Raw genomic sequence first — 57,671 nt, forward strand, 5'->3', positions numbered from 1 at the left:
GCGCACCTTCCGTTGGGCCAAACGCTGCGTGGAGGAGCACCACAGGCTGACCCGGGCGCGGACCGGCAAGCCCTACCAGGCCCTGTTCGGCGTGGTGCAGGGGGCCAACTACGAGGATCTGCGCAGACGCGCCGCCCGCCAGATCGCCTCCCTGGACTTCGACGGCGTGGGCATCGGAGGCGCTATAGAGAAACGGCTGCTGGGGCAGACCTGCGCCTGGATCTGCGACGAAATGCCCGAATCCCGACCCAGGCATGTGCTGGGCATCGCCGCTGTGGACGACATCTTCGCAGGCGTGGAGAACGGAGGAGACACCTTCGACTGCGTATCCCCGGCTCGTTGCGGCCGCAACGGGGCGGTCTTCACCCGTGACGGTCGCTGGAACATCAAGCGCGCCCAGTTCAAGGCTGATTTCAGACCCATCGAAGAGGACTGCGACTGCTACACCTGCACCCACTACTCCCGGGCCTACATTGACCATCTGCTTCGGGCCCATGAGCTCAACGGCTACACCCTGGCCACCATCCACAACGAACGCTTCTTCGTGAGGCTGCTGGACGAAATCCGCCAATCCATCGACGGCGGCTACTTCGACGAGTACAAGCAGGAGACGCTGGCCAGGTTCTACGCCCACGGATCCAAGGGCTGAACCAACACGCCATTATTGCGCCGCGCAGACAACCGTGCTAACCTTTCCAGTTGTCTGCGAACGTGGCGGAATGGTAGACGCGCTGTCTTCAGGTGGCAGTGAGCTGATGCTCGTGAGGGTTCAACTCCCTCCGTTCGCACAAAGCAATGTCTTCGGCTGATTGATGTCAGTCGAAGACATTTTTTATTGCTCCGATGGCGGTCGAGGCTGTTCAGGTTATTTGGCCTTACGGCCGTTGCAGATCGGGCCAGTCTGATTCATCCTCTTGTAGCCTGCCACCCGACCGTGCAGTTTTGACGACTTGGAATGATCATTCGATGTCCTGGTCGTCGAAGACCTTGCGGCCCCGGTAAAGATCGAGGTCCAGCTCATTCTCGGTCCTGGCCACGATGACTGCTGTATTGGCGGCACCAGCCACGTTCACCAGCGTGCGGCCCATATCCACAATCTGGGAAATAGGCTGCATGATAGCGATGAAGGGTACGGGCAGGCCAGCTGCGGTGAAGAGGGATGTGGCGGTGATCGTGGCTGTGCCGGGCACGCCCACCGTCCCCACCGAAACCACCAGGGCAAAGACGATCAGGAGGGCGAAGCGCAGGGGGGTGTAAGGAATCCCCTGGGCATTGATGGCGAAGACAGCCAGGAGGACGGGCCAGAGCCCGGCGCATCCGGGCATGCCCAGATTGGCTCCCAGGCTGGCCACGAAGGAAGCCGTCTCTTCGGGAACGCCGGCAGAGCGCAGTTGACGGACCGTGACAGGAATGGTGCCGATGCTGCTCTCGGAGGTGAAGGCCACCACGCCCGCCGGCCAAAGTGAGCGGAAGAAGGGCAGAGGATTGACCCGGCCGACCAGGGCCAGGATCAGGGGTTGGACCAGGAAGAGCTGAATGGCCAGACCCAGGTAGGCCACCAAGAGCACAGCCAGCAGAGGCAGAAGGCTTTTCAGATTGCTGCGACCGATGGCGGCGGCGATCAAGGACAGGACCGCATAGGGGGTGAAGCCGACCACGATTTGAGTGGCCTTGGACAGGACCACATTGCCGGCTTCCACGAAAGCCTTGAAGGGGGCCACACTCTGCTCGCCGCGCGGGGTGGAGGCGGCCTTGTTCAGAGAGACCGCCAGAAGGATGGCGAAGATCACGACGGGAATGACCTGGTTCTGGGCCCAGTTTTCGACCAGATTCGAGGGGAAGAGGCCGACCAGGGTATCGAGCACTCCCGGCACCTCGTGGGACTTGGTCCCCTTGGGCAGGGCCTGATTGAACCCCTTGCCGACCTGGAAAAGCAGCCCTAGAACCAGGGCGATCACGGCGGCTGTGAAGGTATTGACCATGAGCAGAACGATGGTCTTCACACTGATGTTCTTCAACCGACCAGACCCCCCGATGCGGCTGATGCTGGCGATGATGCTGAAAAGCAGGAGGGGTACCACCAGGGCCGAAATGACCTCGGACCAGACGTTGCCGAATGCCCCCACATAGGTCGTGTGACCGGAGAAGCCCACACCCACCAGGATTCCCAACACCGTCGCTATGATGACCCGCCAACTGAAGTTGACCTTGGTCTTCCTGCTCAGCAGGGCCAGTCCCGCAAAGAGAATGACGACCACTATCAGGGCCGCCCAATCCCAACTTGTTTCCGACATTGCCTCTCCCTCATCGATCCGTTCTCCCCAGGACCGAACGGCCCGGGGTTGGGGTTCAATCTAACAGGAAAGAAGCGGAAGTCCAGCGATTCCCGGAAGAACGCCTATACCCGCTGCTTATGGACTGCTATTCCAGGGCGGATTGAGCCTGTCTGACGAGGGCCGCTAGGAGCGGACCAGGCGGGCGATGGCCTCGGAAGCCTCCTGCATCTTCTCGTCGGCCTCCTCGCCTCCCTTTTCGGCGGCCTCGCGGACGCAATGGTCCATATGGTCGTCCAGCAGGGTCAGGGCCACTGACTTCAGGGCACTGGTCGAGGCGGCGATCTGGGTGAGGATGTCGATGCAGTAGGTGTCTGACTCGACCATCTGCTCGATGGCCCTGACCTGACCCTCGACACGCCGGAGTCTGGTGATGGTCCGCTTTTTGTCCTTGGCATATCCGGGCACGATTCACTCCATTTCTGGTCGACCCATGGCCTTCATGGCGGAGCCAGGGCTGACTCGAATTCATGAAACCCATCTCGAAATTCACTATCAGTATACCCCTGGGGGGTATAGTGGGCCACATGAGCAGCATCCTGGTCCTTATCGCGGCCCTGGCCATCACGGCGGGCATCATCTGGTACTTCTTCGCGCCCAGAAAGGCCACCCAAGCCAAGGATGAGGGCGGCGTCCAGACCGTCCACATCACGGTCAAGGGCGGATACAGCCCCCAGCTGATCCAGGTCCAGGCCGGGCGGCCGGTCAAGCTGGTCTTCGACCGCCAGGAGAGCGGAGAGTGCTCCTCGCATGTGGTCTTCAACGACTTCAACATCGACAAGACCCTGCCCGCCTTCCAGACCTCGACCGTCCAGCTGACCCCGCCCAAGGCCGGCGACTACCCCTTCGCCTGCGGGATGAACATGCTTCACGGGATGCTCCGGGCCACCGACGGACCCACGACCGGCAGTACCGAAGCACAATCCGAACAGGCACAAGGCAGCCAGCCACAAAGCGAGCGCCCACAAGCCGAACCCACCGCACCCGCCAAGTCCGCCCAGGCCAACGGCGGCAACGACCAGGACGAGGCGGATCAAGAGCGCTCGGCAGAAATCCGCGATCTGACCAGACGATTCATCGTGGCCCTGGTCTTCACGCTCCCGGTTTTCATCCCGGCCATGTTCGGCATGTTTCTACCCATGCCTCACTTTCTGATGAACCCCTGGGTCCAGCTGGTCCTGATATTGCCGGTCATGTTCTACTCGGGCTGGCCCATCCACCGCACCGGATGGCTGGCTCTGGCACACCGGGCACCGGAGATGAACTCCCTGGTCGCCCTGGGCACAGCCACGGCCTTCCTGTACTCACTGGTGGTCACCGTGGCCCCGCAGCTCCTGCCTGAAGGAAGCCGTGAACCCTACTATGAGGCCGTGGGGACCATCATCACCCTGATGATTCTCGGCCAGATCCTGGAGGCACGGGCCCGGCGCGGCACCGGCGATGCCATCCGCGCCCTTATCGGACTGAGGCCCAAGACCGCCACCGTGGTGAGGACCGGCCAGGACGGCAGGGAGACCACCCAGGAGATCGCCGTCGACGATGTGGCCGTCGGAGACGTGATTCAGGTCCATCCAGGCGAGAAGTTGCCGGTGGACGGTCAGGTTATCTCCGGTTCATCCTCAGTGGACGAATCCATGGTGACCGGCGAACCCATGCCCGTCCTCAAACAGGAGGGCGATTCCCTGGTCGGAGCCACCGTCAACGGCACAGGCTCCCTACGCTACAAGGCCACCCAGGTAGGGCAGGACACGGTTCTGGCCCAGATCATCCGGCTGGTCAAGACGGCTCAGACCTCCAAGGCACCCATCCAGAAGCTGGCCGACCGGATATCGTCAATCTTCATTCCCGGGGTCATCCTGGTGGCGCTCTGGACCTTCGTAGCCTGGTGGGCGTTCGGCCCCATGCCCCGCGGAGTATACGGAATCGTGGCGGCGGTCTCCGTCCTGGTCATCGCCTGCCCCTGCGCCCTGGGACTGGCCACTCCTCTATCCGTGACGATCGGTACCGGACGCGGCGCCCGTGCCGGCGTGCTCTACCGGTCGGCGGAGGCCCTGCAGGGGGCACATGACGTCGATACCATCGTCCTTGACAAGACCGGCACCATCACCCAGGGCCGGCCTGAACTGGCTGATGCCCTGAGCGTGCATGGGCTGGACGAGGACCTGCTGATCAGAGCGGCTGCGAGCGCCGAGAGCAATTCCGAGCACCCCCTGGCCCAGGCCATCGTCCAGGCTGCCAAGGATCGGAATCTGGATCTGGTCCCGGCCGAGGACTTCGACTCGGTCACCGGCGCCGGCATCGATGCGACCTTCCCCTCCGGCTCTTTTGACGGAAGCAAGGGCACCTCGCATGTTCTTGTCGGCAACCGCAGGCTGCTTGAGGGCAAGGGAATCGAACTTGAGGACGAAATGGCGGACCAAGCCGGCCCGCAATCCCTCTTCGACACCGCTCGCAGCTGGGAGGATCAGGGCCGCACGACCATCTTCGTAGCCATCGACGGCAGGCTTGCCGGGGTCCTGGCCGTGACCGACCAGGTCAAGTCCGGCTCCAAGCAGGCCATCCACGACATGAACGAGCGCGGCATCCAGACCATCATGCTGACCGGCGACAACCAAGGCACCGCCGAGCAGGTCGGCAGCCAGGTCGGAGTCACCCGGGTGGTGGCACAGATCCATCCCGAGGACAAGGCGAGCATCGTCAAGGCCCTCCAGGCCCAGGGGCACAAGGTGGCCATGATCGGCGACGGCATCAACGACGCCCCGGCCCTGGCCCAGGCCGACCTGGGCATGGCCATCGGTACCGGAACGGATGTGGCCATCGAGTCCGCCGATGTGACCCTGGTCTCGGGCGACCTGAACGCGGCCGTCAAGGCCATCGACCTGTCTGCCGCAACCATGCGCAACATCCACCAGAATCTCTGGTTCGCCTTCGGGTACAACGGCCTGGGCATCCCCATCGCCGCCGGCGTGCTCTACCCCTTCATCGGCCTCCTGCTCAACCCCATGATCGCCGGCGCAGCCATGGCCTTCTCATCCCTATCAGTGGTGCTCAACGCCAACCGGCTTCGGCACACGCCCCTGAAGGCCAGGCCGGTCAAGGAGGCCAAGCCAATCGACATGGATGCCCTGACCAGGGACCTCAGTATTTCCACCCACCAAGAACACAACCAAGAGAAAGGAAACGAGATGGGACTCTTCCATCGTCATGACGACATGCAGCAGGATCAGGCAACAACGGGCAAAGTCACCGACCCGGTCTGCGGCATGACCATCGACCCCAACACAGCCGCAGCCAAGCGCGACTACCAGGGCAAGACCTACTACTTCTGCTCGCAGAACTGCGTCAATACCTTCGATGCCGACCCGGAGAAGGTGCTCAACAAGTAAAATTGCAGGCGTATCATATTCCTGTAGACACTTTTTATGTCTACAGGAATATTGGTGACTATCATGCGTCTGCTCAGAATGGTCGTCGAGGGCCTTGAACCCTTTGAAAACCAGACCCTGGCCCTGGATCTTTACGCCCGCGACCAGGTCCGCTCGAAAACCCCTGGCAACGGACTGACTTATCTGGAGAACAGTCCAGGCAGTCACATTTACGCGCAGAACGTGCTGTGCCTTACAGGCATCAATGCATCTGGCAAAACCACGGCACTCAACGCCCTGGCTCTGGCTGTCAGCATTCTGAGCAGGGATGCCAGCCCTATGCTGTCCTCCGTCAGGTCCCTCAGCGCTTTCGGGCCCAGCCTGCAGATCTCTTTGATATTCGAGTCCAATCAGCAGTTCTATCTGCTCAAATCACAGCTGGATGCGGTCCGGAACGACAACGCCGATGAAAGCACGGACACGCTAGCAGATAGCACTTATCAGTTTTCTCAGGAACAGCTTTGGAAGTATCCACGCAAGTCCCTGCCCAAGTCCGTGCTTCGCAATACAGACGCTTTCCAACAACGCTCGGAACTGATCAAGGTCCGGCGTCCGGCAGCCCAATCCTCAGGCGATGCATCCACCGACACCTATCTGACCAAGGAGGCCTTCGACTACCTCTCGCCTCACTCCAGCATCGTTCTGCCAAAAACCAAGACGGATCTGACTCAGGTCATCGCCCGCATCGGACCAGAAACGTACTTCCCCATCGTTCCAGTCGGCACCATTGCCGATCCCGTACTGCACGTCTTCGATGACAGCATCGACTACTTCCATATCGACCAGGAACACCGCGCCCATCTGAGATTCGCCGGCACCTCTCAAGAGGTGGTCATGTCCAACATGGACACGGGCGGACTGCTCTCCCTGGGCACAGTCCGCGGATCCCGAATCGTCAAAGTAGCCATCCGGGTCCTGCGCACCGGCGGCTATCTGCTGATCGACGAAATCGAGAACAGCATCAACAAGGAGCTGGTGCGCATGATCATCAACCTCTTCATGTCTACGACCAGCAACCCTCACGGCGCCACACTGGTGTTCACGACCCACTATGCAGAGCTGCTCGATCTGATCCAGCGCAAGGACAATATTTACTTCCTCAGACGCGGCGAGGACGCGCGCAAGGGCATTCAGGCGATCAACTACTCAGAGGCAGTCAGGCGCGGGGAGCTTAAGCACAGCGAAGTCTTCCTATCCAACTACATCGGAGGCACCGCTCCCAAGGCAGCCGAACTCAAGGCCATGCGACAATACGTAGCTGGCCAGGTAGCCGGGCAAGAACATCATGCATAGTAGGCGGGAGGAGCTTGCAAGGGCCATCGGAGACGACGCAGTGCTCTTCTCCTGCGAAGGCGTGGCCGAGCAGGTCATCATCGACAAGCTGGTCACCAAGCATCTGACCTTCATCGATCAGGATCGCATCATCACCGACCCCTACAACAACGATGCCTGGTCAACCCGCGACAGAAGCGGCGAGAACCTGGCTCGGGACTTCCTGACCCAGGACTACGGACGAGACGTGACCATCTTCTGTATACAGGACCAGCTGGGCCACCGCACCTTGCTACGCCAGCCTTACGCTGAACATGCCCGGACCATCAACGTCACCACGCATCCCGAGATCGAGATGCTGATCGTCTGCCGCGAAGACAAGCTGGACGAGTACAACAGTTGGAAGTCGCACCATCGCGGCGCAAAGAACAGCAAGCTGAAGCCCAGTCTCTTCTGCAAGGAGGAGCTGGGCAAGGACGACTACAACTTCCGTAATGTCAAGAAATATCCCTTTCTGAATCAATACTGGGATGATGCGGATACGCTGGTCAGAGCTTTGGAACTGTACAGGGAAATGACCTCGGCAAAAAAGCAGGGCGATGACTTTCTGCTGGCAGATCTGCTCAACATCTGATCAGCGGTCGTCAGCGAGCTGCCAGGGCTGGTCGAAAAAGTCGAAGATGCGTTCCAAGTAAGGCCTCAGGACCTTGTCGGGCATCTGGTAGAGCTCGTGCATGCTGTCCGGGATGCGGACCAGCGTGGCCTGGCAGCCGCCCTGCTGGACCTGGTCGACAAAACGGTTCTGGGGCATCGGCAGCACAAACCGGTCGGGCTGAGCCTGGAAAAGCAGCAGAGGGGTCTCCACCCGGCTGCACCGGTCGGGACGCAGTATAGCCCGGCTCATCTCCAGGCTCTCCCTTACCCAGCCGAAGGTGGCGGCGCTGGTCTGGTAGTGCAGCTCCTTGGCCCGCAACTTATGGGTCCAGGCCACCCGAGTCTGGCTGCCATTGGGGTACTTGCCCATGTCCAGCTCGGGACGGAATGGGCCGAACCCCGGAACCATGCTGCGCGAACGGCCCATCATGCAGGCGGCGTTTGTCGCCGTCCAGGCCACCGAGGGCATGAACCCGGTCCGCGGCGCAATCATAGGTGATGACAGGACCGCCTTATCGATAAGCGAGGGGAAGGTTTCCAGCATCCGCGCAGCCACGCCGCCGCCCATGGAGTGAGCATAGAGGACCATGGGATTGTCCTGGGCATACTGCTGGCCCACCTGGGAGCAAAAGGCGGCCAAATCCGCCACATACCGCTGCCAATGATCCACCCAGATCAGGCTGGGATCGCTCACACCACGGCCGGAGAAACCGTGCCCCCAATGCTCGGGAATGCAGACGGAGTACCCCTGCATCAGGAAGTACCAGGCAATCTCCTGGTACTTGTCGGCGAATTCCGAAAAACCGAAGGAGATGATTACGGCCCCGCGCACTCGAGCCGAGCCGGACTCCACTGCGCCCTGGCGGAAGAGCGTCCTGTCATAGCAGACGTAATGCAGGAGCCGCGAGGGGTCCACACCGCTGAGATGGGCCTTGTCCAACACGGTTCCCCCATCCTCGCCGCCGTCATGGGAGATCATCCATCCATCACTGCGACAGGAGGCCAGGTCAGGAAGGACGCGATCCTTCATGATTTGGTCGTAGCGGCGCTCCTCAACCAGTTGGACGCTCATGCTCTCACCCTATACCACCTGCCGTTGGACTCGGCCCTACATGAGCCGGGTGCTCTCGAGGTTTCTGACAATCCAGTCATTGAAGCGGATGACGGGCTTGCGCAGGACCAGCCCCAGCAGCAGCGAAGGCACCAGGAAGAGGGCCAGGGTAGCCATCTCCCGCCAGAACTCCATGCCATAGGCTCCGGCAACGGCCGACTGCATGGCTCCGATGGCGTGGACGAAGGGCAGGAAGGGATAGACCCCCTGGAAGAAGCCGGGCAGGGTTTCCATGGGGAAAGTGCCGCCCGAGCCGGCCACCTGCATGACCAGGAGGATGACGGCGATGGCCTTGCCGATGTCACCGAAGGAGACGACGAGGGTATAGATCAGATTCATGAAGACGAAGGAGGTGAAAACCGCCACCAGCACGAACATCAGCGGATGGACGCATTGGACCTTCAGGTAGAAGAGGTCTCCCAGGGCTATCAGGCAACCCTGGAGGATGGCCATCAGGGCGAAGACCGCGAATCTGCCGAAGTACTCCTGGTAGAGCTGAAGGCCGAAGCGGCGGGCGTTGCCTGGCGACTCCGGGCGGAAGGCTCCCCAGGAGCGGCGGCCATCGGAATCCTCATCCAGGTCATCGGCCCTCTTCCAGGCATCCTGCAGGGAGTCCAGGTGCAGGATGAAGGCCTTCTTCTTGTCTGACAGAGCCACCTTCATCATGGCAGCCAGAATGGTGGCACCCACCCAGATGGAGAGGATGGTGTAGAAGGGGGTCATGGCCGACCCGTAGTTCATGACCGGGAAGACCGCATGCCGATGGATGCCGACCGGCGAGGACAGAAGTGCGGCCAGGGTTTCGGAATCCCCGCCCAGCAGGGATTTGACCTCCTGCGTATCCTTGCCCTGAGAAGCCTGGGTCAGGTGTCCCCCCAGGTCGGTCAGCCGCTTGGAGGCCTGGTCCAAGCGCTGGGAGATCTCCCCCAGCTGGTCCTTGGCCTGGCCGATGTCATTGGTCATAGGCCCCGTCAGCGCAGAGGCCCCCTTGACGGTTCCATTCAGACCTGTCAGCAGCCGGTCGGTCGAGGTGACCACGGTGTCCATGGAGGAAGCCAAGTCGTCCAGGCGGGGCTTCAGATCATTGCGGTACTGGGTACGGACCTGGTCCACCGAGGCGCGCGCCTGGGCAATCCTGTTCTTCAGGTCCTGGCGCTGACCGCCCAGCTTGTCCTTGCCCTCCTTGGCTGTCTGGGAGGCCTGGCTGATCCGGTCGGCCAGGTCGTGCTGGGAGGCTTGGGCCGCGCGCATTCCGGCCTGGGCCTGATCGATGGCGGTCAGCAGAGCCTGGCGCTGGTCAGCTGTCAGATTGGCATCGGATTCCACAGTGGCACGCAGATTCTCCAGGTTGGCGATCATCCCGTCGTAGTCAGCCGCCGAGTCTCTGATCCGCTGGCTCAGATCGTTCAGCTGGCTGCTGACGGCATCGCTCTGCTGGCCCACCTTGTCGAAGGCGTCGTCGATCTTGGAGCCGATGGTGTCATAGGCGCCCGAGGCCTGGTCGAGAGCGGTATCGACCGCCTGGGCCGACCCGGAGAGGGACTTGCCCAGATTCTTGGACCCCTTGGTTCCCTGTTTCAGGGCCTTCCTGGCATCGGCCATGGCGGAGTCGGACCGGCCCAGGATCCTGCCGGTGGAGTCGATCATCTTTCCTGAGGAGTCCAGAAGGCCCGCATAGGCATTCACCTGGCTGGAGGCGGTGGTCAGCCGCTGGGACATCTGATCGATGTGGTCGGTCGTCCTTGCCAGATAATCCTGGACCTGGGGGCTCTGGGAGTAGGTGAAGACCTGGCTGGCCAGGTCGATCCCCACCTGACCCACGGTCTTGACGAAGGTCTTGTCGATGGTCGTCGCCACGGTGTCGGCCCCCTGCTCGGTGACATGGGGGGCGATGGCGTTCTTCTTCTCGTTCAGGTAGTACTCGAGGTTGGCGTGCTTCACATCCTGCGAGAAGAGGGTCATCATGTCCGCGCTGAAATCCTTGGGGATGACGATGGCGGCATAGTACTCGCCCGAGCGCACCCCCTCCAGGGCCTGGTCACGGTTGACGAACCTCCAGTCCAGCTGGTCGTTGGCCCGCAGCGTGCTGGTGACCGTCTCCCCCACGTTGATCCTGACCGGAATCAGGTCGGACTTGTACCCCTTGTCGGTGTTGGCCACGGCCACCTTGATGGCCTTGGTGTTCTTGTAGGGGTCCCAGCTGGCGGCGATGTTGAACCAGGCATAGAGGGCCGGGACGATGATCAGGCCCATCAGGACGATGATGGCGATGACGTTGCTGGTGGCATCGGCCAGGTCCTTGCGCAGGATCCTCCAAATGTTCCTCATCAGCGGTCACCGTCCTCGTGAGCGTCTTCCTCATCGTGGTTCAGGACTGATTCGCGCACGGCCGTGGTCAGCCTGGTCATGGCCGAGGGACCCTGCCGACGCGGGCGGATCAGGGTGTGGAAGTCCATGCCGGGACGCTCGGCCAGACCCAGCTGCTGAACATAGCTGTCACAGATGTACTCGACGATGATCAGGTAGGCGTCTATCAGGACAATGGAGGCGATGCAGGCGATCAGCATGACGATCTTGGCCTCGGTGCTGAACAGCAGGATAAGGAAGAGCACCGGCAGCAGGACCAGGACCAGACCAGCCCGGATCAGCGTTGGATAGAGGGACAGGAAGCGATGCGCCCGCCGCCTTATGACGGCGCGGTAGTCGCCCTCGCCCAGGATGGAGCGGGCCAGGCTGCCCAAGCTCAGGCGACGGTCGGCCGAATGGTTCTGCTCGGTCAGCATCAGGTCGGTGGCGCCCAGCCGCCGATCGAAGAGGGCATTCAGGTTGAGCAAGTACCGCCGCACCACCAGTCCGATCAGGAGAGCTGCCGGCAGGTACCAGAAGACGTGAAGCATGTCCTGCCAATAGTGGTTGCCGTACATGCCGCCGATGGTCTCACGCATGGCGTTGATCCCGTAGGTGAAGGGCAGCCAGGGGTTCAGATTGCGGAAGAAGTCGGGCATCATCTCAATGGGATACATGCCCGAGGAGCCGGGTATCTGCAGGATGACCAGGACCACGGCCAGGGCCTTGCCGATGTGTCTGAAGGAAGCGGCCAAGGCATAGATGATATTGATGTAGACGAAGGAGGCGAAGACCCCGGCCAGGACGAACAGGGCCGGTTGCTGGCACTGGATGCCCAGCATCAGGTCACCCACTGTCGCAATCAGCGCCTGGAAGAAACCGACGAAGACCAGCAGAAGCCAGCGGCCCAGGTAGGCCTGGGTGGCGGTGCACCTGCGGATGCCCTCCTTGTCGACCTCCAGCTTGTAGATGGCTATCAGGATGAACCCGCCCACCCAGAGGGCCAGATTGGTATAGAAGGGTGCCACGGATGACCCGTAGCTGCTGACCGGGTAGACCGTGTGCGAGGCCAGCTCCACCGGCGAGGCCATGGCTTTCCCGAAGGATTCCGGGCTCAATCCCAGGGTCTGGGACATCCGGTTCCAGGCGGCCGAGGACCCTAGAGCGGCCACATCGGTGCGAACCCCCTCCAGGTCGGACCTGACCGAGGCCAGGGAGGTCTTGGTGGTGGACAGGGTCGACTGGGCCTGGCCGATGGTGGAATCCAGCTGATCCAGCAGGGCATCGGTCTGGGCGGCCGTGGTGGCCAGGCTGCTCAGGGCACCTTGAAGCGAGCCGTTGGAGGCGTTGAGGCTGTCCAGGCCGGTAAGGAGGTTGGGCATGGTGGTCCCCGTCAGGCTCTGGCTGGCCGCAGTCAGGGCCTTGATGCCTGTATCACCGGTGTCTGTCATGGCCGAGCTCAGGTCCGATGCGGCCTGCTTGCCTGAGTCCAGGGCCGTGGAGGAGTTCTTCTTGAAGGCATCCAGGGATGCCTTCTGCTGCTGGTTGGTCTTTTTCAGATTATCGATCTGCCGCTGAATACTCTCGTAGGCCGGATCCCCGGGATGCAGCCCGGACTGGTCCAGACCCGACTGGAACCGGTCCACGGCCTTCCCGTTGGTATCGACCAACTGACCCAGGCCGGAATTGACCCGGTCCACCTTGTCTTGGGTGGCATTCAGATCGGCAGTGATCCCGCCCGCAACTGTATTCACATCAGTGACCGCGCTGGACAGCCGCACCGACCCGTCCGCCAAGGCCTGGTTCAGGGCGGAGGAGAAGCGAAGACTGTCGTCACGGGTCCTGGTCATGTGGTCCTGGGCCTTGCTCAGGGTGGCCTGAGTGGCCGATATCTGACTCTGCAGGTCCTTGATGTCGCTTCTGGAGCCGGCCACGGTCCGCCGGGCCTGGCCCATGGTGGAACCGATTCGTTCAAGCTGGCCGTCCGTCCGATCCAGCTGGCCGATGATGTCCCCCAGATCACCCACCACCTGGCTGCGGCTCTGCTCGGCCGCGCCCTGGGCATCGCCGGCGGTCTGCAGAACCTTCCCGGCCAGCGCATCGCTGACGGCCGAGACGAAAACGGTGTTGATCTCCTGATCGATGGTGGAGGCGCCGGTGTCGGTCACCTTGGGAGCGATGGCGTTCTTCTTCTCATTGACGTAATAGTTCAGAGCAGGCCTGTTCCCGGTCCCCTCGACGATGCCGACCAGGTCGGCGCTGAACCGTTCAGGGATGATGATGGCCGCGTAGCACTGGCCCGAGTGGACCTCTTCAATGGCTCTCTGATCGTCGTCCATGAACTTCCAGCCCAGGCTTTTGTTGGCGCGCAGCTCCTGGATGACCGATCTGCCGGCGTTGATCCTGCCAGTTTCCGCGGATTGCGCTCCTCGATCCATGCTGACGACGGCCACGGGAAGGTTCTTGGCGTTGCTGTAAGGGTCCCAGAGGGCCATGATGTTGAACCAGGCATAGAGGGAGGGCAGCACGGCCACGCCGATGGTCACGACCAGGGCCACGGGGTTGCGCAGTATTCGCCAGAGATCTCGCCTGAAGATGGCCAACACGGTCTTCACCGCCAGGCACCTCCTTCTTGTCTGTCCGGGGGATCACGGCACTGGCCTGCTCCACGCGGATTGGCTGCATCCTCCCGGGACCTACGTCCGGCCCGAGTATAGCCACCCTTCCTTACTGGCCCGGACCAGTCAGCTGATTGTGAATGCCCATGCAAGGCCGGAGGCGGCAGGGCAGACACGCGACCAGTGGTGGTTTCATCGTATATGAGTAAGGACTGAATCTATCGGCATCACGCAAGGCCGGACCCTCAGGGCAACACGGACCCAGACGACGGTTTATGACTTGGACACGAACAGACGTGAGACCGCCATCGACAGGGCCACAGCCAGACCCATGGGCATAAAGGCCATGACCGGCAGGTGGCATACCTCCATGAGCATGAGCATGGCCATGAGCGGAGCCTGCTGGGAGGCGGCCAGCAGGGAGGCGGCGCCAATGACGGCACACTGCCAGACCGGCAGGCCGGGCACAAGGCAGGCCAGCAACAGCCCCAGAACAGCACCCATGGCGGATCCCAGGGCTATGGAAGGCGTCAAGGTGCCGCCGAAGGCCCCGGCACGGATGGTGGCTGTGGTCAGCAGGGCCTTGGCCAGTGCGAAGAGGACCAGGAGGGCAAGGGACTGAGTCAACTGGAGCCCGGAGAACCCGGCAGGCGGGCGCTGATCCATGCCCATCTGGGCCAGAGCCCGGCCGTTGCCCATGACCTGGGGAACAGCCAGGGCGACCAGACCGGTCAGCAGAGCAACCCCCGTCAGCTGCCAGATGGCCGCAGGACCATTGGTCCTATGGGCCTCTGCCCAGGAGGTCATCCGCCGGAATCCGGCCCCCAGCAGTCCCATGACCGGTCCGATCAGGAGGACCACTGCCATGAGCCAGGGCCGGAAGGACTCGGAACCAACCTTATAGTAGGGGGCAAATCCCTTGATGGATCCGCCGACCAGGGTAGCCAGGGCTGACATGGCCAGATTGACCGTCACCACCTCGGCATCCACCCGCCGCAGCAGCACCTCGATGCCGAAAAAAGCCCCGGTCAGAGGCGCAATGTAAATGCCGGCGAATCCCGCACCCGCAGCCGAGGCAACCAGCAGCGGGCCGTCCTGATCACGCAGCCCCAGCCGTCGGCCCATCCTGGTCCAGAGACCGCCCAGAAGGGCCCCGGCCTCGCGAGGGGCCACCTCCCTGCCTATGGAGCCACCAGCAGCCACAAAAAAGATCTGGGTAAGCACATGAACCACAGTCCGTCCCGGGGGCATAGGCGCACCTTTGACAGCCTGGCCTACCGAGGGAACCAGCCTGTTCCTCGTCCGCAGCCAGGCCCAGACCAGTCCGGCCACCAGTCCGGCAATGGTCACTGAGACCAGCCTTCTGATAGGCGGCACCACCTCAGCCGTGGGAGCCTCCGGAGTCTCGGTGAAACCCAGTAGACCGGCCTGAGTCAGCTCGAAGAACCTTGCCAGCAGGCCCGAAGAAAGTCCGACCAACAGACCCAGGCAGAGCACCGAGACCGCCAGGCCCCAGCTGCGGGGAAGCCGGAATCCGCGATTGGGTCCTGGAGTCTGGTCAGGCTTTCGTTGGGTATGCACAACCCCAATCTAGCGGAAGCAACCGCCAGCAGAGCGTCAGCCCAAGCAGCCTTTCTGTCAGTCCGTCTTGTTCTTGAGGGCCTCCCGCAGGAAGTCCCGCTGCAGAATAAGCAGGTTCTCGGCCACAGTCTCGTCATTGGTCATGTGGGTGATGCCAGTCAGCGGCAGGACCGTATGGGGACGGCCGGCCGCCATCAGAGCGCCGGAGAGCCTCAGGGTGTTGGCCACCGAAACGTTATCGTCCGCAAACCCATGGATCAGCATCAGCGGGCGACGCAGCGAGGGGGCGTCATCAATGATCCCGTTGCGGCGGTAGACGGCCGGGTCCAGACCCAGATAGCGTTCGGTGTAGTGAGTGTCGTAAAGAGTCCAGTCCGTGGGCGGGGCGCCAGCGCAGGCCGCATGGATCCGGTCGGGAGCCCGCAAAACCGACAGGGCCGACAGGAAGCCGCCATAGGACCAGCCGATCATGGCCACATGCCCCAGGTCGGCCTCGGGAGCGAAGTCCGGCAGGGCCTCCAGAGCCTCAAGCTGGTCATCCAGAGTCACCTGGGCCATGTCCTCGAAGATGGCCCGATCCCAGGCAGGACCACGACCAGGCGTGCCCCGGCCGTCGGCGGTCAGGACCAGGAAGCCCTGATCAGCCCACCACTGGGACTCCCAGTAGTAGGACTGGTTGAAGACGACCTGCTGGGCACCTGGCCCGCCATAGGGTTTGAGCAGGACGGGCAGGCTGTCGGCGCTGGCGTAGGGGCTGGATTCGGACGGCCTGACGATGGCTGCGAACAACTCGTGCTGGCCCATGCGCACGAAGTCCACGTTGGGGGTGAACCCGGGATCGCTGCTGGTGTCGGCCAGAACGGCGCTCATGGCTCCCTGGCTATTGATATGACCGGCGTCCACGGCCCGGCGATCAGGGCGATCCTGATGCTCCGGCCGTGCAGGTTCGCCAGTCTGCCGAACGCTGCTGTCGGGGCGGGCTTCGCCCACCAGGCCCAGCCCTTCAGCGCCCAGTCGGTCCAAATCCCCGTCAGCCCCCAGGTAGCAGTGGCGCACCTGTCCCTGCGCCGAAGCCATGGTCCGGCCGCTGACCACAATGCCATGGCCGGCTCGCGAGGCGGACCACACCCCAGGCAGACGGTTGAGCACATGGATGGAACCGTCGTAGCCCAGACGCATCAGGTCGAAGCTGCGGGGGTCAGTGGAGACCACCGCCAGCACATCGCGGTCCCCCACGGACAGCACCTGCCGAATCTGGCAGCCAGCCGGGGAGAATACCCTCCCGTCCAAACGTAGCCGCGTGGTGTCGGCTTCAGTATCGATGAAGGCGTCCACCAACCCACCCTGGGGCCGGTAGGCCGGCAACCCGGGCACCAGGTCGATCCACTGGTCGTTGCCATGCTCCTGCAGCACCCTGGTGGCCACCTTGGGCGCCACCTCGGGATCAAGCAGGGTCATATTCTGTCCCGGCTCCAAGCCCTGACGGGTATCCGGGACCTGCACATCCAGGATCCTGTCCTCGGTCTGGCGGCGGTTCTGAACCAGCAGCAGGGGCCGATGCCCGTCCTGCCAGCGGACCACAGCCAGGTACTCGAAGGCCTGATGGTCCCAGTCCACCTCACCCACCCAGGGGTCGGCATTATCCTGGCCCAGGAGGACCAGGCTCAGTCCGACGCGGGCGTTGGCGGTCAGAGCCTGGGGATACCGCCGGGCGCGCGGCCCGACCTGGGGATTGGCCGGATCGCTGATGTACCAGATCGGCTCATCGGAGGAATCAGTGTGCTCGACCAGCAGTGCCTTGGAATCCGGCGACCACCAGAACCCCTGGTAGCGGTCCATCTCCTCGCCGGCCACGAACTCGGCCAGCCCCAGCCGCATCCGATCATCGGTGCCTGGGCGCAGGGCCAGGACAGCCCTTTCTCGATCCTGCCCGGCATCCTGCCCAATGGTGACCACCATCAGGCGGTCGCCAGTGGTATAGGCCACCATGCTGCCGTCCGGGCTGATGGCAGGATTGAGCACAGGCGAATCGCTGTCTTCCAAACTCAGGACCCGCGTGGAGGCGGTGAGACCATCAGGGGCAATCAGCGAGAGCCAGAGCCGACCGCCCAAGGCAAAGACCACCCGATCCCCGGCATCATCCACGCTGTAAGTGACAATGCCCTCACCGCCCTCTCGCGAGCGCTCCCTGCGGGCCAGCTCGGCGGCCGGCACCTGTTCCTGGTCCGCATCCTCCAGCAGGGCCCTTGGGTCAGCCAGGAGCACCTCATGGTGGCGGCCTTCCTGGTCAAAGACGGACAGCCAGAGCCCGGTCACCAGGTCTTCAGGTCCGTCGGAGCGCAGGAATACGGCCCGCGAACCGTCCCCCACCGCCAGGGCCGACCGTGGCGCACCCAACGTAAACCGCAGGGTCCGGGCCTTGGCCCGCGGATATGCCTCCATCGCCCGATCCACCTCTTCGGCCATGCTCGCTCCTCGAATATCTCTGACATGATCCCCATGACCATGTGTCTGCCACGATGATAAGCGCCCAGATGCCAAAGGGGAATTCGAATAACTCAACTGCGATGCGCTGCCCGATTATCAGCAAGCGTCAATCGTTCTACATGAGAAATTTTTATCGCCGATAAGGCATATTCCCGGACTACGACCAGCCGATGACCATTCCGTGCGCTAGAATTGTAGCGTGTTGTCGCCAAAGATTGGTCGATGATGCCTGTTTCCCAGGGGTCGGGGTGTCAAGGCAGGACACCCCCATGAATGTATCTGGGGAGCAACCGACAATAGAGAAAATAGAGGTAACCGATGAATATCATGGTTCGTTTCAAACGCGCATGCGCAGTACTCGCTGCCGGCGCCACCCTGGCTGGCGGCTTAGCACTGCTGCCCACCGTGGCCCAGGCTGTGGAGAGCAAGAATGTCCAGACCAAGGCCGCTCCTTACACAATCATATTCCACGACTCCTATGGTCCTCGGGGGGATAAGGGGCAGGAGAAGACAACCACTCTGCACACCGACGCCAGCGGCAAGCTGGATCCCAACACCAACACGATTCCAGAGCCTACAGTGCCCGATCAGAATATGAAAGCTGATGGCTGGTCTATCAATGGATTTGGTGGCCCAGCTGATGACCCAGATTCACAAAAAATCGACTTCAACACCCATGTTTTCACCGAAGACGCGGATGTCTATCCTCACTTCGTCCAGATAAACCCCATCACTTACAACATCACTTTCGTCACTATAAATCCGGAAGATATCGAAGAATCCACCGCGAACGTGATGCAAACCAATGGTGAGGGAAAGCTATCTGAGGAACCCACGGTTCACAACTTCGATGGTTACACCTTCGACGGTTGGTTTAACGAAAATGGCGGGTCCCGTTACGTCCCCGGTGGCACCTACAACGCAGACACTACTTTCATGGCCAGGTACACCAAGGTGACCACTCCCAACGAGCCTAACAAGCCTGGTCAGACCGCTCCGGTTGACAACAACACCAAGCAGCCTGCCAAGGACAACAACAAGGCTCCAGCCAAGGATCCGAATAAGAAGGACACCAAGAACAACAAGAACAACAACAATCTGGCCAAGACCGGCGCCGACGCCACGGCTCCTCTGGCCATCGCCGCTGGCCTCTGCCTGGCTGCCGGCATCACCCTGGGTCTGCGTCGCAAGCTGGCTCTGTGAGTCCGCAGGCTTCGGCCTGACCTATGATGATTGAAGTTCAAAGGCCCCCGGTCCATTGTGGCCACGGGGCCTTATCCATACCCGGCAGTCGCGGTCGTTCGAACCTGTTCATTGGAGAAATTGCAAGCATCCGACCGCCCATTACCCCCTTCCGGCAGGGTCACGTACTATGAAAGGGTTATATGGAAAGGGATGACTATGAGCGTTCTCGATCGTTTCGAGAAGAGCGTGGAAGGCGCCGTTAACGGTGTCTTCTCGAAGTTCGGCTCCAAGGACCTACAGCCCGTCGACCTGTCGAGCGCCCTCGAGCGTGAGATAGACTCACAGGCCATGCCCGTCGGTCGCGACCGCACCGTGGCGCCCAACGAGTATCGATTCAGACTATCCACACCAGACTTCGACCGCATCGAGCAGTGGGGTTCGGAGGCTCTGGCCAACGAGCTGGCAGACAACCTGACCAAGTACGCCGAAAGCCAGCACTATGCCTTCGTCGGCCCGGTCGTGGTCATCTTCGAGGAGGACCTCAACCTGAACAAGGGCGACTTCCACCTGTCTGCCGAGTCGGTCCAGGGCAACGCGGCACCTGTGACCACACCCGAAGAGTCCAAGGACTGCCCGGTGTTGGAGATCAACGGTCGCCAGTACCTGCTGACCGCCCCCATCACCACCATCGGCCGTGGATCCTCCTGCGACATCGTCATCGACGACGCAGGCATCTCCCGCCGACACCTGCAGATCGAGATCACCGACAAGGGCGTGGTAGCCCGCGATCTGGGGTCCACCAACGGCACCTATGTAGAGGGGCATCAGGTTCCCGCAGCCACCCTGCTGGACGGCAATACCATCACCATCGGCCGTACCCGCATCCTCTACTGGGCATCGTCGCAGGAACAGGATTCGTAAGTCGCCCAGACCTTGAAGTAAGGTCGAATCATTATGCTGACTGAACTGACATTCGCCATCCTCAAATACGGATTCCTGGCTCTGTTATGGGTATTCGTATGGCTGGCCATCCGTTCACTCCGCAAAGACATCGAAACCTTCAGCCCCAAGACTTCTCATACCCGCCGACGCAGTGAACGCGCAGCCCAGCGCAAGCTGCCCGCAGCCGCCAGATCCGTGCCTATCGCCCCGGTCAGCAAAACAGAGCCTGCAAGCGATGAGCCCTCCCTGCTGGTGGTCATCGACGGACCCCTGGCCGGCTCCTCCACGCCGCTGTCCGGACGACCCATCACCCTGGGCCGCTCCTCCTCGAACACCCTGGTGCTGGACGACGAGTTCGTCTCCGGCCATCATGCGCGGGTCTACCAGGATCCTGCATCGGGCCGATGGGCCATCGAGGATCTGGGGTCCACCAACGGCACCGTCGTCTCGGGGCAGAAAATCACGGCGCCGACAATCCTACCGGCGGAGGTTCCCGTGCGCATCGGAGCCACCACCTTCGAGCTGAGGTAGTCGCCCATGACCAGGAACGATGCGAACAAAAAGCTGTTCCTCTACTCCACGGCGGTTTCTGACGTGGGGTACGTGCGCAGCAACAACCAGGATTCCGCCTTCGCCGGTGAGCGCCTTGTGGCCATGTGCGACGGCATGGGCGGCCACGCAGGCGGGGATACGGCCTCGACCATAGCCATCCGATCCCTGGCCCACATCGAACGCGACGACCGGGAGCAGGACGTGCAGTCCCTGGCCCGGATGATGGAGACCTCGGTCATCGCGGCCCATGACGCCATCGTGGGCAAGGCCAAGCGCGAACACCGCCTGTCAGGCATGGGCACCACGGTCACGGCCCTGGCTCTGGCCGACGACTCCTGGGTACTGGCCCATATCGGCGACTCCCGGGCCTACCTCCTGCGGGAGGGCAAGCTGATCCGGATGACCCAGGACCACTCCTACGTGCAGCATCTGATCGACACCGGCCGCATCTCCCCGGCCGAGGCCCGCAACCACCCTCAGCGCAACGTGGTCATGCGGGTCCTTGGGGACTTCGACATCGACCCCCGCCCGGACATCTCCATCTCCAAGGCCCTGCCCGCAGACCGTTGGATGATCTGCTCGGACGGCCTCTGCGGCGTTCTTGAGGACTCGACCATCGCCGAGGTGCTGTCCTCGGTCTCGGACCAGGCGGAGTGCGCCCAGCAACTGGTCACCTTCGCCCTGAAGGCCGGCAGCACCGACAACGTGACCGTGGTCATCGCCGATGCCACGCTGGCCCTGGATGCCGATGCCTTCGATCTGCCCCATCAGACCCCTCTGGTCGGCGGCGCAGCCAGCTCCAACCTGGAGGCCCTGGCCGACATCCTGGATGAGCCCGTAGCGGCCGCACCGCGCCTGCGCGACGAGTCCCGGGAGTCCCCCGCCAAGCGGGCCGCCGACCTGACACAGGACCGGGATGCCGGCAAACAGGAGGACGAGGATGACGAAGGCCGCACCGCCCAACCCTCGGCTGCCCGCGAGGAGAGCGGCGAACGGCATGTGCCCGATACCAGCGAAATCCCCATAGTCCACAAGAAGGACGGCTCGGACTCAGCCGACCCTTACGACCCGGACGTGGCCGACGCCATCCACAAGGAGCACCTGGAGCAACGCAAGCGCCAGCGCTCACGGCACCGGCGGATTCGGCTGATCCTGGCCGGCATCATCGCCCTGGTGATCCTGGTCCTGGCCGGAGGTACGGCGGCGGCCTACCGCTGGAGCCAGGAACAGTACTACCTGGGCACGGATCAGGGCCGGGTGGCCATCTACCAGGGCGTGCCCACCAAGGCCTTCGCCCTCTCGCTGTCCCACCCGGTGCAGACCACGGACATCGCTGTCAAGGGGCTTCCCCAGTCCTGGCGTGACCAGCTGGAAGAGGGCATCACCGTCTCCAGCATGGACGATGCCAAGGAGCACGCCCGTCTGATCCGCAAGGAGGCCGGCGACCTCAAACGCGAGCAGGCCAAGGAGACCAAGGACGAGTCCGACCAAGCGTCGACTTCTCCTTCAGCCTCGCCCTCACCGTCGGAAACCGATCAGAGCGGGCGGCAGTAGTCATGATCATCACCCGTCTGCGCCGCATAGGCCTTCTGCTCTTCTCCCTGCTGGTGGGGTTCATCGGCTTCTTCCAGATGTTCGCCCGTGCGGCGGGCCGCTTCCCCGGGGATTACGCCGCCCTGCTGGCAGTCACCGCCGCCCTCTTCATCGCCCTCTGGGTCCTGCTGGAGATTTTCCAGCCTTACGGCAGCCAGGCCATCCTGCCCAGCATCGTCATCCTGAGCTCACTGGGTATCACCCTGATCACCCGCATAGATCTGCGCAACGCCCGGATCGGCCAGCCCACACGAGTGGGCTTCACCCAGCTGATCTGGCTGTGTCTGGCCCTGGTCCTGTGCGGACTGCTGGTGGTGCTGCTCCGGGACTACAGGCTGCTGCGACGCTTCTCCTATGTGAGCATGGTGGTGGGCCTGGTCCTGCTCCTGTCGCCCATGCTGCCCGGCATCGGCCGCGAGATCGGCGGCGCCCGCATCTGGATAGGCGTAGGGTCGCACACCCTGCAGCCCGGCGAATTCGCCAAGCTCTTCCTGGCCTTCTTCTTCGCCGCCTATCTGTTCGACCACCGGGACCAGCTGGCCGTGGGCGGCAAGAAGTTCCTGGGCATGCGGATGCCCCGAATCAAGGACTTTGGCCCCATCATCATCGTCTGGCTTATTTCGCTGGCAGTCCTGGTCATCCAGCATGATCTGGGCACCTCGCTGATGTACTTCGCCATGTTCGTCTCCATGCTCTATGTGGCCACCGGCCGCACCAGCTGGATCGCCATCGGCTCGGTATTCTTCGTCATCGGAGCCGTAGCCGCATCCATGATCTTCGCCCATGTGGGCGCCCGTGTGGACGCCTGGCTGCACCCCTTCAGCGATGCTGAGTTCGGCAAGGCCTTCGGCGGGTCCGGCCAGCTGGTGCGCGGCATCTTCGGCCTGGCCGCCGGCGGGCTGACCGGCACCGGCCTGGGCCAGGGACGCCCCTGGATCACCCCCCTGGCCAACTCCGACTTCATCTATACATCGGTGGGCGAGGAGCTTGGGCTGAGCGGCCTGCTGGTGGTCCTGGCTCTCTACCTGGTCATCGTGGCCTCGGGCATGATCACGGCCATGAAGATCAAGGACGGTTTCGGCAAGCTCCTGGCCTCCGGTCTGGTCTTCACCATGGCCTTCCAGGTCTTCACCGTGGTGGGCGGCATCACCTTGGTCATCCCCCTGACCGGCCTGACCATGCCCTACATGGCGGCGGGCGGCTCCAGCCTGGTGGCCAACTGTATCCTGGCCGTCCTGCTGATCATCATCTCCAACGCAGCCAATAAGCCTGCGCCGCAGGTCAGCTCGGACACCTTCAAGTACGAGGCCCTGGCCGTGCTGCGTCAACAGGAGACCAGCAAGCGCAGCGGACAGGACGACTCGGACTTTGATTCGAACCCCGACGACCAAGAGTCCCGCGGTCGTCATGCCGGGCCGACCGATCAGGATGAGGAAACCGACCTGCCAGCCACCGGCCGCATCCCCGTCCGCCAGGTGCGAGGAGGTGGACAGTGAACAAGGCCCTGCGTCAACTCTTCAACGCCGTCATCATCCTCTTCGTCATCCTGGGGCTTTCCAGCTCCATCATCATGGTGATCCGGGCGGGCAACCTTAACTCGGACCCCCGCAATCTGCGCGCCCTCTATCACGAGTATGCGGCGCCCAGGGGGGCCATCCTGACATCGGACGGCGCCGTCATGGCCCAGTCCGACCCCATCAACGACTCCTTCCAGTACCAGCGGCACTACCACAAGGGAGCCGTCTACTCGCCCATCACCGGCTACTACTCCATCACCAGCCCGGCAGACCGGGGAATCGAGGCCTCGCGCGACCGACTGCTGAGCGGCCAGTCCGACAGCCTGTGGATGGACCGGCTCAAGTCCCTCTTCACCGGCACCCAGAACAAGGGCGCCTCCATCGAGACCTCCATCAATCCCAAGATGCAGGAGGCCGCCTACGCCATGCTGGGCAACTTGTCCGGTTCCGTAGTGGCCATCGAGCCCTCCACAGGCCGCATCCTGACCATGGTCAGCACGCCGAGCTACAACCCCGAAGACCTGACCGCCCACGACAGCGGGGATGCCTCCCAGGCCTACCAGAAGCTGGCCTCCCGTTCCGACAACCCCATGCTCAACCGGGCCACCTCGCAGCTGTATCCGCCGGGGTCCACCTTCAAGGTGGTTGTGGCCGCCGCCGCCCTGGAGTCCGGCCAGTATCACCCCGACAGCCAACTGCCGGCCGGGGCCTCATACACCCTGCCTGGCACCAATTACAATCTGACCAATTCCACTTCCGCGGCCAACGGATCCAACGGCAAGATCAGCCTGGAGAACGCCCTGGCCTACTCATCCAACACGGCCTTCTCCCAGCTGGGGGTCGCCCTGGGCGACAAGACGCTGGCAGCACAGGCCCGAAAGTTCGGCTACGGCTCCACCATCACCCTGGACGGGACCAACTCCACAGGACGGCCCATGAAGGCCGTGGCCTCCAAGTTCCCCGAGGACCAGTCCCAGGATCGGCTCGCCTTGGCCTCCATCGGCCAGGGGGACACCCTGTCCACTCCGCTGCAGGCTGCCATGACGGCCGCTGCCGTGGCCAACGGGGGCAAGCTCATGCAGCCGACCCTGGTGGACCGGGTGCGCTCCAGCGACCTGAGCGTCATCAGCGAGACAACGCCCTCAGTCTACTCACAGGCCTTCTCCTCGGACACCGCCAAGGCCCTGACCACCATGATGGAGGCAGTGACCACCAAGAGCTACCCGAATCTGGCCATCCCCGGCATGCAGGTGGCCGCCAAGTCCGGCACGGCTCAGATCGGTGCAGGCAATACGGCAAATGACGGGTGGATGATAGGATTCGCTCCGGCCGACAAGCCCAAGGTAGCCGTAGCCGTTGTGGTGCATGGAATCTCCACCTACGGCATAGATGCCGCCGGGCCGATCATGAAACGCGTCATGCAGGAGGCTGCCAAGTGAAACTCATACAAGGACAGCTCATCCATCGACGGTACCGACTGGACCGCCGCCTGGCCCAAGGGGGCATGGGCGAAGTCTGGAAGGGCTACGACATAGAATTGGGCCGCGTGGTGGCCATCAAGGCCCTGCGCGAGGATCTGACCAACGAGGAGTCCAAGCTGCTGCGGCTGCGGGCGGAGGCGCACAATTCCGCCAACCTGGCCCACCCCAACATCGCCGCCCTCTTCGAGTACTACGAGCACGACGGCATCGGATTCCTGATCATGGAGTACGTGCCCAGCCAATCCCTGGCAGAGATCTACCGGGACCGGGGCGCCCTGGACCCGATCGAGCTGCTGCCCATCCTGATACAGACGGCCCGAGGGCTCTATGTGGCCCACTCCCACGGGGTCATCCACCGGGACGTCAAGCCAGCCAACATCATGGTCTCCGACACCGGCGAGGTCAAGATCACCGATTTCGGCGTCTCCTACTCCACCAACCAGGGACAGATCACCCAGGACGGCATGGTGGTGGGCACGGCCCAGTACATCTCGCCCGAGCAGGCCCAGGGCCTCCAGGCCACGCCCCAGTCCGACATCTACTCCCTGGGCGTGGTGGCCTACGAGGGGCTCTGCGGGCACCGACCCTTTACCGGAGCAACCCCGGTGGACATCGCCGCGGCACACGTCAACGACCCTGTGCCGCCACTGCCCGACTCGGTGGACAACCAACTCATGAACTTCGTCATGTCCATGCTGGCCAAGGACCCGCGAGACCGCCCGGCGAATGCCCTGGTGGTCTCGCACACGCTGGCCAGGATCGAACAGCGGTTGCTGGATCAGCAGCTGGGCGAGACGGAGGTCATCGACCCGCGCGCACCCATGCCTCGACGCATTGTGAGCAGGCCACACGCGGCAAAAGACATCTTCAGGCCCTTCTGGGGGCACTATGGAGAAGGAAGCGCACAGCGCGGCCTTGAAGCGACGAACGGAGGGGATACCCTATGAGCATCACACTGCCGCCGTCCCTAGCGGACGGACGCTACCGTCTGGGACAGCTGATCGGACGCGGTGGCATGGCCGAGGTCCACAAGGCTGTGGACACGCGTTTGGGAAGGACGGTCGCGGTCAAGATCATGCGTTCCGATCTGGCCAACGACGAGGTCTTCCTATCGCGGTTCCGCCGGGAGGCCCACTCGGTCGCGCTGCTCAACAACCCCAACATCGTCTCCATCTACGACTCTGGCGAGGAGATACTGACAGACGACCAGGGCAACCATGAGCGGGTGCCCTACCTGGTCATGGAGTACGTCAAGGGCCAGACCCTGCGGTCCATCCTCAAGGAGAACGGGGCCCTGAGCCAGCGCGACAGCGAGCAGGTCATGCTGGGCATGCTGAGCGCCCTGGACTACTCCCACCACATGGGCGTCATCCACCGGGACATCAAGCCCGGCAACATCATGATCTCGGAGCAGGGCATCGTCAAGGTCATGGACTTCGGCATCGCCCGGGCCATGGACGATTCGGCCGCCACAATGACCCAGTCCCAGGGCGTGGTGGGCACGGCCCAGTACCTGAGCCCCGAGCAGGCCCGCGGCGAGAGCGTGGACATGCGCTCCGACCTCTACTCGGCCGGCTGCGTCCTCTACGAAATGCTGACCGGGCGGCCGCCCTTCAACGGGGATTCGGCCGTGGCCATCGCCTACCAGCACGTCACCGAGGTGGCCACCCCGCCCAGCACCATCGTGCCCGGTCTGCCGAAGATGTGGGATTCCATCTGCGCCAAGGCCATGGCCAAGGACCGCCAGAACCGGTACGCCACAGCCGCCGCCTTCAAGAGCGACATCCTTGCCTTCATGAACGGCGGGACCCCGGTGGCTGCCGCCTTCAACCCGCTGACCGACCTGGCCAACGTCAAGGCCCGCAAGGATGCCGAGCAGGGCACCGAAACGGCCACCATGCCGCTGACCGAAGAGGAGACGGCCGCCACCCAGGCCTTCAACCCTGTTCAGGACCCGCTCAATCCGGCCGCTGCCACCGATGTTGCAACGGCTGAGCGCACGGTCACCAAGGCGGCCCAGAAGAAGTCCAAACGGCGCAAGAAGATCATCATCGGCGCCATCGTGGCGGCTTTGGTCCTGGTGCTCGCCGGACTGGGCGCTTGGAATGTGCTAAGCCGAAACCGCCATCCGATGGCCGAGGTGCCTACCATCAACGCGCAGATGTCGCGTATCCTTGCCCGTGAGAAGGTCACCGCCGCAGGCTTCCACTACCAGGAGAAGGAAGACAACGACTCGGCCGAACCCAAGGGGACCTTCACCAAGCAGAGCCCCAAGGGCGGAAGCATGGCTCCCAAGGGCTCCACAGTGACCGTCTGGTTCTCCTCCGGACCCAAGGACACGGCCATCCCCGATGTCAAGGGCATGACCCAGCAGGAGGCCCGCAGTGCCCTGGAGAAGGCCGGATTCAAGGTCTCCCCCGCCGCCTCCGTGGAAGACAGCCAGGACGTACCCAAGGACCACGTGACCCGCACGGATCCTGCCGCGGGCCAGAGCGTGGCCAAGGGGACCAGCATCCTGGTCTACATCTCCTCGGGCATGACCAAGGTGCCCGATCTGTCTGGCAAGACCAAGGACGACGCGACCAAGACCCTACAGAGCCTGCACTTCAACATCACCATCCGCGAGCAGGCCTCCAACACCGTGGCCAAGGACATGGTCATCAGCACCGATCCGGCTGCCGGGTCCTCCATCCAGCAGGGAGCCATGATCACGGTCACCGTGAGCAACGGCATGCAGCTGGGCAACTACGTCGGCATGACCCTGGGCGAGGCCAAACGCAACCTGGGCCAGGGTGTCAACATCACGGTCAACGGCCCCAACAACGACAACGCCGTGGTCACCGGCCAGGATCCCACATCAGGTTCCTCCTTCGACAAGTCCAAGGACACCATCACCCTGACCACGGCCATCAGCGTCCCGCCCTTCTCCCAGGGCGAGACCTTGGGCAGCTATCGGCAGAAGCTGACCAACAGCGGCGTCAGCGCCGACAGGATCACTTCCGTCGGCAAGGACACGGACAAGGTGACCGCGGTAAGTCCCGGAGCCGGGAGCAGGGTGGACGACAACACCCCCATCACGGTGACCACCGTCAGCTCCACCAACTGACCCTATGGCCCGGCGGTCAAAGTCTTGCCGCCGGGCCATATCGTTGGTCATATAGCCGGACAGAGCAAATACGGGGTGAGCATAGCGGCACCTACCGGACTGTGTCATCAGGACCATGACCACAGAGCATGGCTACCGGGGTGTCTTAGATAACCTTGGGCAATCACTTCTGGCAGTCGGCAATGCATGACATCAATAGGCGGCGGGGCCGCAGAATCACGTTGAATCCTGCGGCCCCGCCGCTCTTCCATGCCACCCAGGTCAGAAGGTGGAGTAGTTGGACATCTGTCTGAGCATGGGCACGTTGCTGGCCAGCCACGGGAAGCCCCATTCCATCAAGGCACAGGCCAGAGCCAGCAGGAGCAGAATCAGCAGAAGCCAGCGAATCGGAGCTATACCGGACTGGTGCCGCAGCAGCCAACCATAGAGGCTGATCATGGGCTGAGGCTTCTCGCCCTTGCGAATCTGCCGCAGCAGGGGGTAACGCCAGGCTGCCAGCGCCGCCAGGTAGATGATCAGATAGGCTGCTGCCAAGACCAGGAAGACCGGCTGCAGAGAACCCAGCCTGGCCATCACCGAGCCCTTGTCGTCTGCGAAGGCCACGTTGCTGCCACGGTCGCCCAGCAGTTCCTTGGGCACTCCGTCGGACACCTTGGCCCAGTAGTCGAATTCGCCCCAGCTGATCCAGCGGTGGGTGGCTGTGGTGTACTTGGGCTCGCAGGTGGTCAGGGTGATCATGCGCCGATCAGGAGCCTGGTTGGGCGAATAGGGGTTGGGAGCGATAACGCTGACTTCGTTGGCTGCGACGATCTTGTAGCGGGTGTAGTGGTAGACGTACCAGTAATCCTTGGTGCGCAGGACGATGGCATCGCCGACTCGCAGCTCGTCCACATGTCCCAGCGGCTCACCATAGCCGGCGCGGTGTCCGGCAATGGCCACGTTGCCCATCTCGCCAGGCATCTGCGTATTGGGGTAGTGTCCCAGCCCCGCGTAGGCCAGCTCTCGGGGCGACGTGCCCTGAACCACGTTGCGCTCCCAATGCTGTCCAAAACGGGGAATGTAGGCCTGGGCAATCAGTTCACCCTCGGAGGCCTGCTTGGGCTGCACCGGCGGATCCCCCTTCTGAGGCTTGGCCACCTTGCGGGTGTCGCCCGATCCCGGGTTGCTCCAGGAGGTCGAGGCCCGGGCCTCCAACTGCTGATGCTCGGACTGCACGCCGGTCCACCAGAGCTGCCAGACCACGTAGAGTGCGCAGACGACTGCCAGAGTGATCAGCAGCTCCCCTACGATTTCTGCAATGCCCACCAGCCAGGTTCGCCGCTTATCCGCCGGTTTGTCGACCGACGTTTTGTCGTTCTCCGAGTCCTCTGTCGTCATTTACCGTGCCTTCTCATCTAGCGATGCGTACTGGAGTGGCTGCAGGACAGCCGTCGTCTCAGGGAATCTCAGATTATCCGAAGATTCGACATTCCAACCCAGACCTACCGTATTCACATACTCCTTGTAAATCCGGATGGATGGCGAAGCATTCAGGGACTTGGTCATCCGGTCGACTGGCCCTATGGCTGAAATCTTATATGGCGGCGAGTACTTTCGGCCATGCAACAGCAACACATTGCCCACGCATCGCACGGCCGTGGTGGGCAGAACCCGCTGATCCTGGATCCGCATGGACTCGGCTCCCCCGGCCCAAAGCGCGTTGACCACGCTCTCCACATCCTGCTGATGGATCACGTAATCGTTGATGTTGGCCGTTGACCCGTCGGAGCCCACCTTCTGCTGCCAGAGCGGGGAATCATTGAGGGTCACCGTCAGTCCCGGCCCCTGGACGGCCTTGAGCACCGTGCCCGAGCCGGGGTCCTCGCGAGCCTGGTCCGAGCCGCCCTTGTCGTCATCGGTCAGGGTCTTCAGCGCGTTGATCTGCGAGCTCATGTCATTGATGTCCTTGCGCAGCTCGGCAGCCTTGTTTTCTCGCTCCTCCACAAGCCCGGCCGTGTCCGAGGTGACCGTGACCGTCCTGTTGACCCGGATGTTGGTGGTCAGCATGAACCCGACCAGGGCCAGCACCACAGCCACAGACACTGTGCCGACCAGGGACCTGCGCGCACCGTGCCGTCCCGTTCGTCTGGCCATAGGCATACCTTCATCCTCGTCTGCGATAGTATTACGTTCGAGTCTAACCGCTACTATGGCTTAGTAGATCTACTGAAGGAGAATAACCTCATGGCAGAGCATCAACTCCATGATGACGAAGACCAGGCGGTGGACAAGGCCAAGACCGCCGACACTGGCGAGGATGCCGAGGACGAGGAGTACGGCCTGTCCATGGACAAGGTGGAGGCCGTGCTCAACCAGAGCGTTGACAAAAAGCACATGACTCCGCAGATGCGCCGCATCGTGGAGCGTCAGGAGGAGAACACCCGCCGCGTGGAGGACACCATCAAGAGCACCAAGGCCAATCCGCGCTGGTTCGTGCCCCTCTTCGTCACGCTGATGGTGGTGGGCCTGATCTGGATCGTGGTCTACTACATCTCCTCCGCCAGAGGCAGCGTCTTCCCCATCCCCGGCATCGGCAACTGGAACCTTGCCGTGGGCTTTGGCATTCTGCTGATCGGCTTCCTCATGACCATGTGGTGGCACTGATCCAGCCGCATTGTTCTTCAGGAACCCCGCAACCGTCCAGGCACGGCTGTGGGGTTCTTCGTATACCCATCCACACCTGAGCGTCAGGCTTGCGTGGATTCAAATCCACCGTTTCGAGACCGGAGCCAAAGTTATCCACAATCGCCCGAATTCCTCGTGGGCAGTCTGAGACACTCGTCCACAACCCTACTGCTGATTGGGTTCTGTCTTCATTTATCCACTTTTTACAGGCATATATGCACCAGTTCTGAATACTTATTCCCAGGTTATCCACACGATTGTCAACAAATGTGGATAGATGACATCCATGTCATTTGACCAGAGGAGGCGGGTACTGATTTTCAGAGCATGGGATTGAACATGTTGCAGCCCAGAGCCAGCAGGACCAGGGCCGCCAGGAAGATCAGCGTGGGCAGCAGCCAGGAGAGCAGACCATGCACCCGAGAGCCGGGCCGGCCCATATGCAGCAGGGCCAGCATGAAGAGGCCGCCGACGATGAACCCGCCAACGTGGTCCTGCCAGGCGATGCCGGGCACGAACAGGGGCATGCAGAAGTTGATGCCCATCCAGACCACCAAGGAAAGGATGTCAATCCCCAGACGGCGGTAGACCACCAGGATGGCGGCGAAGAGTCCGAAGAGCGCGCCCGAGGCCCCGATGGCCGACGTACCCCATCCATTGGGCGCCAGGACAGCATAGACCATCAGACCCAGGTCTCCGCCCAGCCCGCTGATCATGTAGAGGGCCAGGAAACGTCCATGCCCTATCAGATTTTCCAGGACCGGCCCCACAACCCAGAGGGTGATCATGTTGAAGAGGATGTGCGAGACATTGGTGGCGTGCAGAAAAATGTTGGTCACAAACATCCAGGGCTCATGAATGGCCGCAATCGGCACGAAGGCCCAATAGCCCAGCAAAAGCCGCTGATAGCGAAGGGGAGCCAGCAGGTACAGGGCCATCTGGATGACCCAGGCCACTATGCAGATCAGGGTGATGGCTATGGTCACCACCGGCGCATGGTCACCCCAGTACCGCCGGATCCATCCCAGCGGCCCCCGACCGTTTCCTCCGCCTTTGAAACTGGTTCCCATGCCATTGACCATGAACCATACCTTACCTGACCGTCCGGCCTGGGTGTGCGGTTTCCGTGCCTCAATGGCACCGATGCGCCCCATAGTTCGCCGCTTTCTACTAGGATGATGACTAGGTCGGTCGAAGTGGGCAGGACCGACGAAAGTCGTCGAAAGGAGCCAAACATGGAGAATTCATCTTCAAACGGCTGGAAGTTCTTTGCACTGCTCTTCGGCACGCTGCTGGCCGGCGTTGTCGCTCTGTTCGTATACAAGCAGCAGAACCCGGATTACGATCCCTGGGAGGAGCCCTGGGAGAACAGCTCATCGCCAGTCGACCTGGGCCTGGCCAAGGATGAGGAGGACAAGGGATCCGAGGATCCTGAGACCCCTCTGCAAGCGGGCGCACAGGCCTGACCGTTCCGGTCGGGAAGGAATCCGACCCAGCGTCAAGGACGTGAGGGCAACGGATTCCTTTTTTCATGCCTGAATTCGGCCCGGCTGCAACCTGCTGGACACGCCTGTTGGGGCGGCGCGCCACAATGGAGCCATGAGCGCCATACGGGAAGCAGACATGGAAGAAGGCCGCCGGGATTTTCTGGCCTGGCGGGATGCAGCCAAGGAGGCCGCGAACAATCTGGGTCCGGGGGGCGACCGACTGTCAGTGGCCCCGCAAACCGACAGGCGCAGCAAGGCCATGGCTGTCCGCTATTCCCTGCACATGCTGGAGATCAAGGCCCCCGGCCCCGGCGTGGAGGTCAGGGTGGCCCCCTGGGGAGCCGTCAAGATTCTGGACGGACCGGCATCCGACCCGCATAACCTGACCCCACCCGACGTAATCGAGCTGGACCCTGATGTCTGGCTGCGGCTGGCCGCCGGCATCACCAGCTGGAGCGAAGAAACCACTGCAGGGCATATCAGCGCCGTAGGCGAGCGCGACGATCTGCACGAACTGCTGCCCCTGGTATGAGGCCGGCTACTTGCTCGACGACCCCTTGGCTGCAGTCTTCTGATCCTTGCGGTGTTTGAGCGCGCTGGGCACGGGAATGGGAATGCGCTTGTGGGGCTTGGGCGTGGCTGGCATCTCCCCGGAGGTGGCCTTGGCAGCAGCCTCGGCGGCCCACCGGGCGTAATCGTCCAGATCATCGTCCGCGGAATCCTCGGGGTCCTGGCCCCCCGATTTGCGAGAATCCGGCTTGGAGTATTCCTCTTCAACCATTTTGAAGGGATCTTTGCCCCTGGTTCCGGGTTCCTTGCTGCTGAGCTCTTTGGCCAGCTCGTCGTAATCCGTGTCCGTTGTCAGATATTTGAGCTTCCGGGCTATTTTCGTCTGCTTAGCCTTCTGACGTCCGCGGCCCATCCGACCCCCTTCGCCAGGTAACGTGCACTTAGGCAACTTGAATGTGAATTTGCATCATTTATGAGAGTACCACCTGAGCATCTTGTCGGCTCGGACTTTTACCATAAAAGCAATTCCCAGAAGGACATTCGGCACGACGGCAAGGGTGGGACCATGCAGGAAGAAGTCACAGCGGCAGGCAACGAGATCAGCGACAGCTTCAGAGCCGCCAAGCATCGGTCCGACCAGGTGCTGGCCGAACTGGACAAGAATCCGAGCCGCTACACCATGCTGACCGGCGACCGCCCGACCGGCAGGCTCCACCTGGGCCATTACTTCGGGTCCATCCGCGAGCGCGTCCAGATGCAGAATCGCGGCGTGCACACCAACATCGTCATCGCCGACTACCAGGTCATCACCGACCGGGACACCACCGAGCACATCCGCGACAACGTGCTCAACCTGGTGCTGGACTATCTGGCTGCGGGCATCGACCCCAGGAAGACCATGATCTTCACCCACTCGTCCACCCCGGCAGAGAACCAGCTGCTGCTGCCCTTCCTCTCCCTGGTGACCGAGGCCGAGCTTCACCGCAACCCCACCGTCAAGGCCGAGATGGAGGCCAGCGGCCACGCCCTGACCGGTCTGCTGCTAACCTACCCGGTCCACCAGGCCTGCGACATACTCTTCTGCAAGGCCAACGTCGTGCCCATCGGCAAGGACAACCTGCCGCATGTGGAGCTGACCCGGACCATCGCCCGCCGCTTCGACGAGCGCTACCCCGGCGAAGCCCCGGTCTTCCCCGAGCCTGATGCCATCCTGTCCGACACCCCTGAGATCCCGGGTCTGGACGGCCGCAAGATGAGCAAGTCCTATGGCAACTCCATCATGCTGGGCGCCACCGCCGAGGAGACGGCCAAACTGATCCGCAAGTCCCCCACCGACTCCGAGCGCAGGATCACCTTCGACCCCGTCAACCGCCCCCAAGTCTCGGCCCTGCTGACCACAGCCGGCCTGGTGACCGACCGGAGGCCCGAGGAAATCGCCGAGGAGATCGGCGATGCCGGCTCGGGCGCCCTCAAGGCCTATGTGACCAAGTCGGTCAACGAGTTCCTGGCACCCCACCGCGAGCGCCGGGCCGAGCTGGCCAAGGACATGGACACCGTGCGCGACATCCTGGTCGAGGGCAACAAGCGCGCCAACCAGATAGCCGAGGAGACCCTTGATCAGGTCCGCTCGGCCATGGGCATGCGCTACTAGACGTCGTACCGCCAGGAGCGGTCGGTCAACACCCGGGCCGTGACCAGGCCGATGGGCAGGCAGATGATGACCATGAAGGCCCGGAAGGCCCAGTCCAGGGCGTTGAGCGTATTGAACTGCCCCAGGTAGAACATGGCCCGGTACATATACAAGCCGGGCACCATGATGACGATTGAGGGCACGGTCAGGCTGATTCTTGGATAGCCCAGGTGGGGCGGCAGCAGGCCGTGACGGACCGAGGAGCGCCAGACCGTGGCCAGCATGCCGGCCAGGAAGGCACCCAGGAAGGCGGCCATCTCCGGAGGGACATGGAGCAGGTCCTGCATCTCCAGGCGCATGGTGTCGGTCAGAGCACCGATGACGGCGGCCACCAGGGCCATGCGCTGGGGCGAGTTGAAGAGGACCGAGAAGCCCCAGACCCCGCAGAAGGCCGCAATCATGCGCAGGCCGGCCATCAGCCAGGGGCTCAGGTTCATGGGTTCAAAGCCCTGGGGGTTGAGCATGACCATCCGCGCCACGGCCCATCCGCCCAGTGTGGCCACCAGGATGATCGAGAAGGCGTAGGTGATGCGCTGCACCCCGGATGGGAAGTCCAGCTTGGCGATGTCCAGGCCGCCGGTGACCAGGGGGAAGCCGGGAATGACGAAGAGGATGGCCCCGATGTAAGCCGTGTCGTGCTTGAGGGCCACCGGGTCGAAGATGCCCACCAGCCTCAGCGTGCCGACACAGGCCAGGGCGGCGATGATGACCGCCACCCCGGTGGCGAAGAACTGGTTGATCCGCCTGCCCAGCATCTGACGGCGCACCCACTGGCCTATGCCAGCGCCGACGAAGGCTCCGGCCATGTCATAGGGGCCGCCGCCCAGCAGGAAGACGAAGGCTGCGCAGGCCACGGCCGAGGCGAAGCCCGAGAAGAGGGGCGAATAGAGGGGTTTGCGTCGCTCGATCAGGTCCAGGCGTTCGTGCGCCTGCCGGACTGTGATGCCACCCCTAGCCTGTGGCTTTGGGGACGCGGGCTTGTCAGAGGAGGCAGGCCGCCCAGCCGCAGAATCGCGCCCCCGGCTGGTTGCAGAAGATTCAGTGGCTGCAGAACCGGCGGCACTCGAATCTGAATTCTCAACCGCATCGGCAACAGAAACGGAAGCAGACCTGGAATCTTCGGAACCATCCGAGGCCGTGGTGGTCGGCATGGCCTCCGAACGAGGCGTGGAGCCTACAGTGCCCAGACCGGCGGCCGTCCTGGTGTCCATGGCCGCCGCATCGATCCGGTTCTGGCTGATCTCGTCCTCGTTGTGTACGACGGTGGCCACCGCATCCTTGAGCGCCTCGGCAGCATCCTGGTCCTGGGCCAGCACCTCCTTGACAGCCTTGCGGGCCGCCGCGTAGACGTTCGGCTCGTCCAGGTTGTCCACCAGCTCCCGGGAGACCACCGTCATGGCGTGGTAGGTCCCCGCCTGCCCGCACTTGACGCTGAGCCAGTCCGCGAAGTGCTCCAGCAGCCAGATCCGCTCGGTGTTGACCCCGGTGGTGGGCAGGTCCACCACCTCGGTGATGCGGGACACACCATCCGTGCAAGTAGCCTCGATGTCCGTCAGGTTCACGTCGGCCCGCACATGCACGCCCATGGGGTAGGCAATCCTATGCATCATCTCGCGCACGCGGAAGCTTCCCGTGCCGGCCCCCAGCTCCAGCATGCCCACCCGCACAATCAGGCTGGTCTTGGCCGCTATGCAGGCCTCGACGATGGGCTTGTCGTAATCGCGTTCAATGTCCTCCATGTCCAGCGGAATGGAGTGGGTGTGGTACTTGCTTACCCGTCTGACCTCGGCTGCGGTCCTGCCGCGATAGCCGTCCTTGGAACTCCTGCTCTTGAATTTCACACCCACATTCATACTCCACCCGGGTCACGTGCCCTTGCACCGGCGCATGGGACCATGAAACGTATTCGACCCGAAAGCGTCCTAGAATGGGCCGCGAGCCATCGAACCGAAGGCTGTGGGCCTGCAACGCCGACCACCAATAACCGCGGAGGAGCCGTGGAATGGTCGAAGACCGGGCAACCTGCGATTCGACAAGGAGGACTGATGACAGATAGTAATCAGCAAATCACGGCTGCCGATGCGACCCTGGTCACGTCCGGCACCGGGACCAAGGGGCCGGAGGAACGCAAGCTGCCTCAATCGTTGGATGAGGACATGGCCTTGTGCCTGCGGCTGCTCAGGGATGTGTTGGGGGAATTCGATCAACAGCTGCTCAAGCGGTTCGACTCCCTGCGCGAGGACGTGATGACGGCCAGCGCCGAGCACTTCAACCGCCACCCCTCGGACCCCGTGCCTGACGAGGACGGCCTGTCCAAGGCCGTGGCCCTGATCGACGACACCTCAATCAAGGATTCCCAGCTGCTGGCCCGCGCCCTAACCACCTACTTCCACCTGGCCAACCTCTGCGAGGAGAACTACCGGGTGAAGGTCCTGCATGAGCGCGAGGGCAAGGTGGACCTGAAGGTCAAGGGCACCGACCCCATCAACGAGATGACCAGCGCCTACAGCCAGCTCCTTCAGGAGATGGGCCCGGCCAAGGCCTCGGAGCTGCTGGAGAAGCTGGAGTTCCACCCCGTCTTCACCGCCCACCCCACCGAGGCGCGGCGCAAGGCCGTGGAGGGCAAGATCCGGCGCATCGCCAACCTGCTGGCCGTTCGCCGCGGCCTGGGCGGTTCCGAGCTGGAGGAGAACGAGCGTCTGCTGCACAACGAGATCGACGCCCTCTTCCGCACCTCGCCCATCGCAGCCAAGAAGCCGACGCCCGTCGAGGAAGCCAACACCATTCTGGACATCTTCGACGCCACGCTCTTCGAGACCATTCCCAAGGTCTACCGCCGCTTCGACGACTGGATGCTGGGCAAGAAGGCCGGCATGGTCAAGCCCGTCTGCCCCGCTTTCTTCCACCCGGGCAGCTGGATCGGCTCCGACCGCGACGGAAACCCCAATGTGACCGCCAAGGTTTCGCGCAAGGTGGCGCGCAAGTTCTCCGACCACATGCTTGAGGCGCTGGTCAAGGCCACCACCACCGTGGGCCGCAACATGACCATGGAGGTGACCACCACGCCGCCCAGCCCCGAGCTGAGGAGCCTGTGGAGCCACCAGAAGGAGATGAGCGAGCGCCTGACCGATCGGGCCACCACCATCTCGCACAACGAGCTGCACCGGGCCGTGGTCCTGGTCATCGCCGACCGTCTGCAGGCCACCATCCAGCGTGATGCCGACCTCATGTATGCCGACTGCGACGACTTCATCGCCGACCTGCGCGTGGTCCAGGACTCCCTGGCCAAGGCGGGTGCGGTCCGTCAGGCCTACGGCCCCCTGCAGGATCTGATCTGGCAGGCCCAGACCTTCGGCTTCCACATGGTGGAGATGGAGTTCCGCCAGCACTCCCTGGTCCACGCCCGCGCCCTGGAGGACATCCGCGAACACGGCCTGCACGGCGAGCGCGGCGAGCTGCAGCCCATGACCCACGAGGTGCTCGACACCTTCCGGGCCCTGGGAGCCATCCAGAAGCGCAACGGCCAGAAGGCCGCCCGCCGCTACATCATCTCCTTCACCAAGTCGGCGCAGAACGTCAAGGACGTCTACGAGCTCAACCGGCTGGCCTTCGAGCATGCCGAGGACGTGCCGGTCATCGACGTGATTCCCCTGTTCGAACAGCTGGAGGACCTGCAGAACTCGGTGGACGTGCTGGAGGAGATCATCAAGATCCCCGAGGTCCAGGCCCGGCTCAAGGAGACCGGCAACAAGATGGAGGTCATGCTGGGCTACTCCGACTCCTCCAAGGACGCCGGCCCCGTCTCGGCGACCCTGGCCCTGCACTCCGCCCAGGAGCGCATCGCCAAGTGGGCCGAGAGCCATGACATCGACCTGACCCTCTTCCATGGACGCGGCGGCGCCGTAGGCCGTGGCGGCGGCCCTGCCAACCGTGCCGTGCTGGCCCAGCCTGTGGGCTCGGTCAACTGCCGGTTCAAGCTGACCGAACAGGGCGAGGTCATCTTCGCCCGCTACGGCAACCCGGTCCTGGCCATCCGCCACATCGAGTCCGTGGCCGCAGCCACCCTGCTCCAGTCCGCGCCCAGCGTGGAGGAGCGCAACACCACCATGACCGAGAAGTACGCGGACATGGCCGACGAGCTGGACCAGGCCGCCCACGAGCGCTTCCTGGACCTGCTGCACACGCCGGACTTCGCCCCCTGGTTCTCCATCGTGACGCCTCTGAACGAGATCGGCCTGTTGCCCATAGGCTCACGACCCGCCAAGCGCGGACTGGGCGCCAAGTCCCTGGACGATCTGCGGACCATACCCTGGGTCTTCTCCTGGGCGCAGGCCCGCATCAACCTGGCCGCCTGGTACGGCCTGGGCACCGCCTGCGAGAAGTTCGGCGACCTGGAGACCATGCGTCAGGCCTACGAGGAGTGGCCCCTCTTCAGCACCTTCATCGACAACATCGAGATGAGCCTGGCCAAGACCGACGAGCGCATCGCCAAGATGTACCTCTCCCTGGGCGACCGGGACGACCTGAGCCAGAAGGTCCTCTCGGAGATGGAGCTGACCCGCAAGTGGGTCCTGCAGATCGTGGGCGACGAGTGGCCCCTGCAGCACCGCCACGTGCTGGGCCAGGCCATCCGGATCCGCTCTCCGTATGTGGATGCCCTGTCGGTGACTCAGGTGCGCGCCCTGCGGGCCCTGCGTCGTCGCAACGACAAGGAGGAGCTCAGCAAGAGCCAGCAGGCCGACTTCATCTACCTGATCCTCTGCACCGTTTCGGGAGTCGCCGCCGGCCTGCAGAACACCGGCTGATCCCCGCTTGACAGTTTAAGGATGAGGCCCCGTTCTCTTGCAGATAGCAGGAGGCGGGGCCTCATTACATCCAGTCGTCTCTTGACACGAGTTTTGCGTTTTTTCGAGTAAAATGTTGAGTGTAGTGGTGTTGGGGAGTTGGCTGGGTTTCGATATGGCTTGTACGGCTGGCGCTGGGGCGGCTTGAGGACTGGGGAACTGGACGGCTTCCTGACGGATGGAACGTTGTAAGCAGGGATTCATCGGCACGCTTGGAGGGATGGTGGAAGCGGCTGTGTCCGGTATGGGTGAAAGGTTGTCGGCTTATGCATCTGGGTACCCGTCTGCGTCGTGTCTTACCGGCGACGATCCTCCTGCTGGGCCTGCTGGCAGGCCTGGGCGCCGCGTCCGCCCAGGCGGACGCTCCCCCATCCATCGAGGGGGGCCGCCGGACCCCCCACACAGCTGAGCACACCCCCGGCAGCGCAGCCGGCACACCGCTGCCCTCGCCCTCGCCGCTGGAAACCGCCCCGCCCCTGAACCCCCAGGCATCAAACCCCGGCACCCCGTTAACGCCGAAGGACACCACCAACGGCGCAGACCCCTCTCCGGCCAAGCCATCCGACAAGACGGACGAGCAGGCCGCGCACACGGTGCGCTTCGACCCGGCCGACGGCAGCAAGCCAACACAGGCGAGCGTGAAGACCGGCACCCTCGCCACTCCCCCGCAAGAAAACCCGCAACGTCCCGGATTCCGGTTCGACGGGTGGACGCTCGACGGCCGGCCCTATGACTTCCGGATCCCCGTCCTGAAGGACACCACCCTGAAAGCCCAATGGTCGAGGATCACGGACTGGACGCTGAGCCCGGAGCACGGGCCCGCCACCGGCACCCGGCTGACCATCAGCCCGCCCGACAGGCAGGAACCCTACTACACGAGCATCCAAGCCGCAGGAGACCAGATTGTGGGCCTGACCGGGGACGGCCGCATCCACACCTGGACACAGGACCACACACCCGTGCAGGTGCCTTCCCCCACGCAGGCATCCGACGGGTTCCACTACCTGCAGGCCGCGGCAGGCGACCAATGGCAGGCGGCACTCGGATCCGACCAGCACATCTACACCTGGGACAGCCAACAATCAACGCCCACCATCCTCGACACCGGACAGGACACCCGGTTCACCAGCATCAGCCTGAACGGAGACCGGCTCCTGGCCGTGGACCGTAAAGGACAGGTCCACGCCTTCCAAGACTGCCAGAAAGACAGCCGGGACCCGAATCCGAAACTCCTGGAGCAGGCCACGACCATCCTGCCCGGGAAGGCGCAGGCCGTCACCGCCGCCGCCTCCGCCAGCCGGACCCTCATCGTGGACTCTGACGGGCAGGCCTGGACCTGGGAGACGAGCAGCCCCGGCGATGTCAAGCCCGAACCCGTCAGGCAGGACCCGGGCACGCGCACCGTCCAGGCGCAGGCCCTCAACCAGGGGTTCCTCCTCCTGGACGCGGACGGGCAGGCCTGGTACCTGGCCGACAGCACAACCAACCCGACAGCCGTCAGCCCGCCGGAGGGCATGAAAGCAAGCAGGATCACGGCAGACAAGAACCAGGCCATCATCACCGACTGGGAGGGCCACGTCTGGGCATGGAAGCCCGGCGAAACACCCATGCGCGCCGACAACGGGAACCAGCCATACACGCAGGCCGTCCTTGCAGACGGCAGGATCACCGCCATCAGCAGGCAGGACGGCCTCCACCAGTGGAGCCTGGACGGGCAGGGCCGGCCCGGCCAGCCGGCAAGACCCGACACCACCACAACGCCCACCCTGGAAACAGCCAGCATGGACGGCCAGCCACTGACACCCGACAAGAGCAACGACGCCTGGCAGACGGACATACCAGCCCACACGCCAGGATCAGCCACCATCACCATCACCGGCAGTCAGGACGGCCAGCCCTTCACCAGAAGCCTCAACTACACCGTCGACCAGCCGCTGACCAGAGACATCCGACAAGGCTCCACCCACACGGTCAGCTTCGACACAAACGGAGGAAGCCAGGCGCCCCAACCCCAACAGGTCCCCTACCCGTACGGGCGAGTGCAACGGCCCACCCCCGACCCAGTGCGCGAAGGCCACCAGTTCGACGGATGGTTCATTAGCGACATCGCCTACGACTTCAGCAAGCCCGTCACCGACAACCTCACCCTCACCGCCAAATGGACACCAAGCACATGGACCATCAACCCCGACAAGGGCAGCCAGTTCGGCAACGAAACCACCACCATCACCCCACCCCCTGGCCAAGGCATCAAATTCAACCAGATCAGCGGCTCAAGAGATTTCGGAGACAGAGGGTTTACTTTGGCGGTCGGCAGTGACGGAAACGCTTACGCATGGGGAAGAAACAACTACGGCCAGCTCGGCGACGGGACACTCACACAGCGAAACAAACCCGTCATAGTGAAAAAGCCTGCAGGCGCGTCGGCGGATTTCACCTACGTGCAGGTCAGCGCTGGGGATGAGCAGTCGTTGGCAGTGGGCAGCGACGGATACGTGTACGCATGGGGGAATAACGAATCGGGGCAGCTCGGCAACGGCAGTAGCGGCGGCTATTCGACCGTTCCCTTGCGCGTGATTGACCCTAACGATCCCCGCAGTGGGCTGACAGCTGTACAGGTGAGCGCCGGATACTATCATTCCTTGGCGCTTGATGCGAGAGGGAACATCTGGGCATGGGGATTCAACCAGTTTGGCGAGCTCGGCAACGGCAACAACATCAACTCAGCAATCCCCACGCTAGCGCAATACCCCAGGGATGCAGGCACAGTGACAGCCATACAAGTCAGCGGAGGATTTCACCATACGGCGGCAATAGACACGAAGGGGAACACCTGGTCATGGGGATGGAACTGGTTCGGCCAGCTCGGCAACGGCAACAACATCGACTCAGCAATCCCTGTGCCAGTGCAATACCCCAGGGATGCAGGCACAGTGACAGCCATACAGGTGAGTGCCGGAGCCGATCATTCGTTGATAATAGACACAAAAGGAAACACCTGGGCATGGGGATGGAACCAACTGGGTGAGCTCGGCAACGGTTCCAGCAGCGCTGACGCGAATCCTGTTCCAGGAATGGTGAAATATCCCGAGAACGCGGGCACAGTGACAGCCATACAGGTGAGTGCCGGCGGCTATCACTCGCTGGCGATCGACAAGAACGGTAACGCCTGGGCGTGGGGAGGCAACGATAGCGGTGAGCTTGGTATCGGCACTACTAGCAAATCGGAGATTCCCGCGCTGGTACAGTACCCCAAGAATGCAGGCGCGGTGACAACCGTACAAGTGAGCGCTGGCGGCTATCACTCGCTGGGAATCGATAAAGAGGGAAAAACCTGGGCATGGGGATACAACCAGTTTGGTCAGCTCGGCAACGGCACTATCAGCAACTCATCGATTCCCACTCCGGTGGCGTTCAACCTGTCCCCGGTGATCAGCAGCGTTACGTTCGACACCAGCCCTGCCACGAATCTGAACTATATAAACGACAGCAGTGTCACGGTCTTGACACCTGAACACCTGCCGGGCCCGGTCACGGTCAGCGTGGGCTACACGCTGGGCGGCGAGGGAAGCACCCTGATTAACAAGTCCCTCACCTACACGTACCTGCCTGCAGGCGTGCTTCCCCGGGCTGGAGGGGAAGGCATCCTCCTCGCCTTCGCTACGGGCATGACCGGCATGGGCGGGGTTCTGGCTTCACGCCGCCACAGGAGGGAAGCACACCAACTGTTGCACGCTTCGCACGAGTAAGACAGGCCTGGGACGGATCAATCCCCCCGCCCGCGCCTGGAGGAGGCGGAAACACGGCCGGAACGGCCACGGGCATACAACCACAGCCAGCCCGGCCGCTGTTTACTCATTCCGTCAGCCATGAGTTCCGCCGACACTGGATCTGGCTGTCATAGTCATTGCGCGATGATAGGGTTGTATCACTGTACAAAGATGCAGAAGCGAATGACATGCACCGTCTGTTGGGGAGACAGTCGGCAGAGTTCTTGGGAGGCTCTGTAAATGGCATTATCGAATATTCCCCACTGTACTTCGCACGAGTAAGGCCGGGTTCCCATCACTGCAATCCGGCGAATTGGCGGCTGTGCCCATCCCAACCGAGCACGGCCGTCATCTACTTCTAAACGGCGGAAAGATACCCGTCGTAGCGCTCGGGCCTGTTCGAAAACTCCAGGCCAGCCAGCTGATACCAGGAGTATCGGCGGGTGCTGCCACCGTCAGTCCAGATCTCAGGGCAGTCATTGACCAGCCAGTCCGAGGGAATGGCATGGGCGCCACCGGTCGAGGCCAGGGCCAGCGCCTGCCTGAGCTGGTTCTCCTGATCGGCGGTCAGACCGCCGGGACGGGCTGAGAAGAAGAGCGGGGTGCCGGTCCGCGCCAAGAGATCCATCCACTGGCGGTTGAGCTCCCAGTCGATTGAGTCGGATATGCCCACGCAGTCGGCGTCGGTGGCGTAGAAACTCCCGTTCTGGGGCAAGCGGAAGGCCAGGGTGTTGACCCCGATCTGCCTGGTCCGCTCCCACTGCAGGCCGCTGGTCAGGCTCCGGTCGTAGAAGTGCCAGCCATCCTGGCTGGGCAATGTCCTGGCGAATCTAGTCCAGGGCCTGCGGGCGCTGTCTCCCTGTCGGCATCGGTGGTCAGCGTGATTCAGTCCGGCTCTCCCAGGCTAAGGCTGGTTGGGTTCATGATGCAGTGCTCCTTCATCCCTGTGGTGTAGCAGATGGCGGCGGGTCAGACCCGGATCAGGTCGATCAGGCGGATGGTCTCGGGCTGGCAGCGGGGTATGCGGATGCCCACGCGCTCCAGATAGGTGCCAGTGACCTCGACGGTGCCCAGCGGATCCGTCGGATCCAAGTGCTCCAGCGAGGCCCTGGGCTTGGCAGGATCGGTCCAGGTCGGGAATACGTAGATAAACACCACGATTATGCAGGGATTCGTCCAACTGGACGTGGACCAGGATGGCACGGCTGCGGCCGGGGGCCATTACGCCATGAGCCAGGACCGAAAGGAGTGGTCTGGGTCGGAGGATTGGTCAGGATGTAGCAGGATAGAGCGTAATCATTCCATATTGTCGAGCCGATCATGATGACGACGGTCACCGCTTGCACCACGAAGGCGGCGGACTGTGTAGACCGTGGATAGCATCAGCAATTTTCCATCAACGTAATTCAGAGGCTTACACCAGAAAAGGCACCGACATCATCGCCACAAAGGCATTGACGTCAGCGCCTTCTCAGAATCTGTTCAGGCTCAGACCCAGGGTCAGGCTCCGATCAGATCCAGCATTTCAGGGACGGACTTCTTGCCGAACTCCACGGTCTCCTGGCCGTCCTTGCGGATGACGATGCAGGGGACGCTCATGACCTGGTACTGGTCCTTCAGCTCGGGGAAGTGGGCCAGATCGTAGGCCTCGGCGCGCACCTTGCCGTTCTGGGCCGCCACCCGCTGGGCGGACAGGACCGTGGTCGGGCACATGGTGCAGGTCAGGGAGACCAGCATCATCACATCCACCTGGTCCTTGATGGCATCGATCCGGTCCGAGGTGGGCTGATCCACCTGCTGGCCGGGGCCCGCCGCATTGTAGAGGGCCAGGACGAAGGAGTTGAACTCGTGGCCGCTGGGCACGCCGTGGAAGGCCAGCCCGGTCGGCTGGGAGACGCCCTGGTCGTCCACGCGGCAGATGCGCACGCTGGGCCGGGCATCGGGCAGGTCGCCGGCGGGATCGTAGTCCTTGCCGTCTTCATCCGTGCGGGAGTCGACCCTGGAGGTCAGCTTGCCATCGGAGAGCCCGACCAGCTCTCCCACGAAGGCTTCCAGCTCCTTGGAGACCTGACTGCCGTCCAGATCCAGGGCCAGCTCCAGCTTTCCGGTCATCTTGCCGAAGACCATGTCCAGCTGCTTGCGGATGTCGGGCCCGAAGAAGCCGGAGGTCTTGGCCGGGGCCTGGTCGTGCTCCTGGGCCACAGGCGCTGGCGAGGTGCCCGAGGCCAGGGCGGAGTTCTCGGCCTGCCGCTCGGAGCGGGCGTAGGGGGAATCTTCGGGACGCGGCGGCACCAGGCCGGTCTTGTCCGACATGGTGGATGCGTAGCGCTCCAGCTCCACGGCGGCCACAGCACCATCGGCGGTGGCGGTGATGACCTGGCGCAGGTTCTTGACCCGCAGATCCCCGGCGGCGTAGATGCCGGGCACCGAGGTCTCCAGGTAGCCATGGGTCAGCACGTAGCCGTGGTCGTCCAGATCCACCACACCCTTGAGCATGCCGGTCTGGGGCACGTAGCCAGCGAAGACGAAGACGCCGAAGGTGCCGCCGTCCTGGGGCTTCCAGGTGGTGGTCTGCCCGCTCTTGCGGTCCAAAATGGTGGCCTCGACCAGCCCGCCGGGGCCTGCGGAGACACCCTTGAGCTCTGTGGAGTAGTGAATCTCGATCTTGTCGTTGTCCCGGGCCTCGTCAGCCACGGCAGCGTCGCAGGTGAAGTCCTCCTCGCGCACCAGCAGGGTCACCTTGGTGGCGTACTTGGTCAGGAAGACCGACTCCTCGGCTGCCGCGAACCCGCCGCCGACCACCAGGACCTCGCGCCCGGTGAAGAACTCGCCATCGCAGGTGGCGCAGTAGGCCACACCGCGGCCCGCGTACTCCTGCTCGCCCTGGAAGCCTATCTTGCGGGGGCTGGCGCCGGTGGCGATCAGGATGCCGAAGGTGCGCAGGTCGCCCCGGGAAGTGTGGACCACCTTGATGTCGCCCTGGGCCTCGATGCCGGTGGCCTCGGCGCTCATGAACTCGGCTCCGAAGTTCTGGGCCTGCTGGCGCATGGTCTCGGTCAGCTTGCGGCCGTCGGTGCTGGCCACGCCCGGGTAGTTGACCACGTCGGCCGTGATGGTGATCTGGCCGCCGAAATCGTCCTTCTCCAGGATCAGGGTGCGATACCGCGCCCGGGCCAGGTAGAGTCCTGCGCTCAGGCCTGCAGGGCCGCCGCCGATGACGACCACGTCATAAAGATTCTTATCTTCCGTCATGAATGCCTCTTCCGAAGGAATGCACGGATGTGCTGGTTTTGGATGCTGGTCGTGAATACAGAAAAGGGAACCCGCCCTGGTCGCTTCCGATCGGCGAGTTCCCGATGTTGGCAGCTGCGGATCAGAGCTGGCCGACCAGATCCAGGCTGGGCTCGATGGTGTCCTCGCCGGGCTCCCACTTGGCAGGGCAGACCTGATCGCCGTGCTCGTAGACGAACTGGGAGGCCTGGACGCGGCGCAGCAGCTCGTCGGCGTTGCGGCCCACGTTGGAGGAGATGACCTCGTAGGCCACGACCTTGCCCTCAGGGGTCAGAATGAAGTCGCCGCGCTCGGCCTTGCCCTCGGCCTCGTTGTAGGTCTGCAGGTCCTTGGCCAGGGTTGCGGTCGGATCGGCCAGCATGGGGTACTGGACCTTGGCGATCTTCTCGTTGGCCTCGTGCCAGGCCTTGTGGACGAACTCGGTGTCGCAGGAGACGGAGTAGATCTCGCAGCCGATCTTCTTGAAGTCCTCGTACTTGCTGGCCAGATCCTCCAGCTCGGTGGGGCAGACGAAGCTGAAGTCCGCAGGGTAGAAGAAGAGCAGGGACCAGTGGCCCAGCAGATCCTTCTTGGAGACCGGGAAGGTCTTGTTATCCTGATAGGCCTGCGTGGTGAACTCAGTCAATTCGTGCTGAAGCTGTGACATGAAAAAAATCCTTTCGGGAGCGTTGGGAATGTCGGCTTGAAGCCGAACCTGCTTCCGTGTTTCATGCTAGTCAGGTAGCGCTATATGGGGAAGACGGAGGTTCACCGCCTGGGTGTGACATAGGGCACATGGGGCGTCCATACCCTAGCATTGGAGGCATGGCATTATGGCTGAACATCCTGCTCATTCTCTTCTTCCTTCTGCTCGGTTCCGTCTTCTCGGGGACTGAACTGGCGCTGGTCTCCCTGCGAGGCTCGCAGCTGGAGCAGATGGAGCAGCAGGACGCGCGCGGCGCCCGGGTGGCCCGCATCGCCCGGGACCCCAACACCTTTCTTTCCGCAGTGCAGATCGGCGTGACGCTGACGGGCTTCCTGTCGGCCTCCTTCGGCGCATCATCCATCGCCCCATACGTGGTGCCCGTCCTGACCGGATGGGGCGTACACGAGGGTCTGGCCAGCACCCTGACCACGGTGATCCTGACCCTGATCATCTCCTACTGCTCCATCGTCATCTCCGAGCTGGTGCCCAAGCGGATCGCCATGCAGCGCACCGAGGCCATCGCCAGGGCCGTCGTTCCGGCCATCGACGTCTTCACCACCCTGTGCAGGCCGCTGATCTGGCTGATCGGCAAGAACACCGACCTCATCGTGCGCATCCTGGGCTTCGACCCCCAGCAGACCGACACCGAGGTCAGCGACGACGAGCTGCGGATGCTGGTCTCCTCCAACACCAACCTGAGCAAGGACGAGCGGATGATCCTGGGCGACGTCTTCGATGCCTCCGAGACCAGCGTGGCCGAGGTCATGCGCCCCAGGGCCGACGTGGTCTTCATCGCCGGGGACATGCCCCTGCAGGAGGCGGTCGAATTCGTTCACGACGAGCCTTACTCGCGCTACCCGGTGACCGGACGCGACTTCGACGACGTGCTGGGCTTCGTCCACGTGCGCGACCTGATGGACGTGCGCAATCCCCAAGCCAAGACCGTAGCCGACGTGACCAGGCCCGGCATCGCCCTGCCCGGCACCTCCAAGCTCCTGCCCAGTCTGGAGAAGCTGCGCAAGAAGGGCATCCACCTGGCCGTGGTCATCGACGAGTACGGGGGCACCGACGGCATCGTCACCCTGGAGGACATGACCGAGGAGCTGGTGGGTGACATCCGCGACGAGTACGACCTGCCCGAGGAGCAGAACCCGGCCCATCCCCAGGCGACCGCCTTCGTCAACGGGGTGGCCACGGTCGACGGCGGCATGACCATCGAGGACTTCGCCGACCTGACCGGGATCGAGCTGGAGGATGGGCCCTACGAGACCCTGGCCGGCTACTTCCTGGCCCAGACCGGGCGGATGGGGCAGGTGGGCGACGTGATCCACTCCGACGACGGGTATGACATGGTGGTGACCAAGGTGGATGGTCGGCGCATCGAGACCATCGAGGTCAGGCGGCGCCAGGAGGCTGAGGACCAGGCTGGCGATGATGACGAAGGCGGCGAAGACAGGAAAGATGAAGACAGGTCGAATTCCAAAGCGGGAGCAGACCGAAGATAACCGGACCGGGTCCAATCTGACCGAGACGACGCTACGACCGGAGCCTAGCTATCGTCCAACCGAATCCCAGCTGACAGTCAGCCGGTGACCGGCCACACGTCAGTCAAGGGAAAATGACTATCAGCGTAGCCGATGGTCCGTGAATGATTTCACTGGTTGATTCCCGCAAAATCCAAGCGTTTCCTTGCCTTTTCCTCTAGTCTGGAAGTACATGGTCGGGCTGACCCGACCGCAGACATAATTTCATATTTAAGGAGCGATTATGGCATTGAACTTTACCGTACCGGGACTCGACGAAGCGACCAGCGAAAAGGTCATCGCCATCCTGCAGAGCCGTCTGAGCCAGGAACAGGAGACTGCCCTGATCCTCAAGCACGCCCATTGGAACATGAAGGGCAAGGAATTCATCGGCATCCACGAGATGATGGACCCCGAGGTCGATTCGGTGCTGAACATGGCCGACGAGACCGCCGAGCGCATCGCCACCCTGGGCGGCTCCCCCGCCGGACGGCCTGACGACATCATGAAGAACCGCGATTGGGATGGCATCACCATGACCGGCCGCCAGGATGCTCTGGACTACCTGAAGGCCCTGGACACCTACTACACCACCTTCATCAAGCGCGACCGTGAGGCCATCAAGGAGCTGGACGACCTGGACATCGTCAGCTCCAACATTCTGCAGGACCACGTGCAGGAGCTGGAGCACTTCCAGTGGTTCATGCGCAGCCACCTGTTCTGAGTTTATTGAGTTGCTAAGTTACTGAGTTCTGAGAGCTCATCACCGCTCCGATAAGCGGTAAGCCAGCGGCCCTGCATCGTGAAAGGTGCGGGGCCGCTGGCATTTTCTCTAACCGAGATAGACTGCTGGGCTTCAGGATAGAATTGACACTTGGGAGACGGCCGGGCGCCGCCTCACGCCGGGAAGACTGGTCGGCCATGGAAGACCGAACCCTACCCGCCCGACCAGGAGCATCATGCCGCCCACGCCTACATTCCCAACATTCTCTATCAATCCACGTCGTCAGGATTACGACGATTCGAATTCGCAACAGAATCTCAAACCCTTCAATCCCGGGCAGTCGGATTCCCGATTATCAGACCCCCAACTTAATTCCGGACCGTCGGATTCCAAGCCATCGAATGCCCAACTATCAAATCCACAGCGTGGGCAAGGCGAATCTGACAGGGGCCAGCACAACAGATTCCATCCTTCAAACTTCTTCGCCGCCCTGTCATCGTTGGCTGAAAACGATCGGATCACCGGGCTATTCATGATGGTCTGTGCCCTGGTTGGGCTGATCCTGGCCAACCTGCCAGAGACCGGGCCGGGGCTGAACGCTCTTGCCGCTTGGATTCCTCTGGATCTGCCCGGTGGATTGAACCTGTCCCTCAAGGACTGGATACAGGACGGGCTGCTGACCATATTCTTCCTGACCATGGGTCTTGACCTGCGCCAGGAGGCTGCCACGGGCACTCTACGCGACCACAGGCAGGTCCTGCTGCCCATGCTGGCCGCCCTGGGCGGTGTGGCCGTTCCGATCCTGATCTACTGCCTGTTCAACCTGGGCTCCCCCGCTGGTTTGCGTGGCTGGGCTGTCCCAACGGCCACCGATGTAGCCTTTTCCCTGGCGGCTCTGCAACTGCTCCTGCCCAAGGCCGGACCCACCCTGCAGGCCTTTTTGATGACCCTGGCCATCTTCGACGACCTGATCGGCGTCCTGCTGATCGCCCTGGGCTACTCCAGCTTGGGACAACCGAGCTGGCTGCTTGCCTGCCTGGCCGGCCTAGTGGTCTGGGCCCTGCTGGTCCGAGCGGTGAGCCGTTCCTTCCGGCTCTGGCGACCCTTGATGCCGCTGTTCCTGCTGGGTGCCCTTGCGGGCGGTCTGCTGGCCTGGTACGGCCTCTTCAAGGCTGGAATCCACCCGGTGCTGGCGGGAGTGGCGATGGGCCTATTGACCCCTGTTGCCAGGCCGAATGCGGCCGAAGCGGAAGCAACAGAAGCGGAAGAACCTTCGGCCAGTACCGCGCCGGACATAACTGAGCCAACCGAGCATAGGCCAACCTATACAAAACCATCCGGTACCGAGCCGACCGAGACCCATCCACCAGTGACCAGTCAAGCCAATACCAAACCAGCTGGGTTTGAACCAACTGGGATTGAGCCAAGCCGCAACCCGACGCCATCACCGGCCGAACGGCTGGACCACTTCCTGACCCCTTGGAGCGCCCTGGTGGTCCTGCCCGTGTTCGCCTTTTTCTCGCTGTCCATCCCCCTGGATCAGCTGGGACCCGGACTGCTGACGGACCGGATCTTCTGGGGCGCCACTCTGGGACTGGCCTTGGGCAAGCCCCTGGGGATCATGACCATGCTGATTCTGGCAGGTCGTCTGGGACTGCGGCGACCTGCCGGCTCCACGACCGGGAACTTGATCGGCCTCTGCCAGCTCTGCGGAATCGGCTTCACCATGTCTTTCCTGATCGCCAGCCTGGCCTTCGCCGGATCCCCGCACTTGGAGTCAGCCCTGCTGGGCGTGCTGGCAGGGTCAATCCTGTCCGTGCTCATCGTGGCCGTCGACACAATTCCCGGTCGACTGCGTTCCGCCAGAAACACATAGGCTTAGCTGCCAAGACCCAATCTCCGCCAGACCCGGTTCCCGCCGGAATCAACCTGCCAAACTCGGTTTCTGACAGAATCAGTTTTGACAGCATCGGTCCCTTACCAGGCTCAGCTGCGACGGTAAAGCTTGGTGTAGGAGCCCTCGGCCCGGGGACGGACCACGATTTGGTCGATGTCCACAGTGTCGGGCTGCTCCAGGGCCCATGTGACGCATCCTGCGATGTCGTCGGCGGTCAGCGGGTCGGGCACCCCGGCATAGACCGCATCGGCCCGGTCGCTATCACCGCCGAACCGTTTCAGTGAGAACTCATCGGTGTGGACCAGGCCCGGGGCGATATCGACCACGCGTACCGGCTGACCGATCAGCTCCAGCCGCAGAATGCGGGCCATGACCCGTTCCGCCGCCTTGGAAGCGCAGTATCCGCCGCCACCCTCGTAGGGCTCGATGCCTGCCGTGGAGGAGATCACCAGGACCGTGCCCTCCGCCTCTTTCAGGGCCGGGAGCAGCTTCTGGATGACCCGCAGGGTGCCGATGACGTTCAGCTCGTACATGCCGCGCCAATCGTCCAGGCTGGAGGTAGCCACCGGATCCTTGCCAAAGGCCGCGCCGGCGCAGTTGACCAGAGCCTTGACCGGCCCGCCCTTGAGCACGGCATCGACGGCCGCCTGGGTGGAGTCCTCGTCGGTCACATCGCATACCTCATAGGTGAAGTTCTGACCCAGCTGGTCAGCCAGAGCCTTGAGATTGTCCTCGCGCCGGGCCAGGCCGACCACTTTCCAGCCCTTGTCAACCAAGGCCCGCACACTGGCCTGGCCGATGCCGCTGGAGGCGCCGGTCACCACGGCGCGCTTGATTGTCTTCTTGGATTCCGTCATTTCATCCGCTCCTTCATGATCAATTGCCCCGGATCAGCTCCACACGCACCTCCGGGCTACAGGGAGCCTGCCTGACTGCTGCAGGATCGCCCCTCTTCCTCAACGCTAGCGCACCAGCAGGGGCGGCGGCAGTCTTCCATCGGTCTTCGATGACAAATGTGGTGGAGTAAACCAACCTTGAGCATGGTCGGAACGAATCAAAGCAAGATCGGGCTGAATCAGACCGCATGGTCAGGTTAGATCAAGATAGACAGAGCGGATCGAAAATCAATCCAGTTTCGCACCAGAAGACACAGCAGGATTTCGGGCGCGAAATCATCAGCACGTATTATGCTACAGGTTCGGAATTTACAAGCTCGCATTGCACAAGTTCAGAAATCACGCGGAGTTGATGGCTCCGGAAATCATGGCTCTGGGAGTCATAGCTTCAGATGTCTAAGCTTCTGGAGTCACAAAGCCAGATAGCAGTTGAGTCGACGACGGCGCTCGGTCCAGTCAGGCATATAGCAATCCATCCGCGCGCGGAAGCCGGGGCCGTGACCATGCTCATAGAGGTGGGTCAGTTCGTGAACCAGCACATACTCCAGCAGGTCAGGAGCCAGCCAAGCCAGCTCGGTGTTGAGCCGGATGCTGGCAGTGGCAGGGGTGCAGGAGCCCCAGCGCGTTTTCATCTTCCGCAAACTGATACGCTCAGGCCGACGGCCTACTACAGGAACCCAACGATCCAGCAAAGTCGGCAGCCTCTCCTGTAGAATTCTCTTGGCTTCGGCCTCGGACCGGTCCGGCGACAGCTGACCATCGGCTCCGGGTTGGGTGTAGACATCGCGTGAACGGGCCAGACGTTCCCTAGTGGTTGCGATCCAGCGGCGCTTGCCGTCGATAAAGATGCGAATCCGGTCATCACTCAAGGCCAGAGGCGCTGTCACTTCCAGATGGCCGTCAGGCGGCTTGACCCGCAGATAGACGTTGGCAATCCGCTTCCTGATGACCAGAACCGTCTCGCCGCCGACCTCCAGCTGCTCCGACCGGACTGGTTCCGCACGCCGTTTCCGCCTCATAACCACCATTCTTCCGCCAAGACGCGACGCGACGCCGCCGAGATTGACTTGAGGGGACACTATGGTAAGCTATCCATTTGTGTGATTCTTCGGTCACACGGCATGGGCCTGTAGCTCAGCTGGTTAGAGCGCATCCCTGATAAGGATGAGGTCGGAGGTTCAAGTCCTCCCAGGCCCACGCATTTCTTGCGCGGTTGAAGATACTTCCACATTTACGGGGCTATGGCGCAGCTGGTAGCGCATCTGCTTTGCAAGCAGAGGGTCGCCGGTTCGAATCCGGCTAGCTCCACAGGTAGGTTTGAGGTCTTTTGAAAACCATCCTTATAGATTGCCCTCAGCTAAATAAACTTGTTAAAAGAGACGTGCTCGTAGCTTGGGATACAACCATAAAATAGATTTGTCAATCAATAGAATTCTTGCGATGAGGGACATCATAGTTGTAAGCAATACGCTGCTTTTCCACTGCACCTTAGGTCACTCTTTTCTATAATTCATGAACAGCAGCCTCAAGCGGTGCACTGGAGGGGTACAAATAAATCAATATACTTTAGAAGTATAATTCAGTTGTTTAGTGAATTTCGTCCTAGTAGAAGAAATAAATAAAATTGTTTCCTTCAAGAGAATCAGAGGTAATGACGACAAATCAGGTGACTACTCTTTTCTTCCATCTGCCTCATCGATTGAACTGACAGTCGGGTCTATCCGGGCAGTGCAATCGCCACCACCATCACCATTAACATCTGATCGCGCAGAAGTTGCTTATACAACATCACCTAGCAAAAAGTAAAACAATAGCTGTTGCTGCCGTCGTTATACAAAAAGATATCCTCCGTCTGCAATCATTCCACTTTATGAAAGACTTTGGGAGTTATTAGATATTCATTTTAGATAATCAGGCGGATTCATAACAACAGAGTCAAAAAACTGATTCTTTAATATCGGCTCAATCACAGCACACAGAACAGGAGCTGCGATGCTATCTATGATACTCATACGATTTACTTCCTTATATGAGACTAGGGAATATCAACGGTAATTAATTGACTCGCTGCAACTGGGGACTGATCTAAATTTAAGCAACGCTGACATGTACAAGAACGTTAACTGCAGCGTACTTCAAAATATTATTTCAGAGTTGGCAATTATGATCACTATACAATAAATAGCTTCTAAACAGATAATAAGAGGACTCCACATTCTCTACATTTCCCTCTCTAACTCAAACAAGATAAAATGTCCATTGTCAAGACATCTTATGGTAAGGAAATAGCTCATATTGGAATAGATGGGAGAGCCGATGCTGAATACCTCACAATGGCCACGTATCGAATTAAACGTTATAAGCGAGATACGATTAGACCCAAACAACGTCCGGCTCGAGCATACAAACGCGAAAATTGATGCTGACATCATGCAGGATCTGTTTACTAACGAGCAAGCTCTAAATCTCGTCCAAGGCATCTCCAGAAACGGCTACTTTACTCACGAGATTCCTATAGTGCTATCTCAAGAAGGTAAATATATTGTCGTTGAGGGGAACCGTAGAGTAGCCGCTCTCAAAGCCATTCAAAATCCAATGCTCGTACCTGATTTCCAAGCACGAATTAAAAAAGCCACCGAATCCATCTCTGAAGAAACCAAAAAATCGCTCTCCAATATCGAAGTCCTTGTTGCGCCCAGCAAAGACGAAGCAGAACAACTTGTAGCGGCTATACACACTTCTAATTTACGGAAACCATGGAGTCCCCGTAGGCAAGCAGCTTTCTTTCAAGCGCAAATCGATGCAGGCAGAACTCTTAAAGAACTCGTAGATCGTTATCCAACGATTAAAGTAAGACAATTCGTTTTTCGTGCAAGAATGCTAAATCTATTCAAAAATATCAAGTACGCCGACCCCGAGCTCCAGGATTATGTAAACAGCAAGAAATGGATGACAACTTCTTCAACGTTAACACGAATCTATACGTCGAAAGATTTCCTTGCTCTTACCGGTATTAGTATGGATGATCAAGGACATATCGTAAAAGAAATATCAGACGCAGCACTCAAAAAAATAGCCACAATCATCGTTGAGGGGATAAAATCAGATAGAATCAATACGCGTACCATCAACTCTACTAAAAGTACAACCTTTAAGTTGTTAATTAACAAACTCGAGGAAGTTGTAAATGATGAAAAAGTTAAGCAAACTTCAAATTCCTCGCCCGAAAAAGCCAGCAACATAAATGAAGATGATCTAACTTCACAAGATGATGACAATCTAAATAACGAACAACGTCATGAGGAAAGCAAAAATAATAGTACTTCCAGAACGTCAAGCGGGCAATCACGTTATCAAGACAATATAAAGAATAGAAAACGACTCGATTTCAACGGAATTAACATTCCAGAGACATATCCAGAAGGAATAAAAAAACAATTAAATGAAATATCTCAAATTAACGTATATCAATACCCCAATCTTACCTATATAGCTATACGATCTACTCTAGAAAAAACCATAAAAGCTTTTGCTGCATTTAAAACGGGAGATCCGGACATCATAAAGCAATCCGGAACAAACGTTAATGGCTTCGTATATCTGAGCAACACACTTGAGTGGCTTCTCAAATACGCCAAAAAAGAATACACGCTATTGGTTCCATCTATAAAAAAGGTTATCTCAAACAATCGTTTCAACTACACAAGCAGCAGAGACGCACTAAATGCTGCCAATCATAACTATCTCTATTCCGTAACTCCAGAGGACGTTTTTAACGCTTGGTCGTCGATAAACCCTATCATGAGGTATGTGACAAGGATATGAGTAGAACTGTCTCGCATATTTCTACAAGGCGCCCCCGGATTTCTCCACTTCGATATCCGGGAGGGAAGTCTGCTTTGTACCCGCGGTTGAGAGCAATAATACGTGACATGGGTTTAGCGGGGTGTACCTATATTGAGCCTTACGCAGGAGGCGTTGGTGCCGGCTTAGGGCTTCTAGTTACTGGACAAGTAGAGCATGTCATAATAAATGATTTAGATCCTGCAATTTATTCCTTTTGGAAAACACTGTGTGTCGATAATGATTGGCTTATCGAACAAGTCGCCACGGCCACATTAAGCATCGACGAATGGAAAAGACAACATAAAATATATAAAGCGGCCGATACAAGTAAAAGAAGAGAGCTGGGATTTGCAACTTTCTATCTGAACAGGACCAACAGGTCAGGCGTGCTGACCGCAGGTCCGATTGGCGGTTTTAAGCAAAACGGAACTTACAAAATAAATGCACGATTTAATCGAAAAGATTTATGTGAACGTATCAGAATATTAGGTCTTTATTCTGACGCCATAGTGCCTATTATGTGCGACGGTATCGATGTAATAAATAGGTATGCCGGACAAAAGAATACGTTCATTTACGCCGATCCTCCCTATTTCGAAAAAGCGAAATCACTATATCTTAATGCTTTTCAGGCAGAAGATCACAAAGCCTTGGCGCATGTTCTTAACAATCACAAAGATGATTCATGGCTTCTTACATATGATGATGTTCCACAAGTTTACGAGTTGTATAAAGATCGCAGGAAAAAAAGATTTCAATTAAACTACTCTGCCAACAAAGTGATGAAAGCAACGGAAGTCGCAGTGTTTTCTGATACCGTTTCTGAAGTAAATACATGCTGGTAGGGTAGATGACATTTGTCGTTGTCATTCGACTGTTTATTAAATCGCAATTATTCCCTAGCCATATATCTATAAACAATCCGAGATATTCTCTATTCGGATTAATATATTTTAAAGTTCAATTATTTGAATCTTTTTCAATATCCGTTGACCTATAAACGTTGGACTCTTTCGTTAAGAGTAAGCGCTCGGGAGGCACACTATTATTTAGTTCACCCAAACGGCAAACTATCCCTCTCAAATACCGGCATAGAATGGGTGTCTTATCGAAATCGCAAATGGAATAATTGATAATTCAGAGAGTTTCATTATGTATAAATAAATATTGTTTTTAACGCATGAAGTTCAGCTTTGTGCCAATTAGGTAATAGTCTGTTAGTATTATAACACAACCTCTAGAAGATGGCTTTGAAAGTTGATACATTTTTTACTGGAAATTAGGAGCTGTCGTCTACTTAACAAGAGTAGTGCATTAGGATGGACTCTATATATCTACTATTTTTAGAAAAATGCCATCTGTAACCTTAATAATTCAGTTGGTCAGAAGAAAAAGCCGTAAGCCCGACAAAACCGAATTCTTATACTCCCACTATGTTAAAATGTTCTTCATCCTCTTCCACATGCGGATAACTCAATCGTCCGAACCACGTCACCTAAAGAGAAATCCCCCTCTGGCTGTTGGCAAATGAATAATATCACGTTCGATAAGTTAACGGCACGGTCAACATCATTACGATACTTGACAAATTCACACGAAATATAAAATTTCTCTTAGTCTATGCATCAGTCATGGTCATAT

General features: G+C 61.0%; 41 protein-coding genes and 3 tRNA genes (1 of these 44 only partly in view). 26 read left to right on the forward strand and 18 right to left on the reverse strand.

Annotated features, from left to right (window positions below):
- Both tgt and H3S97_RS08015 read left to right on the forward strand, forming a co-directional pair.
- Window positions 1–649, forward strand: partial view of a tRNA guanosine(34) transglycosylase Tgt gene (tgt, locus tag H3S97_RS08010; RefSeq protein WP_198188116.1) — the 3' portion only. Its footprint begins 650 nt before the window's first position; 649 of the gene's 1,299 nt are visible here — the last part of the coding sequence; its start codon lies beyond the left edge, outside the window; the stop codon is at window positions 647–649.
- Between the two features lie 56 nt (window positions 650–705).
- Window positions 706–788 (forward strand) — tRNA-Leu (locus H3S97_RS08015).
- 171 nt (window positions 789–959) lie between these two features.
- Here H3S97_RS08015 and H3S97_RS08020 read toward each other — a convergent pair.
- Window positions 960–2,294 carry a dicarboxylate/amino acid:cation symporter gene (locus H3S97_RS08020; protein ID WP_198220226.1) on the reverse strand — a complete coding sequence of 445 codons (1,335 nt, stop codon included), beginning with the start codon at window positions 2,292–2,294 and terminating at the stop codon, window positions 960–962.
- Window positions 2,295–2,459: 165 nt separating this feature from the next.
- Entirely contained in the window at window positions 2,460–2,741 is a 282-nt protein-coding gene (locus tag H3S97_RS08025; protein ID WP_029679038.1) for a metal-sensitive transcriptional regulator, read from the reverse strand.
- Window positions 2,742–2,860: 119 nt separating this feature from the next.
- On the opposite strand from H3S97_RS08025, the gene H3S97_RS08030 reads away from it, so the two are divergent.
- The 3 genes from H3S97_RS08030 (at window position 2,861) to H3S97_RS08040 (ending at window position 7,664) form a co-directional block, all read left to right on the forward strand.
- Window positions 2,861–5,719 carry a heavy metal translocating P-type ATPase gene (locus H3S97_RS08030; RefSeq protein WP_198220227.1) on the forward strand — a complete coding sequence of 953 codons (2,859 nt, stop codon included), beginning with the start codon at window positions 2,861–2,863 and terminating at the stop codon, window positions 5,717–5,719.
- 63 nt (window positions 5,720–5,782) lie between these two features.
- Window positions 5,783–7,051 carry an AAA family ATPase gene (locus H3S97_RS08035; RefSeq protein WP_232356391.1) on the forward strand — a complete coding sequence of 423 codons (1,269 nt, stop codon included), beginning with the start codon at window positions 5,783–5,785 and terminating at the stop codon, window positions 7,049–7,051.
- Window positions 7,044–7,664, forward strand: a complete 621-nt coding sequence (locus H3S97_RS08040) for a hypothetical protein (RefSeq protein ID WP_198220229.1) — start codon at window positions 7,044–7,046, stop codon at window positions 7,662–7,664. The genes H3S97_RS08035 and H3S97_RS08040 overlap by 8 nt, the downstream gene beginning before the upstream one ends.
- Here H3S97_RS08040 and H3S97_RS08045 read toward each other — a convergent pair whose 3' ends face one another.
- From H3S97_RS08045 to H3S97_RS08065, 5 genes are all read right to left on the reverse strand, one after another.
- Window positions 7,665–8,756, reverse strand: a complete 1,092-nt coding sequence (locus H3S97_RS08045; protein ID WP_198220230.1) for an alpha/beta fold hydrolase — start codon at window positions 8,754–8,756, stop codon at window positions 7,665–7,667.
- Between the two features lie 36 nt (window positions 8,757–8,792).
- Window positions 8,793–11,123 carry a YhgE/Pip domain-containing protein gene (locus H3S97_RS08050; RefSeq protein ID WP_198220231.1) on the reverse strand — a complete coding sequence of 777 codons (2,331 nt, stop codon included), beginning with the start codon at window positions 11,121–11,123 and terminating at the stop codon, window positions 8,793–8,795.
- Window positions 11,123–13,756, reverse strand: coding sequence for a YhgE/Pip family protein (locus H3S97_RS08055; RefSeq protein WP_198220232.1), 2,634 nt, complete (start codon window positions 13,754–13,756; stop codon window positions 11,123–11,125). The genes H3S97_RS08050 and H3S97_RS08055 overlap by 1 nt, the downstream gene beginning before the upstream one ends.
- A 276-nt stretch (window positions 13,757–14,032) precedes the next feature.
- Window positions 14,033–15,340 carry a chloride channel protein gene (locus H3S97_RS08060; protein ID WP_198220233.1) on the reverse strand — a complete coding sequence of 436 codons (1,308 nt, stop codon included), beginning with the start codon at window positions 15,338–15,340 and terminating at the stop codon, window positions 14,033–14,035.
- A gap of 57 nt (window positions 15,341–15,397) precedes the next feature.
- On the reverse strand, window positions 15,398–17,806 hold the full coding sequence (locus H3S97_RS08065; protein ID WP_198220234.1) for a S9 family peptidase: 2,409 nt from the start codon (window positions 17,804–17,806) through the stop codon (window positions 15,398–15,400).
- Between the two features lie 339 nt (window positions 17,807–18,145).
- Between H3S97_RS08065 and H3S97_RS08070 the strand changes: the two genes are divergently transcribed.
- From H3S97_RS08070 to pknB, 8 genes are all read left to right on the forward strand, one after another.
- On the forward strand, window positions 18,146–19,030 hold the full coding sequence (locus H3S97_RS08070) for an InlB B-repeat-containing protein (RefSeq protein ID WP_198220235.1): 885 nt from the start codon (window positions 18,146–18,148) through the stop codon (window positions 19,028–19,030).
- 198 nt (window positions 19,031–19,228) lie between these two features.
- Window positions 19,229–19,933 (forward strand): FhaA domain-containing protein, encoded by a 705-nt coding sequence (locus H3S97_RS08075; protein WP_015021121.1) that lies wholly within the window; start codon window positions 19,229–19,231, stop codon window positions 19,931–19,933.
- Window positions 19,934–19,969: 36 nt separating this feature from the next.
- The gene (locus H3S97_RS08080; protein ID WP_373564724.1) at window positions 19,970–20,485 is read left to right on the forward strand and encodes an FHA domain-containing protein FhaB/FipA; all 516 of its coding nucleotides are present in this window, start codon (window positions 19,970–19,972) and stop codon (window positions 20,483–20,485) included.
- 6 nt (window positions 20,486–20,491) lie between these two features.
- The gene (locus H3S97_RS08085) at window positions 20,492–22,060 is read left to right on the forward strand and encodes a BofC C-terminal domain-containing protein (protein ID WP_198184267.1); all 1,569 of its coding nucleotides are present in this window, start codon (window positions 20,492–20,494) and stop codon (window positions 22,058–22,060) included.
- 2 nt (window positions 22,061–22,062) lie between these two features.
- Window positions 22,063–23,595, forward strand: a complete 1,533-nt coding sequence (locus H3S97_RS08090) for an FtsW/RodA/SpoVE family cell cycle protein (RefSeq protein WP_198220236.1) — start codon at window positions 22,063–22,065, stop codon at window positions 23,593–23,595.
- A complete protein-coding gene (locus H3S97_RS08095; protein ID WP_198220237.1) occupies window positions 23,592–25,055 on the forward strand; it encodes a peptidoglycan D,D-transpeptidase FtsI family protein in 1,464 nt (487 codons plus the stop codon). Before H3S97_RS08090 ends, H3S97_RS08095 begins: the two co-directional genes overlap by 4 nt.
- Complete coding sequence (locus H3S97_RS08100) at window positions 25,052–26,044, forward strand: serine/threonine-protein kinase (RefSeq protein ID WP_198184270.1); 993 nt, start codon at window positions 25,052–25,054, stop codon at window positions 26,042–26,044. The genes H3S97_RS08095 and H3S97_RS08100 overlap by 4 nt, the downstream gene beginning before the upstream one ends.
- Complete coding sequence (gene pknB, locus H3S97_RS08105) at window positions 26,041–28,203, forward strand: Stk1 family PASTA domain-containing Ser/Thr kinase (protein WP_198220238.1); 2,163 nt, start codon at window positions 26,041–26,043, stop codon at window positions 28,201–28,203. Before H3S97_RS08100 ends, pknB begins: the two co-directional genes overlap by 4 nt.
- Window positions 28,204–28,464: 261 nt before the next feature.
- Here pknB and H3S97_RS08110 read toward each other — a convergent pair whose 3' ends face one another.
- Complete coding sequence (locus tag H3S97_RS08110) at window positions 28,465–29,580, reverse strand: class E sortase (protein WP_198220239.1); 1,116 nt, start codon at window positions 29,578–29,580, stop codon at window positions 28,465–28,467.
- A complete protein-coding gene (locus H3S97_RS08115; RefSeq protein WP_198184273.1) occupies window positions 29,581–30,336 on the reverse strand; it encodes a DUF881 domain-containing protein in 756 nt (251 codons plus the stop codon).
- 90 nt (window positions 30,337–30,426) lie between these two features.
- Between H3S97_RS08115 and crgA the strand changes: the two genes are divergently transcribed.
- On the forward strand, window positions 30,427–30,846 hold the full coding sequence (gene crgA / locus H3S97_RS08120) for a cell division protein CrgA (protein WP_198184274.1): 420 nt from the start codon (window positions 30,427–30,429) through the stop codon (window positions 30,844–30,846).
- A 341-nt stretch (window positions 30,847–31,187) separates the two neighbouring features.
- Here crgA and H3S97_RS08125 read toward each other — a convergent pair whose 3' ends face one another.
- On the reverse strand, window positions 31,188–31,949 hold the full coding sequence (locus tag H3S97_RS08125; RefSeq protein WP_198220240.1) for a rhomboid family intramembrane serine protease: 762 nt from the start codon (window positions 31,947–31,949) through the stop codon (window positions 31,188–31,190).
- A gap of 153 nt (window positions 31,950–32,102) precedes the next feature.
- On the opposite strand from H3S97_RS08125, the gene H3S97_RS08130 reads away from it, so the two are divergent.
- Both H3S97_RS08130 and H3S97_RS08135 read left to right on the forward strand, forming a co-directional pair.
- Window positions 32,103–32,333, forward strand: a complete 231-nt coding sequence (locus H3S97_RS08130) for a hypothetical protein (RefSeq protein WP_015021110.1) — start codon at window positions 32,103–32,105, stop codon at window positions 32,331–32,333.
- 133 nt (window positions 32,334–32,466) lie between these two features.
- Window positions 32,467–32,886, forward strand: coding sequence for a sterol carrier family protein (locus H3S97_RS08135; protein WP_198220241.1), 420 nt, complete (start codon window positions 32,467–32,469; stop codon window positions 32,884–32,886).
- Window positions 32,887–32,892: 6 nt separating this feature from the next.
- On the opposite strand, the gene H3S97_RS08140 is transcribed toward H3S97_RS08135, so the two are convergent.
- Complete coding sequence (locus H3S97_RS08140) at window positions 32,893–33,276, reverse strand: DUF3073 domain-containing protein (protein WP_198188076.1); 384 nt, start codon at window positions 33,274–33,276, stop codon at window positions 32,893–32,895.
- A gap of 153 nt (window positions 33,277–33,429) precedes the next feature.
- Here H3S97_RS08140 and trpS point away from each other — a divergent pair, with 153 nt between their 5' ends.
- Window positions 33,430–34,515 carry a tryptophan--tRNA ligase gene (gene trpS / locus H3S97_RS08145; protein ID WP_198188074.1) on the forward strand — a complete coding sequence of 362 codons (1,086 nt, stop codon included), beginning with the start codon at window positions 33,430–33,432 and terminating at the stop codon, window positions 34,513–34,515.
- Here the strand turns inward: trpS and H3S97_RS08150 are convergent.
- Window positions 34,512–36,293 (reverse strand): threonine/serine exporter family protein, encoded by a 1,782-nt coding sequence (locus H3S97_RS08150; protein ID WP_232356395.1) that lies wholly within the window; start codon window positions 36,291–36,293, stop codon window positions 34,512–34,514. The two genes, trpS and H3S97_RS08150, sit on opposite strands and share 4 nt — an antisense overlap.
- Before the next feature lie 306 nt (window positions 36,294–36,599).
- Here H3S97_RS08150 and H3S97_RS08155 point away from each other — a divergent pair, with 306 nt between their 5' ends.
- Complete coding sequence (locus tag H3S97_RS08155) at window positions 36,600–39,359, forward strand: phosphoenolpyruvate carboxylase (protein ID WP_198220243.1); 2,760 nt, start codon at window positions 36,600–36,602, stop codon at window positions 39,357–39,359.
- Between the two features lie 305 nt (window positions 39,360–39,664).
- Complete coding sequence (locus H3S97_RS08160; protein ID WP_198220244.1) at window positions 39,665–43,147, forward strand: RCC1 domain-containing protein; 3,483 nt, start codon at window positions 39,665–39,667, stop codon at window positions 43,145–43,147.
- 379 nt (window positions 43,148–43,526) lie between these two features.
- Here H3S97_RS08160 and H3S97_RS08165 read toward each other — a convergent pair whose 3' ends face one another.
- The 4 genes from H3S97_RS08165 to H3S97_RS08180 all read right to left on the reverse strand — a co-directional run bounded on the left by H3S97_RS08165 (window position 43,527) and on the right by H3S97_RS08180 (window position 47,105).
- Window positions 43,527–43,985 (reverse strand): hypothetical protein, encoded by a 459-nt coding sequence (locus H3S97_RS08165; RefSeq protein WP_198220245.1) that lies wholly within the window; start codon window positions 43,983–43,985, stop codon window positions 43,527–43,529.
- A gap of 152 nt (window positions 43,986–44,137) precedes the next feature.
- Window positions 44,138–44,323: a hypothetical protein gene (locus H3S97_RS08170; protein ID WP_198220246.1), complete on the reverse strand. Its 186-nt coding sequence runs from the start codon at window positions 44,321–44,323 to the stop codon at window positions 44,138–44,140.
- 345 nt (window positions 44,324–44,668) lie between these two features.
- A complete protein-coding gene (locus H3S97_RS08175; protein ID WP_198220247.1) occupies window positions 44,669–46,420 on the reverse strand; it encodes an FAD-dependent oxidoreductase in 1,752 nt (583 codons plus the stop codon).
- A gap of 121 nt (window positions 46,421–46,541) precedes the next feature.
- Window positions 46,542–47,105 (reverse strand): peroxiredoxin, encoded by a 564-nt coding sequence (locus tag H3S97_RS08180; protein ID WP_015021096.1) that lies wholly within the window; start codon window positions 47,103–47,105, stop codon window positions 46,542–46,544.
- A gap of 158 nt (window positions 47,106–47,263) precedes the next feature.
- Between H3S97_RS08180 and H3S97_RS08185 the strand changes: the two genes are divergently transcribed.
- The 3 genes from H3S97_RS08185 to H3S97_RS08195 all read left to right on the forward strand — a co-directional run bounded on the left by H3S97_RS08185 (window position 47,264) and on the right by H3S97_RS08195 (window position 51,267).
- Window positions 47,264–48,649, forward strand: coding sequence for a hemolysin family protein (locus H3S97_RS08185; RefSeq protein ID WP_232356385.1), 1,386 nt, complete (start codon window positions 47,264–47,266; stop codon window positions 48,647–48,649).
- Between the two features lie 262 nt (window positions 48,650–48,911).
- Window positions 48,912–49,391, forward strand: coding sequence for a Dps family protein (locus H3S97_RS08190; RefSeq protein WP_015021094.1), 480 nt, complete (start codon window positions 48,912–48,914; stop codon window positions 49,389–49,391).
- A gap of 499 nt (window positions 49,392–49,890) precedes the next feature.
- Window positions 49,891–51,267 carry a Na+/H+ antiporter NhaA gene (locus tag H3S97_RS08195; RefSeq protein ID WP_198220249.1) on the forward strand — a complete coding sequence of 459 codons (1,377 nt, stop codon included), beginning with the start codon at window positions 49,891–49,893 and terminating at the stop codon, window positions 51,265–51,267.
- A 110-nt stretch (window positions 51,268–51,377) separates the two neighbouring features.
- Here the strand turns inward: H3S97_RS08195 and H3S97_RS08200 are convergent, their stop codons facing one another.
- Window positions 51,378–52,145 carry an SDR family oxidoreductase gene (locus H3S97_RS08200; protein WP_198220250.1) on the reverse strand — a complete coding sequence of 256 codons (768 nt, stop codon included), beginning with the start codon at window positions 52,143–52,145 and terminating at the stop codon, window positions 51,378–51,380.
- 449 nt (window positions 52,146–52,594) lie between these two features.
- A complete protein-coding gene (locus H3S97_RS08205; protein ID WP_198220251.1) occupies window positions 52,595–53,203 on the reverse strand; it encodes a M48 family metallopeptidase in 609 nt (202 codons plus the stop codon).
- Between the two features lie 104 nt (window positions 53,204–53,307).
- On the opposite strand from H3S97_RS08205, the gene H3S97_RS08210 reads away from it, so the two are divergent.
- The 4 genes from H3S97_RS08210 (at window position 53,308) to H3S97_RS08225 (ending at window position 56,875) form a co-directional block, all read left to right on the forward strand.
- Window positions 53,308–53,381, forward strand: a tRNA-Ile gene (locus H3S97_RS08210).
- A gap of 38 nt (window positions 53,382–53,419) precedes the next feature.
- Window positions 53,420–53,492, forward strand: a tRNA-Ala gene (locus H3S97_RS08215).
- Between the two features lie 996 nt (window positions 53,493–54,488).
- Window positions 54,489–56,009: a hypothetical protein gene (locus H3S97_RS08220; RefSeq protein ID WP_198220252.1), complete on the forward strand. Its 1,521-nt coding sequence runs from the start codon at window positions 54,489–54,491 to the stop codon at window positions 56,007–56,009.
- On the forward strand, window positions 56,006–56,875 hold the full coding sequence (locus H3S97_RS08225; RefSeq protein ID WP_198220253.1) for a DNA adenine methylase: 870 nt from the start codon (window positions 56,006–56,008) through the stop codon (window positions 56,873–56,875). Before H3S97_RS08220 ends, H3S97_RS08225 begins: the two co-directional genes overlap by 4 nt.
- Window positions 56,876–57,671: the final 796 nt, after the last annotated feature.

The organism is Bifidobacterium choladohabitans (assembly GCF_016102005.1).
Classification (GTDB): Bacteria; Actinomycetota; Actinomycetes; order Actinomycetales; family Bifidobacteriaceae; genus Bombiscardovia; species Bombiscardovia choladohabitans.

Excerpts from the sequence above, each read along its gene's own strand:
- H3S97_RS08020 (WP_198220226.1), bottom strand. The coding sequence starts at position 2,294 with ATGTCGGAAACAAGTTGGGATTGGGCGGCCCTGATAGTGGTCGTCATT.
- H3S97_RS08030 (WP_198220227.1), top strand. The coding sequence starts at position 2,861 with ATGAGCAGCATCCTGGTCCTTATCGCGGCCCTGGCCATCACGGCGGGC.
- H3S97_RS08035 (WP_232356391.1), top strand. The coding sequence starts at position 5,783 with ATGCGTCTGCTCAGAATGGTCGTCGAGGGCCTTGAACCCTTTGAAAAC.
- H3S97_RS08040 (WP_198220229.1), top strand. The coding sequence starts at position 7,044 with ATGCATAGTAGGCGGGAGGAGCTTGCAAGGGCCATCGGAGACGACGCA.
- H3S97_RS08045 (WP_198220230.1), bottom strand. The coding sequence starts at position 8,756 with ATGAGCGTCCAACTGGTTGAGGAGCGCCGCTACGACCAAATCATGAAG.
- H3S97_RS08050 (WP_198220231.1), bottom strand. The coding sequence starts at position 11,123 with ATGAGGAACATTTGGAGGATCCTGCGCAAGGACCTGGCCGATGCCACC.
- H3S97_RS08065 (WP_198220234.1), bottom strand. The coding sequence starts at position 17,806 with ATGGCCGAAGAGGTGGATCGGGCGATGGAGGCATATCCGCGGGCCAAG.
- H3S97_RS08070 (WP_198220235.1), top strand. The coding sequence starts at position 18,146 with ATGAATATCATGGTTCGTTTCAAACGCGCATGCGCAGTACTCGCTGCC.
- H3S97_RS08075 (WP_015021121.1), top strand. The coding sequence starts at position 19,229 with ATGAGCGTTCTCGATCGTTTCGAGAAGAGCGTGGAAGGCGCCGTTAAC.
- H3S97_RS08085 (WP_198184267.1), top strand. The coding sequence starts at position 20,492 with ATGACCAGGAACGATGCGAACAAAAAGCTGTTCCTCTACTCCACGGCG.
- H3S97_RS08090 (WP_198220236.1), top strand. The coding sequence starts at position 22,063 with ATGATCATCACCCGTCTGCGCCGCATAGGCCTTCTGCTCTTCTCCCTG.
- pknB (WP_198220238.1), top strand. The coding sequence starts at position 26,041 with ATGAGCATCACACTGCCGCCGTCCCTAGCGGACGGACGCTACCGTCTG.
- H3S97_RS08110 (WP_198220239.1), bottom strand. The coding sequence starts at position 29,580 with ATGACGACAGAGGACTCGGAGAACGACAAAACGTCGGTCGACAAACCG.
- H3S97_RS08115 (WP_198184273.1), bottom strand. The coding sequence starts at position 30,336 with ATGGCCAGACGAACGGGACGGCACGGTGCGCGCAGGTCCCTGGTCGGC.
- crgA (WP_198184274.1), top strand. The coding sequence starts at position 30,427 with ATGGCAGAGCATCAACTCCATGATGACGAAGACCAGGCGGTGGACAAG.
- H3S97_RS08125 (WP_198220240.1), bottom strand. The coding sequence starts at position 31,949 with ATGGTCAATGGCATGGGAACCAGTTTCAAAGGCGGAGGAAACGGTCGG.
- H3S97_RS08130 (WP_015021110.1), top strand. The coding sequence starts at position 32,103 with ATGGAGAATTCATCTTCAAACGGCTGGAAGTTCTTTGCACTGCTCTTC.
- H3S97_RS08135 (WP_198220241.1), top strand. The coding sequence starts at position 32,467 with ATGAGCGCCATACGGGAAGCAGACATGGAAGAAGGCCGCCGGGATTTT.
- H3S97_RS08140 (WP_198188076.1), bottom strand. The coding sequence starts at position 33,276 with ATGGGCCGCGGACGTCAGAAGGCTAAGCAGACGAAAATAGCCCGGAAG.
- trpS (WP_198188074.1), top strand. The coding sequence starts at position 33,430 with ATGCAGGAAGAAGTCACAGCGGCAGGCAACGAGATCAGCGACAGCTTC.
- H3S97_RS08150 (WP_232356395.1), bottom strand. The coding sequence starts at position 36,293 with ATGGAGGACATTGAACGCGATTACGACAAGCCCATCGTCGAGGCCTGC.
- H3S97_RS08155 (WP_198220243.1), top strand. The coding sequence starts at position 36,600 with ATGACAGATAGTAATCAGCAAATCACGGCTGCCGATGCGACCCTGGTC.
- H3S97_RS08160 (WP_198220244.1), top strand. The coding sequence starts at position 39,665 with ATGCATCTGGGTACCCGTCTGCGTCGTGTCTTACCGGCGACGATCCTC.
- H3S97_RS08175 (WP_198220247.1), bottom strand. The coding sequence starts at position 46,420 with ATGACGGAAGATAAGAATCTTTATGACGTGGTCGTCATCGGCGGCGGC.
- H3S97_RS08180 (WP_015021096.1), bottom strand. The coding sequence starts at position 47,105 with ATGTCACAGCTTCAGCACGAATTGACTGAGTTCACCACGCAGGCCTAT.
- H3S97_RS08185 (WP_232356385.1), top strand. The coding sequence starts at position 47,264 with ATGGCATTATGGCTGAACATCCTGCTCATTCTCTTCTTCCTTCTGCTC.
- H3S97_RS08190 (WP_015021094.1), top strand. The coding sequence starts at position 48,912 with ATGGCATTGAACTTTACCGTACCGGGACTCGACGAAGCGACCAGCGAA.
- H3S97_RS08200 (WP_198220250.1), bottom strand. The coding sequence starts at position 52,145 with ATGACGGAATCCAAGAAGACAATCAAGCGCGCCGTGGTGACCGGCGCC.
- H3S97_RS08205 (WP_198220251.1), bottom strand. The coding sequence starts at position 53,203 with ATGAGGCGGAAACGGCGTGCGGAACCAGTCCGGTCGGAGCAGCTGGAG.
- H3S97_RS08220 (WP_198220252.1), top strand. The coding sequence starts at position 54,489 with ATGGGAGAGCCGATGCTGAATACCTCACAATGGCCACGTATCGAATTA.
- H3S97_RS08225 (WP_198220253.1), top strand. The coding sequence starts at position 56,006 with ATGAGTAGAACTGTCTCGCATATTTCTACAAGGCGCCCCCGGATTTCT.